The organism is Paraglaciecola marina (genome assembly GCF_004360155.1).
Taxonomy (GTDB): domain Bacteria; phylum Pseudomonadota; class Gammaproteobacteria; order Enterobacterales; family Alteromonadaceae; genus Paraglaciecola; species Paraglaciecola marina.
Window position 1 is genome coordinate 115,344 of record NZ_SAIS01000010.1, and the last position, 57,671, is coordinate 173,014.

Here is a 57,671-nt window from a genome sequence, read left to right on the forward strand (position 1 = left end):
AGAACCCACCATAAAGTGAGCACTTAGTGGTAATACTATCATGCCAACGATAACCCAAAAAATGGCTTTGCTGGTAGTCACATTTGAGGGAATTTCATTTTCAGTTTCAGGCTCTAAGGGATCGCCTTTGTCCATATTTAATGACATCCAAGTCAACCCACCAATTGTGACAAAAAAGAGCATGATAAGAATTATTCCTTCGAAACGTGTGAGTACGAAATCAGAAAGGAAATAAACTGCCATTACACACACTAATAACAGGATTGGCATTTCTTTTTTTAGGGTACTTGAAGCAATTGATAAAGGCTTCAGTAGGGCTGTTAAGCCAAGAACTAAGGCTATATTGGTGATGTTGGAGCCAAGGGCGTTGCCAACAGCGGTATCGGCTACGCCATTAAAAGATGCTGTTGCAGCAACCATTATTTCTGGTGCTGATGAGCCCATCGCTACAATTGTTAAACCAATAATCATTGGCGAAACACCAATGTTTTTGGCTAAAGCTGAAGCGCCGTAAACAAATCTATCTGCTGCCCAACTCAGAACAACTAACCAAACTAAAAAATAACCGGCTTCTAAAATCACACAAGCTCACTTCTATTAGTAATACAATTCAAACGCTATAATAGTTAATTGTCTCAAAAAGCAATTGCTTTGCATATGGAGTTAGTAATAAATATTTTGCAACTTTTCTTTCTTGGTGTTGGTCTAGTAGTTGAATAAATCAAGGTTACACATCAGATTTGGGGATTAAATTCTAGGATTCTAATGTTTAACCTGTTTGGCCTTTGAGACAATTTCAAAATAGAGGAAAGAATTTAATGAAAATGAATACACTTTGTTACTTTTTCTCTTTGTTATTCAATACAGAAAGCGAATACAATAGCCCTCTAGTTCAGTAATAAACGTAAATACATCTACTTAAAATTGGAATACTGCTAAATCAATGGAAAACTTGATTGAAATAGACAATCTTACCTTTAGTCGTAGTGGTCGTATAATATACGACGACATATCACTGCGCATAAAAAAGGGCAAAACGACGGCTATAATGGGGCCCAGTGGCATAGGTAAAACCACTATGCTGCGTTTAATGGGGGGGCAGTTAACCCCAGACTCCGGTGATATTAGGTTTAAAGGGGAATCTATTCCTAATATTAGCCGCCGTAGATTATTTGAAGTACGTCGCGAAATGAGTATGTTATTTCAAAGCGGTGCACTTTTTACTGATATGACAGTGTTCGATAATATTGCCTTTCCACTAAGAGAACATACCAAACTCACAGAAGCTTTGATCCATACGGTTGTGATGTTAAAGCTTCAAGCTGTTGGCTTGCGGGGAGCAGCAAATTTAATGCCTGCAGAATTATCTGGAGGTATGGCTCGTAGAGCCGCGTTAGCGAGAGCTATTGCATTAGATCCTGAGTTAATCATGTACGATGAACCCTTTGCTGGGCAAGATCCCATTTCTATGGGGGTGTTAGTTAAATTAATTAAAGCTTTAAATGATGCTTTGCAATTAACAAGTGTTGTGGTCACTCATGATGTCACAGAAGTGTTAACTATTGCAGACTATATCTATATCTTGGCCGAAAAAAAGGTAATAGGTAGTGGTACACCAGAAGAAATTAAAAACAGTGATTCGCCACTCGTCCAGCAGTTTCTGCAGGGGCAAGCTGATGGCCCAGTTCCTTTTCATTATCCTGCAAGTTCAATCGAGGAAGCGTTCCTAGGCGGTGAACTATGAATTGGCTGATAACTATTGGCGCAGCGACAATTGAGCGTTTTAGTTTGTTTGGTAGAGCCACCTTAATGTTAATCGGGGCTATTCTTGCTAAACCTCAGCCTGTAAAAATGTTCCCCTTGCTGATTAAACAAATCCATGTGGTAGGCGTGCAGTCATTACTTATTATTGTGGTGTCTGGTCTGTTTATTGGCATGGTAATGGCGTTGCAAGGGTACACCATATTAGTGGGGTACGGTGCCGAAGGGAGTTTGGGTCCTATGGTTGCGTTGTCATTATTACGGGAGTTAGGGCCCGTTGTGACAGCCTTATTATTTGCTGGTAGAGCTGGTTCTGCTCTGACCGCTGAAATTGGTTTAATGAAAGCAACAGAGCAACTTAGTAGTTTAGAAATGATGGCTGTTGACCCTTTACGCAGAGTGATATCTCCTAGGTTATGGGCTGGGATTATTTCTATGCCTATGTTGGCATTACTCTTTAGTGCAATTGGGATCTTAGGTGGCCATATGGTTGGCGTAGATTGGCTTGGTGTAGATGCCGGGAGTTATTGGTCAATAATGCAGTCAACCGTTGACTGGGATAAAGATGTAATCAACGGCGTAATTAAGAGTGTCGTATTTGCTTTTGTTATTACATGGATAGCAACGTTTAAGGGGTATGATTCAATCCCAACTTCAGAAGGGATAAGCAAGGCGACAACTGAGACTGTGGTATATTCATCTCTAACAGTGTTGGCCTTAGATTTTATTTTAACAGCATTAATGTTTGGTATTGAGTAGAGGAAAATAGGAATGAAATCCAGAAAATCAGAGTTATTGGTCGGTATCTTTGTCGTATTGACTATTGCGGCTGGTCTTATGTTAGCGTTAAAAGTGGCTAACGACAGTATGTCCAGTAGTACTGATACATATACCCTCTACGCCAAATTCGATAATATTGGCGGTCTTAAAGTAAGGTCAGCAGTAAAGGTTGGCGGTGTCACAGTTGGTAGGGTAGATAATATTACCTTAAGTAAGAATGATTTTACGCCCGTTGTTGAAATGAGTATTTCGACTGAATTTAGTGAATTTCCAGAAACAAGCTCTGTTTCGATTTTAACTTCAGGCTTATTAGGAGAGCAATATGTAGGCTTCCAACCTGGCTTTGTAATCGATGGTATTGAAAACCTAGCACAAGGTGACTACATAGAAGACACAAAATCGGCATTGGTACTCGAAGACCTTATTGGTCAATTCTTATTTAGTAGCAATGATGATTAATTTTCAGTAATTAGTGGAGAGATAACGTGACAAATCGATTTTTTAAGGGGCTGGTAGCGGGATTATTTGCAATCGCTTCAATGACTGCTCAAGCAGAAAGTACTAACCCTTATGCCATGCTTCAAGAAGTAGCCACAATAACATTCGATAGAATCAAAAGGGAGCATGAAGAAATTCAAAAAGACCCAGAACTTTTACGAAAAGTGATGGAAGAAGAGTTGTTACCCCATGTTGATTATAAGTTTTCGGCTTTAAAGGTTTTAGGCAAACACTATAAGATAGTACCCAAAGAGCAATTTCCTGAGTATATCAGTGTATTCCGTTCTTATTTGATTACCACCTATGCGTTAGCTATGGCTTACTACAATGGACAAGAAGTCGAGTTTCAACCAGTGAGAGAAGTTACTGATGAAACCACTGTTACAGTAAGAGCTATAGTCAAAGAGCCAGGAAAACCCGATATAAATCTAGCCTTTAAATTACGTCAAAATAAGAAAACAGATGAGTGGAAAGCTTACGACATGGTAGCTGAAGGTATTAGTTTGTTATCTACTAAGCAAGGTGAGTTTGAATCTATGTTACGTAAAGATGGGCTTGATGCTGTAATGGATATGATGAAACAAACCATCAACAAACCTATTAATTTAGAAGCAGCGAAAAAGGTATAGTGGAGTGAATAGTTTCTCTGTATCTGAGTCATCAGATGGACATTTTATTCTTCAAGGTGATTTAAATCGTAATACGGTAACGTCTGCGTGGAAGAACTCGCTGAGTGACTTGAATGCTAAGCAAGATAAAAGTAACACTGTGTTGCCTATTGTTGATTTAGCAGGAGTGCGTGATGTTGATACGGCAGGTTTGGCTTGGTTGGTGAATTTGTTGAGACAAAGCAAACAACAACATATCCAGTTTCAGTTAAAAAATGTCCCAGTTACTTTAATTAATCTCGCGAAAATAAGCGACGTAGATAACTTTTTATCTGTACAATAGCCGCCTTTTTCGCGCTTTAGGAGCGACCATGGATAATCAACAAATTGAAACCCTATTGAAAGAGTCTTTAAATCTTGCAGAGGTTCATGTTAGTGGTGAAGGTTCACATTTTCAGGTGATAGCTATCAGTGATATTTTTGCTGATATGAGCCGAGTAAAAAAACAACAATTTGTATACGCGCCACTTGCGGAACAAATTGCTGAAGGCAGTATGCATGCTGTTTCAATAAAAACCTTTACTGAAGCACAATGGCAACGAGAAAAGTTGTTTAACCTTCCCCAATAATTCAATTGTTAGTTACAGAGCCAAAATTCAGTTTTCTGACAAAAGCCTACCAACTACCTTTTTGTAGGCATATTTCAATTAGAGTAGTGTTATGGATAAATTAGTTATCGAGGCGTGTCTGCCTCTATCGGGTGATGTCATTATTTCGGGGGCAAAGAATGCTGCCCTACCTATCTTAATGTCGAGTATCTTAGCTGATTCGCCATGTATCTTTGAAAACGTGCCTGAACTTAGAGATATACACACCAGCTTATTGCTTTTAGAAGAGTTAGGAGCAAAAGCGGCTAGACGTGATGGGCAATCAGTAGAGATAGATCCAAGCACCATAAATCAGTTTGACGCCTCTTATGAACTCGTTAAAACCATGCGTGCCTCTATTTTAGTTTTAGGGCCATTATTGGCAAAATTTGGTGAAGCCAATGTGTCTCTGCCTGGTGGTTGTGCAATCGGCGCTCGTCCTGTAAACCTGCATTTGCAAGGTTTAGAGCAAATGGGCGCAAAGATCGATGTTGATGCGGGTTATATTCGCGCTTCGGTTGATGGAAAGTTAAAAGGCGCTCACATCTTTATGGATGTAGTGAGTGTTGGTGCTACCGAAAACCTTATGATGGCTGCGTGTTTAGCACAGGGTGAGACTATTCTAGAAAATGCTGCTAGAGAGCCAGAAATTGTTGACCTAGCAGAATGTTTGAATGCTATGGGAGCAAAGGTTTCTCATGCTGGCAGTGACAAAATTGTGATACAGGGTGTGGAAACTTTACAAGGCTGCAACTACTGGGTTTTACCCGATCGTATTGAAACAGGAACTTTTCTGATTGCCGCGGCAGTAACTCGGGGCAAAGTACGCTGTGTTAATGCTGCCCCTAAAACTCTAGAAGCGGTATTAGATAAATTATCTAAAGCAGGCGCTAAAGTAACCACTGGTGAAGATTGGATTGAGTTAGACATGACATCTGGTGTATTGAAAAGTGTTGATATAAAAACTGCTCCACACCCTGGCTTTCCGACCGACATGCAAGCGCAATTTGTTGCCCTTAATTGTTTGGCTGAAGGTACAGGTGTGGTAACAGAAAACATATTTGAAAATAGATTTATGCATGTACCTGAATTACAAAGAATGGGGGCTGTTATTTCATTACAGGGTAACAGTGCGGTATGTGATGGCCAATCAACCTTAAAAGGTGCACAGGTTATGGCGACTGATTTAAGGGCTTCAGCAAGTCTAGTGATCGCAGGCCTAGTAGCAGAGGGACAAACTATAGTAGACCGAATCTACCATTTAGACAGAGGTTACGAACATATTGAAACTAAGCTCAATGGTTTGGGCGCTAATATTAAAAGGGTCAAATGATTAGCATTGTTTAGCAGTCTGGCTACTTAACTTGTTTTTATAAAGAGGTGCTATAGACCTCTTTATAGTTACTACTAGGTAAGCTCAAGATTACTTAAGTTCTGCAACCTGCATGGCTAAATTGAGGAGCTTGCCGTCTCTGTTTACTTCGATGTCTAAAATGGTACCAGGGGGAGTATCTGTTATGAAATCTAAGGTTTTACGGATATTAGTCGCTGGGCGTCCTCCAACTGATACTATCAAATCTTTGACGGCTAAACCTGCCGTTTCCGCTGGAGTTCCGCTGTATACACTTGTTACCAAAATTCCCATGTCGCCCAAGTTATTTGGCTCTCCTGCAAAGCCTAAGGCACCTCTGGTGACTTTGCCCGTAGAAATTATTTCATCCATGACTTTTTTTGCCAAAGTGTATGGAACCGCAAATGAAACGCCGTCAACTGATTCTACTCTGTTACGACTAATTCTAGTTTTAAAATTAGCATTGTTTATTCCTATTAGGTAGCCTTCACTATCAACTAAGGCTCCACCAGAGTTCCCTTCATTAAGCACTGCGTCGGTTTGAATGTAATCAAAATAGTTATTTAAACCATTATTGCTTATTCGGCTTACGATACCTTGGGTGACGGTTTGCCCTAAGTTGTATGGGTTGCCGACAGCTAAAACAACGTCTCCAACTAATGTTTTTGGATCTTCCATTTGTGGAATCGCATGTAGATTATCTACTGGAATACTTAAGACAGCTAAATCTGTAACGGCATCAAATCCAACAATTTGTGCTTCTTCAAGTCGGCCATCTTGCAATGCCACTAAAATGAGTTTTGCGTTAGCAATTACATGGTAACAAGTTAATACATAACCGTTTGAAGTCATGATGACTCCAGAGCCCAAACTTGTGCGCTCAACTGCTTGGCGGCGGTTGTATCCAGCGTTTTCGATATTTTGACTATATATATTAACCACGGCAGGGCCAGATGCGTTAACTGCACTATTAAAGCTCATTTTATTGGTTGAAATAGGCTCTGCAGAGAAAACCGCCAAAGGTAAACCCGTTCCTTGGCGTAAATTGGGAACAAGAAAAAGTATGACACAAGCGATCATCACTCCAATGACGATTGACTTAACTATAGAGGTTATGAATTTTAACACGAGAATATTGAACGCTTATTACACCAAGTATCGAACAATAATAACATTGAAGTTATAGCCAAGCTATATCAATTGTTTACAACCCATTTAGCTGGTTTTAATGAAATAATATTGCTCAAGGGGAAGAGAATTTGGATTGCGGTACAGGTGAATCTGTACCGCTATTTTATCTTGAGGTTACTAGCGAATCACTAAGTATAAAGAGGTAAGGCCTCGTTTTACATTTAAAGCAATAACACCTTTTGCATCCTCTAACTCTGCACGAAGCTGTACTACCGTATCTACTTTTTTACGGTTAATACCAATAATGACATCACCATTTTTAAGACCAATACTTGCAGCTGGAGCGCGGGCTTCTAATTCAGAAATAACAATACCCTTATCACCTTGCTCAGTTTCACCATTGGTTAAGGTAGCACCTTCTAGGGCAGGGTGTATTTCCTTAGCCACTACTGAATTGGTTGAGGCGTCACCTAGCACCACTTCAACAGTTTCAGTTTTACCTTTACGAATTAGGGTCAACTCTAGCTCAGCTCCAGCTCCTTTACTGGCTACTTTTGCTCTAAGCTCAAGGAAGCTAGTAACGGGTTTACCATTGATTTCAGTAATGATATCGCCTGCTTGTATACCACCTTTTTCAGCGGCAGAATCTGGTGATACTTCACTGACAAAGGCTCCTTGGCTGGCAGATAGGTTCATTGCCTCAGCCAAACCAGAGTCTATGTCATGGCCTAAAATACCTAATAGGCCCCTACGTACTTCACCAAACTCTATAATTTGATCTACTAAGCTTTTCATCATATTGCTTGGAATAGCAAAGCCGATACCTACATTGCCACCGTTTGGTCCAAATATAGCGGTATTAATACCAACCAATTTACCTCTAAGGCTAACTAAAGCACCACCAGAGTTACCACGGTTGATAGCAGCATCTGTTTGGATAAAGTTTTCGTAACCACCTATGTTTAGGCCTGAACGCCCCAGTGCACTGACAATACCTGAGGTAACGGTTTGGTTTAATCCAAAAGGGTTACCTATGGCTACCACAAAATCACCCACTCTTAATTCGTCTGAATCGGCTAATGGTACAGCTGTTAGGTTATCTGGCTCTATCTTAAGTAGTGCGATATCACTTTGAGGATCTGAGCCTAATTTTTTTGCTTTAAACTCTCTTCCATCAGTAAGTTTTACTGTGATTTGATCGGCATTATCAACCACATGATTATTAGTAACTACATAACCTTCATCGGCATCAATAATGACACCTGAGCCCAAGCCTTTGAACGGTCGCTCTTGAACTTGTTCATCAGAGCCACCAAAGAAATGCTTAAACATTTCTGGAACTCGTTGCCTTGAGACTTGCGTGCCTTCAACTGAAATACTGACTATTGCCGGTGTAGTGTCTTCTATCATCGGTGCTAGGCTAGGTATTTCATTTTTATCACTAGAAAAAAACGGCAACGCAGCGCTTGCGGTTATATTTACAGATAAGCTCATTGTCACAATACATGCGCTTAATACAAAACGATTAATACCTTTTTTCATTAACTATCATCTCCAATTAAATACAATACAATGACTATTTAGCTCGACATAAAGTTCATTACTTCGATTCTTTCTCGGCAACCGCTTCGTTGCCAGAAAATAATCCAGAGCCTTGTGATGCGAAGTCTAGAGGCTGAACATCAGCATCTGGAATATTATTTTTTTCACTTGGGCTGCTATTACGTAGATAGGTAGTGGCATGTTCTCCAAAGTAATTAATAGATCTGCCGTCAGCCCCCGTAGAATGGTTGATTAGTAGTTGTTCGTAGTCTTCAATTTGTTTGTTTAGCGCTTCACTTTGAGCACTGATTTGTTCAGAGATTCGTTTTGTTTGGTGTAGATGTTGTGAAGCTTGCTGTGTCATTAATTCTTTAATAGTGAGTTCTTTTTCATCTTCTTTTTTATCACTAACCTGCTTCTCATTGAAATATTTTGCAACAAAAAAGCCTATCACCATACCTACAACCAATAACAAAATGCCTACTAACCAATCCATAAAAACTCCTACATTTATTTACTATTGCAAAAAGGCTCAGCTGTTTAAATTCAAACGGCAGAAATGCCTAGAGCCTAAGAGCAATGTTTGTTTAATATTGTTATTATACGCTCTGCAATTTCAATGCGGTCTTTTTATTTGAATTCAAGTGTAAATGAATGATGAAAATATAAGATTCATTCATACACGTTTTCATCTGTAATAGGCATATAACGATAGGAAACTCGGGTAAATATGTCCACACAGACACCTTGGCAAAAATATCAACTTGATCTTCAAGAGCAAGATTTTCAATACGATGCAGCGCAAGAAAACGCAGTAAAAGAATTACAACGTCTCTTTGAAGAGCTTACGCACCCTGAACAGAAACGTACTTGGCGTATTAAATTACAAAATCGTTTTGGAAAAGGAATGACCAAACCTTCGATACAAGGTATTTATTTTTGGGGAGGGGTAGGGCGAGGTAAAACCTATTTGGTGGATACCTTCTATGAATGTCTACCTTTTAAAAGAAAAATGCGTATCCATTTTCACCGCTTTATGCACAGGGTTCATCAGGAAATGCGTGCTTTAGATGGCCAGTCAGATCCTTTAAAAATAATCGCTAAAAAATTTGCAGCTGAAACCAAAGTCATTTGTTTTGATGAGTTTTTTGTGTCCGATATAACAGATGCAATGATTTTGGGTACCTTGATGGAGGCTTTATTTGGCCATGGCATTGTATTAGTGGCAACCTCTAACATAGTGCCAGATGAACTTTATAAAAACGGTTTACAGCGCGCTAGGTTTTTACCTGCTATTGAGCTAATTAATCAAAATACCCGCATAGTTAATGTTGATAGTGGCGTAGATTACCGCCTGAGAACCCTACAACAAGCTGAAATATTTCATCACCCTTTAGATGACAAAGCGAATGAAAACTTACATCGCTACTTTAAAGATTTGGCGCCAGAGAAAGGCACAGAAAACCAATCTATCGAAATAGAAGGCAGGCTGATCTCAGCCATTAATTATGCTGAAGGTGTAGTGATGTTTGAGTTCAGGGCAGTGTGTGATGGTCCCAGAAGTCAAACAGACTATATGGAGATAAGCCGCTTTTATCACACAGTTTTACTCGCCAATGTAGAACAAATGGGACAGGCCACTGATGATATCGCTAGGCGCTTTATAGCTATGGTTGATGAATTCTATGAACGTAACGTTAAGTTAATTATTTCTGCGGAAGTCCCTTTAGAGTCACTGTACTCTGAAGGGCAATTAAACTTTGAATTTAGACGCTGCTTAAGTCGTTTAAAAGAAATGCAATCTCACGACTATTTGGCCTTAGAGCATATTCCATAGGGACTCATTGCAAGTATGTTCTAAAGGGAGGATTGCTTTTGTACTCTGTCTAGAATATCGGTAAAATCAAGATACAAAAGCTAGTTTGAGTTGGTTCGAGCAATAGGCTCGTTATTAAAAAAGAGAATAATTTAATGGGAAGAAAGTTCGAAGTTCGTAAGGTCTCCATGGCAAAAACCGCTGGAGCAAAAACCAAGGTATATTCTAAATACGGTAAAGAAATTTATGTAGTTGCTAAAAATGGTGGAACCGATCCACAGGCAAATTTATCGTTACGTCGATTGATTGAAAAAGCTAAAAAAGATCAGGTGCCAAGCCATGTAATTGATAAAGCAATTGATAAAGCCGCTGGCGGCGCGGGTGAAGATTATGTACCTGCACGTTACGAAGGTTTTGGCCCTGGTGGTTGCATGGTTATCGTTGATTGCTTAACTGATAACAACAATAGAACCATTACAGATGTGCGTAACTGCTTTACTAAAACAGGCTCAAAATTAGGTGTTGAAGGTACAGTAGGACATATGTTCGACCATCAAGCTGTTTTCGCTTTTAATGGCGATGATGAAGATGCTGTGCTTGAAGTATTAATGGAAGCTGACGTTGATGTGACTGAAGTGGAAGGGGAAGACGGAGTTATAACCGTATATGCCCCCCATACTGAGTACAATAATACTCGCAAAGCCTTAATGGATAACGATCCTGAGCTTAAATTTGAAGCAGAAGAAATTACGTTTATCCCACAAACTGAATCAGCAGTAAGCGGTGACGATGTCGCAAATTTTGATAAATTTATGGATATGCTAGAAGACTGTGATGATGTGCAGCATGTTTATCACAATGCTGTTGTAGAAAGAGAGTAGCAGGTAATTTTACTTCTGATTTAAAGCCCTTTTGTTAGGGCTTTTTTTATGCTTGAATTTCATGTGATTAGCCAATTCGAAGCCATGACTGTAGGGTATTGCTCAATGGTATTTTTTCCGTTAGCTTATAGAATTAACATACCCATTTATACGTAACACTCATAGGATTAAATATTTAAATGCAAAGTTGTAAGCGTTTCATTGTTTTGTTGTTACTCATAAAATTTGGGATAGGGAGCCTTTGCTTTGGGGCGGTAGTTCAAGATGAATTTCTATATTCTCATGCATTAAAACTAGAAACGTTTTCTGAAATACAGGCCCAATTACAAGGTAATATAGTCAGATCTGCTTCCATTAGCGACCAAATAGAAGCTCAGTTTTCTCTTGCTACTCTTTACATGAACTACGACCGAGTTGACTTGCTACAGCCTCTTCTAGAGGAGTTGAAAAAACATAACCTTGAGCAACAAGTTAGCCCAGACGCAATCAAGTGGCATATTTTGAATGGCTACGCATATTATTTCAGTAGTCAATATGGGGTAGCTGAAGGCTTTTTTAATCACGCATTCAGTATATTTAAAAAGCTACAAGAAGAAAGAAAAACAACCGAACAAGTCAATTATTTGTATGCGGTATTAACTCTTTACGCTTCTTTAAATTCCGCTTTTTTGCAAAATTATTCTGACGCCTTGGTGCAATTAACTTCTCTGAATGTTGATGCTCAATCATCAAATTGGCCTCTGGTTAGCGGAATGAGTTTATATCACCTTGGCATAATAAATTATGAGTTAAAAAATTATGAGCAGGCCCTCGAATTCTACCGTTCATCTAAACTTGCTTTTCCACAGAAAGCTAAGCATTTTATTGCCTTGGCTGAAATGGGCGAAGCTCAGATGATAAATATTGTTGGAGAGCGTCAGGAAGCATTTAGTTTGCTGGATAACGCCATAGTTACTCTATTAAAGCTTGAAGATAAAAGTGCTCTGGCTTTTGCATATCTGTTGAAATCTTACTTCTATAGTAAAGATGAAAACCACCCAGAATCTTTACGCTGGATTGCAAAGTCAGTTCAGATACGAGAGCAGTTAGGTAATGTTAAAGATATAGCTAATGCGTATGTTCATTATGCTGATATTCTTTTTGAAAACAATAAGTTAGAAGAAGGGTTGGAGTATGCCAAAAGAGCAAGCGAATTAGTAGCTGACACTGATGACCTTGCTGGTCAATGGGATGCATACGCAATTTACGCTGTACTGTTAAGCGAAAGTGGTGATTACCAGCAAGCTTTCGAATATATGTCGAAATCAGAACGTGCTTTATTGGCGAAGGCGAGATTAGATATTACTGCAGAGACTGCTCGATTGAATTCAGAATTTAATTTACAAAAAGAGCAATTGAATAATCAATATTTAGATGAAAAAAACAAGCGACTAGAACTAAAGCTAATTCAAGAGCAGCGTATGCAAGTTCGTCAGTCCTGGGCTATTTTTGGACTTTTGATGTTTGTTGCAATCATTCTACTTATGCTTGCAGTAATTTATAAGCTTTATATAAACAATAAAAAACTGGCAAATATAGATTCATTAACAGGTCTGCCTAATCGTAGATGTATATTCGAAGTTGGCGAGCGTTTATTCAACACTAGTCAGAGATATGAGCAAAGTTTGTGTTTACTCATGATTGATGTAGATAATTTTAAACTGATTAATGATACCTATGGCCATGACATGGGGGATGAGGCCCTTAAATTTTTAGCTAGCGTATTTAACTCCGCGCTTCGTAAGTCGGATTGTATTGGGCGGATAGGCGGAGAAGAGTTTTTGATCATTTTGCCTAACAGCAGTGAGCAAGGGGGGATATTGTTAGCCAATCGCTTAATAGAGGACAACGCTAGACAGTTTGGTCAAAGTGGTATGCCATTGAAAAGTCTGACCTTTAGCATTGGTTTAGTCAATAATAACTCAAACTTTTCTTCTTTTTATGAGCTTGTAAAAGTAGCTGATGATGCGTTATATAAAGCAAAAAATGGCGGGCGTAATCAAGTGCAGGTTGCACCCAGTAACGATTAACCAATTGGTACTTTAATGTTTTCACTACTCCTGATGCGAATTCATGGTTAACCATCAATACAGCAATTTTTTCGAGGCTTTGTAGTCTTTACTCACTAGCAATTAATTGAATTAGAAACAGCATACAATCCTAATGGTTGAGAAATTATACAAATAGCCATAGCTGCAAATCCAGTTATTCAACTATTTAAAACCCTACGCCGATAAGCCAATTTTAACCTTTATTTATAGTAGGGTTAGGTTGAACCATAAACACAGTGTTCATTCAGTTGAAGGGGTTAAATATTGTGGTTTTTTAACATGCTTCGCCAGATATCGGCCCATCCAGGCTCTTTACCAAATAGAGTGATGTTTGCTCTAAAAACACGCGTAGCAAAAAGGCGAACATAATAAATACCTACCACTAAAAATAATAGCGAAAGTGCGATATGCCATAGAGGTACACTCATAGAAGCAATACGCATTGGCATAAAGCTTATTGACGTAAGTGGGAGTAATGATAGTACTTTGGCTACTTGGCCATTGGGCTCGCCCATAATAATAAATACTAACATCACTGGCACCATAGGTAGCATCATCAGACCTGTTTTTCCTGAGTGATTCGGATCATCTATGGTGGCTGCAAAACCCACAAATACGTAATTCCAAAACAATACGCCTAGTACACAAAACAAAATTAATTGGGATATGACCGCAGCGGATACATTGAGATTTTGGCCGCCATCTGAAAATACAGAAATACCCGAAAATACAATCAACATCATCAAACTGGTGGTGATAAGACTTTTAAAACTAGATAAACATAAACCTAAGGCTTTACCGTCTACCCACTGCTGGTGGTTGATGCAGGTTAGTAATTGCTCGGTAATACGGTGTTGCTTTTCTTGTGTGACTGAAGTGAAGCATAACCCAAAGCTACTAAATACTGCCATGGCGCTGAGCACAGAGGCAAGTATCGCGAGGGTTTTGACGTTACCACCTACTATTTTTTCTGCTTGGTTTATAAGGTTTAATGTAATCGGGTTTTCAAGTTTCTTTAGTTGTTCGTTGCTGACGCCCATCTCTTGTAGCAATATCGACTTTTGAGCATCGATAAGATTTTTTTTGAGCTCTTCTTGCCAACTGCTTTGTTGAGAAACATACAGAGTGTAGACGCCACTTTTTTCTACCTTTAGCACCCCATCTAGGTGTGTGTGTTCTATTTCATCTAAGAGCTGTTCTGTTGTGAGTGCAGAAGTCAACGTGGATAACGAAAACTTGTTATCGAGTTCAGTATTTATCTCTCCAATAACCGCAAGGTTAACGACTTTCTGAGTGCTATTTTTATCCCACACTTGCACCGCAAATATGGCCCCATAAATGGTTAACATAACTAGGTAGCTAATGATGTCTTGCTTCCATTTAAAGTTACGCATAAATTCCCAGCGGGCAACTAGCAATATCTTATCCATTGTGAGTTCCTTGAATGCTATTTATATAAATGTCATGCAGGCTGGGCTGGTGAATTTGTAAGCCTTCTATTTGGTGGGATGTGAGCATAGTTTGTAAAAACTGTGGGACATGGCAATCATGAGATAGGGTGAACTTGATGCTGTTGTTATTTAGACTGCTTGTTTTTATCAATTGTTCACTTAAAGGGAAACCACCTAATGTAACTGGGTCGCTGAATTGTACGATTAGGCTATTTCCTAACTTGGCGGACTCTCTTATTTCTTGCATCTCTCCATATAAAGCTGCTTTACCATGGTTCATTAGTAAAAATCTATCGGCTAGCTTTTCAACTAGAGACATTTGATGGGCACTCAGAATGATAGTGGTGCCTTGTTGTTTAAGAGTTTGAAGAAACTGAATTACCTTTTCTTGGTTGATGGGATCTAAACCAGAGAAGGGCTCATCTAAAAATACAATTTTGGGCTGATGGATAATGGCACTAATGAGTTGTACTTTTTGCTGATTACCTTTCGATAAAGATTTGAGCTGGTCTTTTTTTCGCTCATTTAACTCAAAAACTGTTAACCATTTCTCAGCTTGGGTATGTGTCTCAGATTTACTCATGCCCTTTAATTGGCCCATATAGACTAGGGTATCTATGATTGAACTTTCTTGATACAAGCCTCGCTCTTCAGGTAAGTAACCGAATAATTCGCTAGATAAGGTAATAGTTTGATTTTGATCATCGAAAAACTGAATGTTTCCGGTATCAGGGTACGTTAAGCCAATTAGCATTCTTATGGTTGATGACTTACCCGCACCATTTGGGCCAAGTAATGCAAAAATTTCCCCTGAATGAACCTCAAATGATAGGTCGTCTACAGCTAAAATTTCTACATATTGCTTTTTGACTTGATTTACCGATAGACGCATACTTTATTCCTTGAATTAGCTACGTCTATGGTAATTGACAGCGGCTTGCTATAACAGCAACCTTTTAAAGTAAGTGTTGCAAAATATTTGTGGGATTTATTATAAGTTCACAATTTGGTCTAACAACCCAATCATTAACTTTGTTCCTGTACCTGATGCGATACCATCAAATACATTTTCAACATTTTTACCTTGTTGGCCGCCGGCTAAATCACTGATTGAACGGATAATGACCCAGTCTACATCGTTTATGAAGCATACTTGGCCAACAGCGGCAGATTCCATTTCAGACACCTGAGCGGTATAAACTCTTTGTAGCCACTGGCGATAGTCTGCATTATCTAGAAATACTGAGCCTGTTACACCATTGCCCCCAACTTTTATTTGAATAGGGTGGCCTGATGGCATTTTTATTGGGCTAACTGCCGCGACTGCTTTTTTAGTTAATTCAATTAACTCTGGTGTAGCTGTAAAGTAAGGCATTTGTTTGGGGGTATCCCAGCCTTCTTTTACAACGGCCATTTCTTCTGGGTGAATAAAGCCATAGTTTTCATATTTTGGTGCGTGAGGGTCTTTTAGTTCTCTTGCTTTATATCGGGCGAGAGCTGCTTCATAGTAGTCTGGTAGTATGAATTCTCCTGCTTCTTTTTTATCGGGGTTTACGTACACAGATTCATCATGAAAATACCAACGTTCAGGTATGGCTATATCCCCCGGTTGGAATTCTGGATTAATTGCTCCGGCTATACCCATCATCACTACTCTATCAATAGGAAAATAATCGAGGGCCATTTGCATTGTCATTGCCGCATTAGGAACGCTGATCCCTGTGGTAAAAATAACAATGGGTTCACCCTTATAGGTTCCCAATTGATATTTAACGCCTTTAATTGTGATAGTTTCAGTAATTTGGGCATCGTCTAGCTTGCTGAATGCATGATCTATCGCTTTTATTTCAGGCTCATAAGCTGCAACAATGGCAGTCCATTTATTTTCAACGGTAAACTCTTTTGGGCCGTATTTTTGAGTTTTAGCAATAATCTGACTACTAAAAAGTACAAGGCAATGAAGCATGAGTAGGTGAATGAATAATTTGTTTAACATTTGGGTTTCCTCTTATTTGAAACTTACGCAGCCAATAGAATGAGCGTGCATTTATTATTGTTTAGTGTTTAATTGAGAAGTTATCTATTAATTACATTTTAACGGAGTGTCGGCTCCTTAATTTTGAATTATTAAGTCATAGCTTTAGGCTTAGTGTTAAGTATTCTAGAACTCTTTAAGTTACTTTCCTATAAGTCTAAGGAACTCATTTCGTGTAGCGTCTGATGAACGCATTGAACCGAGCATGACTGATGTTATCATCGAAGAGTTTTGTTTTTGTACGCCTCGCATCATCATACACATATGTTTTCCTTCCATAATTACGCCAACGCCGGTAGCCCCTGTTATTTCTTGAACAGCATCTGCAATCTGTTTGGTTAGCCCTTCTTGAATTTGAAGCCTTCTTGAAAACATATCAACGATTCGGGCGAATTTTGATAAACCTAAAACTTTACCTTGAGGTAAGTAGGCAATATGACAACGGCCGATAAATGGAAGCATGTGGTGCTCACATAATGAATAAAATTCAATATCTTGCACTATCACCATTTCATCGCTATCGGCTTCAAAAATAGCGCCATTGACGACATCTTCTAAGTTTTTTTCATAACCATCGGTAAGAAATTGCATGGCCTTTGCGGCGCGCTTGGGAGTATCTACTAAGCCACCACGATTCACATCCTCACCTAAAATTTCGAGAATACTTGAATAGTGATCAGCTAATTTATTTGGCATGAAGTTGGCTCTTAGAGGGGTTGTTAGTGGTATCTTGCTAATTTTTGGTTAGATAAATACCGAATTAATTGGCCAATGGTAACATTTTCTATTGAATGGAATAAATACCGCTGTCACGGCATTATCATATTTATGTTTAGAACAATCGCCTTTAACGAGTTTTATTTGACGGTGACAAAGAAGATCGAACTTCAAAAAGGTAAAGGTCTAATTCTTTTTTAGCTGTTTCGTAATCTTTAGCGTACTCTTTTGAAGCGGTATCGTTTTTGTATGCTTCGAAAGCATCATCTGCTCTCCCCATCAATTCTTTAAGTTTATTTTTATTGAAATCCATATCATTTCACTTAGTTAAGAATAGAGAATCAACTCTTTACACATACTTTACTACTGCTAACCCAATAATTGCGAGAACTATTAATACTGGAGACTCATTTAAAAATCTATAAAACTTTGCAGAATGCTTATTTTCATCCTTAGCAAATGCCCTCATTATAAAAAATAAATAGATATGATAAACGTAAAGTACTGACACTAAAGCTAATTTTATATGTAGCCAATGTGCGGCTGCAAACCATTGGGCACCGTAAAGTGTGATCAACCATATACCTAATATTAAGGTTAAAATGGCAAAAGGTGTGATAAAAAACCATAATCGCCTTTCCATTACTTTAAATTGGTCTTTTACAGCCTGATTGTTAGTTAAAGTATGATAAATAAATAGTCTAGGTAAATAAAAAATACCTGCCATCCATGCAACCATAAAAAACAGGTGGAAGGCTTTTATATACAGCAATGTCATATTTTACTCGCATAGGGGCCAGTTAAAAACTAGCTTGATGTAAATTGTCTCTTAACTTATTCCAACTGATAACGCCAATGATGTCATTTGGGGAGCTTGAGTATATGTATACAGCCCCTTGTCGTTTAGTTGCCAATATTCCATATACTTCGGCTAAGGTCGCTTGAGATTTTACGCCTTTCATTTCAGTGAAGGTAATACGTCTAGTGTCACAATCTGGCTCTTGGTCATAGCCTACAAGTGAATACTGCACCGCATCTTCAAGGTTGGACTTACGTACCACAGTAGTATTTACAGATGAATCTAATAAATTCACTAAGTTATCATTTTGATCCACGACCAGCTTATAGTTATCTTCCATAACTGACAACACCCCCGTTTTTTGCAATTCCCCTAAAACAGAAGATAAGGTGTATGGAAGTTTTTGAAACTCTAATTGGCGGATAAAAATAGAGCTATTACCTAAAAACTGTGTAGAAGTAACGTAAGCCGGCACAATCACTAGGATTGCGGGTAATATTAATTGTGGACTATAGGATAACTCCATTACTGCTGATAATGCAGCTAAGGGAGCATGTACCACAGCGGCCATTAATCCCGCCATTCCGAGTAAAGAAAAGCTTCCTTGTAACTCGTTTGAGTTATCAACAAATAAACCAAGCGGAGCTGCGAGTATTGCACCGCTTATCATACCAATTACAAATACAGGCCCCATTACTCCACCAGGGATCCCTAGTCCTATAGCAATGATGGTTAGAAAAAACTTTGCACATAAGACTGCAATTAGTATTTTCATACTGTCATTTTCAGCAATAAATTCATGGGCAGAGTGAAAATGTGCGCCTAGAGAGTCGGGTAAAATAACCCCTATTACCCCAGTGACTACACCGGCTATAATGAGTCGATAAACCATATTTAGACGATTCGAACGCTGCATTACGAACATTAGAAAGTTATTAAATAATGAGGCCACAAAGCCAAGCACAATGCCAAAAATAATTAAGTACAGGTATACCCATTGGCTGAAATCATGAAATTGTATAAACGATAGTTCTTGTGCTTCGCCAAATACAGCTCTGGTCATGACACTACCACAGGCCGCTGCTAGCATAACGGGTATAAATATGTGGATCCTGTACTCTCTGAGTACTACTTCCATTACAAAAATAACGGCGGCAAAAGGGGTATTGAAAGACGCTGAAATACCCGCAGCAATGCCACACCCAGATAAAATTCTAATACTGTTGTTTGGTAATTTTAACCATTGCCCAAAAAAACTACTCCCGAAAGCCCCAAGGTGCACAGAAGGGCCCTCTCGACCTACAGAAAAGCCACTAGCTAAGGCAACGGCCCCACCTAAGAATTGATTGACCGTGGTACGAAAAGGGATACGCCCAAAAAAATGTTTAATTCTGTGAATAACAAATGGGATCCCCATACGGTAATGTTTAAAGCCTGTCAGGTAGGCAATGAAAATAATGCATAGTGCACCAATTATTGGTAATACAAGCCGGATAATTGGGTCTAATTCACCATATTGATTGGTTTCTACTAAAAACTTGGTTTGTAACCAATCTACAGTTAATCGAAATAGTATAATTAGAGATGCCGCGCACACGCCCCCTATAATGCCTATAAGACACAATTGAATAGAAGTATTGGGTTTGGCGAGTTCTTTTCTAAAGGCGTTAAGGTTCATAAACAAAAAGAAAGTATATTAATTGTTTAGCTCTCCACAGCTTATCACAAGCTATTGTATTTAAAACTAATTTTCAGAGTGTTAGTATGCAATTATGGTGACTTTAAAATCCTCGAGAGAATATCTTGACTCTAGCAGAGTATAAAAAACAGTTTGGGGCATTTCGGGTATACGCTTTTTTGGTTGTAATCATTAGTGTAGCTTTGTATCTCGGCTTTAAATTAGGAGGGGCTAATCAAAGCAGACAAGCATCCCTTATTTCTATTCATGAGCAGAGTATTCAAAACCTAACTACTGAAAACTTAAAATTAACCAAAGACTTAAATGTGTTGGGCGTGGAACTCGAGGTCGCCAAGTTGGCGCAGATGCGCCATAAAAGTGAAATCGAAACAATATTAGACCGAGAAAAAAAGTTAAAATCCACATTGGAATTTTATCAACAAGTCATGGCTCCAGAGCTTAAAGAAGAAGGGTTCTTTATTGAAGGTTTTTATGCCGAGCCTACATTAAGTGAAAATTCCTACCGCTTTGAGTTGGCATTGGTACAACATGAAAAAACAAAAAATACCCTTAAAGGTACCTTAAATATATCACTAGTCGGTAGTGAAAACGGCCAACCAAAAGAATACCCCCTTAAGCAATTTTTGCCCGAGCAACAGGCTTTGCGTTTTAGCTTTAAATACTTTCAATTACTTAATGGAGAAGTCACTCTTCCCGCGGGGTTTCAACCTGAAAAAGTCACAGTACACGCAGTTATTTATCAGTTTAAACGTAAAAAAGGTGAGTTAACCAGCACATTCGATTGGTTATCTACGCGGGAATAGTTGACCATTTTAGTCAGGTACTGGATAATCTATACTACATAGAGTGTCCTTATTGTTTAATTGAGATTTTTGTTATGACCGTGCAAACCGCTTTACCTATTGAATTTTCAGATGCTGCTGCTAAAAAAGTAAAAAACTTAGTGGAGGAAGAAGAGAATCCAAACCTTAAACTACGTGTATACGTTACAGGTGGTGGGTGTTCTGGCTTTCAGTATGGCTTTACTTTTGATGAAAAGGTAAATGATGGCGATACAACTATTGATAAAAATGAAGTGACTTTAGTGGTTGATCCAATGAGCCTGCAATACTTAGTGGGTGGAGAAGTTGATTACACAGAAGGGTTAGAAGGTTCTAGATTCTTAGTCAATAACCCTAATGCAACCACAACCTGTGGCTGTGGTGCATCATTTACGGTTTAACCAAGTTAGCTGGACTATATTCTTGCTGACGGACTATTTGGAGTTTGTACTTTCAAATATTTTGTCAGCCGACGCAGCGACAAAACCTTGATATAACTCACCATTGCTCATTGGATACCGTTGAGCAAACTCGTAGAAACAACTTGGTACTACTTTTTTCGCATCTGTAAACTCAACCTCAACCTTATCTGCCATGGTAGAAGACTGCGCCAGTAACACTTCAGGCCCGCCTTTTATTTCGCCACCAGAGGTATTTAACGTAAATCCAGCTTGTTTTAATTTGTTATTAACAGCGGCTAACTCATGAATACTTTGCATATGGTTCAAGCTAACAGTGAAGTGATTAGCACAATAGCCCCAGACAGACATCCAAGCTGCATATTCTGAGTGAGCAACTAAGATTTCATACTCTTGTAATGACACTTGCCAGTGTTTACCAGAATATAAAAAGTCATCTTGTTGCCAAGCATCATCTGCAACCCTTGTTAGCATTTTATTAATGATACTTTGAACTTGTTGAGGCATCTCCTCGATTAGCAATTCACTTATAAATACTTTTGGTTTCCTAGTGTCAGGGTGCTCAAAATGCTTTGCTCGCAGCTTTTTTTGTTCAAAGTTGTATTGACCTTGCTCTGTGTACCCTAAGTTCAAAAAATGTTGGGCTAATTTGTTCAAATTAACCTTATCCGCATTGAATGTACGTAGTGCAATATGGTCGTTTACTAAGCTCGATGCTTGCTGTGTTTCTTTAGCTTCGTATTCTTCTAGTAACTTATGAATTTTGAAAGCTGAAGGCGTAATTGCTACATAACTTTGCCATAACTTAGCAAAAAGGGTATTGATTTCGTGTGCCATAAAAATCCTTCCTTTGGTAAAGCTAGATACTTAATCCAGGGCTAAGGGTGCCAGGTAAAGTGACTTTTTCAAGTTCAACTGAGGCAACAGGGTAAGCACAATAATCAGCCGCATAATAGGCGCTTGCTCTATGGTTACCGCTATCGCCGATCCCTCCAAATGGAGCGGCTCCGCTCGCTCCAGTTATAGGTCTATTCCAATTAACAATACCAGCGCGAATACGCTGGTAAAAATACTGATAGTCATCTTTATTATCTGCTAATAAGCCTGCCGATAAACCAAAACTGGTATTGTTGGCTTCTGCAATAGCATTGTCGAACGTGTCATAGCGTATTACTTTTAGTAGAGGTCCAAAATGTTCTTCATCTGGGAGTGTAGAGATGATATCAGTGACATCAATAATGCCAGGTGTGACAAAACCAGACTCAGTGTCTTGATGGACTAGTGGTACTAGTGACCTCGCACCTAACTCGGTAAGTTGTTGTTGAGCATTAACCATTAGGTTCGCTGCTTGCTTTGAAATCATAGCGCCCATAAACGGCTGTTCATCAGCGTCGTAATCACCAACCTTAATATTCTCAGTCGCTTTCGTAAGCTTTTGTAAAAGTTTATCACCAGCTGCCCCTTGCTCGATAAATAAACGTCGTGCACAGGTGCAGCGCTGCCCAGATGTAACAAAAGCAGATTGAATAATATCGTGAACGGCTGCATTGATATCAGCTACGTCTTTGACGATTAAGGGGTTGTTACCGCCCATTTCTAACGCTAATATTTTGCCTGGGTGTCCTGCAAATTGTTCATGTAATATTTTACCAGTACGAGAACTGCCGGTGAAAAACAGTCCATCTAAACCTGTATGAGATGCTAGTGCTTTACCAGTTTCAACTTCCCCTTGAACCATATTCAAAACGCCAGCAGGTAGTCCGGCTTGTTCCCATAAATGGATGGTTTTTTCAGCTACTAAAGGGGTTAGATCAGAAGGCTTGAATACTATGGTGTTGCCAGCGAGTAATGCCGGGACAATATGCCCATTTGGTAGGTGTCCAGGGAAATTGTAAGGGCCAAAAACCGCTACCACGCCATGGGGTTTATGGCGAATAAACGCTTTGCCTAAAGGCATTGCGTTTTCTACTGTGCCGGTTCTGTCATGGTAGGCCTTTTCTGATAAGCCGATTTTTCCAATCATAGCAGCAACTTCTGTTGCTGTTTCCCATAAAGGTTTCCCCGTTTCTTGAGCAATAGAAAGGGCGAGAGCGGACTTATTATCAGCTAATAGTGCCGCAAACTTTTTTACATAGGCTAAGCGAGTTTCAAGGGGCGTATTGCTCCAAGGAACAAAAGCCAAACGGGCTGCTTTTATTGCAGCATCAACTTGACTCGTATCAGCGGACTTAGCCTGCCAGATAGTTTGCTTTTTTGCAGGATCGATAGATTGAATATTATGTCCGTTACCTAAGTGCCAGACCCCATCAATAAAATGAGTAGTCATGATTATGTCCTGAAGTGAGTAGGGGCAAAGCGAATTTCATCACCGTCTTTGATGCCCAATGCGTCAGCTGATTGCTGACTTATAATTGCGTAGTTTGATTGTTTGTCGACTTCAAGGCTGGTACAGATACCTCTAAAGTCTTTAATCTGCGTATTAATAGCGAAAAACCTTCGCTCTGACTCAGGTAGTTGTGCTTGAACCTTAACAGGCATTTTTCGACTAGTTTGTGCTGTTCTAATATGTTTTAGGTTGGCTTCAACCGTAGGGCCGGCATCAAAAATATCTACATACCCTCTAGAGCTAAACCCTTCTTGCTCTAGTAATTGTAAAGCTGGTTTGGTTTTTTCGTGGACTTGTCCGATGACGGCTTGAGCTTGTTTACTTAGTAAGCTCACGTAAATAGGATACTTGGGCATTAATTCAGCAATAAACTGTTTCTGCCCAATACCTGTGAGGTAGTCTACCGTTGGAAAGTCCATCGAGAAGAAATGCTCTTCTAGCCACTGCCAAAAGGGCGACTGACCAGTGTCGTCATTTATACCTCGCATCTCTGCGATTATGGTGTCATCAAATCTTTGTTGATGCTCCATCATGAACAAAAATCTAAATTTTGATAGTAATCGCCCGTTTAAATTTTCACGTGCGCTTTGTCGTAAAAATAGGGTGCAAATTTCAGATACACCCGTGTAATCGTTGCAAAGAGTTAAAATATCTACAGTGTTGTAAATATTTAACTCCCGAGAGGCGTGCACCACCTTGCTTAAATGATAATGGTAAAATGCATCATCTAAACCGACACTGGAGGCAATGCCGCTGGTACCTACTACTTCTTTAGTTTGAGTATCTTGCATTACAAATAAATAGCTTTCATCACCTGGCTGAGTCACTGATTTATTAAATGACTCAAGTGATTTATCAATTTTACTATTCAATAATGCTTCATTTACAGGTAAGGACGTAAAACCCACACCTGACTCTTGAGCTATGGCATGTAAAGATGAGTAGTCGCTCTTTTTTATGGGGCGAATAACTTTCATACTTTCTTCCTTGTAGTTATCTTAGCTCGCGACTGTTTTTGCTACTGCACGTTCAAAACGAGATAAACCTTCAAGAATATCTTCATCCGAAATAACCAAAGAAGGTGCAAATCTTACGACATTGGCTCCTGCCACTAAACACATTAAGTTTTCAGCAGCAGCGGCAACTAAAAAGTCTCTAGAACGACCTGCATATTGCTCATTTAGTACCGCACCTAGTAATAAACCTTTTCCTCTTATCTCACTAAAGCATTGATATTGAGTGTTTATTTTTTCTAATCCAGAGCGAAATAGCGCTTCTTTATGCTTAACACCATCTAGTACTTCTGGAGTATTCACTATATCTAGTACTTTTTCTGCAACGGCACAGCCTAATGGATTACCACCATAGGTGCTGCCGTGAGTTCCAACCTTAAGATGTTTAGCTATCTCTGTAGTGGTTAACATGGCTGCGATAGGGAAGCCGCCACCTAATGATTTTGCTGTGGTTAAAATGTCGGGTGTGACATCTAGGCCCATATAGGCATATAAGTCACCGGTACGGCCTACACCAGATTGAACTTCATCAAATATTAGTAAAGCGTTATGTTTATCACATAAGGTTCTTACACCTTTTACGAACTCAGATTCTGGGCTTACTACACCGCCTTCCCCTTGAATGGGCTCCATCATTACTGCACAGGTTTTGTCTGAAATTAGTGTTTCAAGTGCCGCTAAGTCATTGTAGTCAATATGGTCAATGGCACTTGGTTTGGGACCAAAACCATCTGAGTAGGCAGCTTGGCCGCCCACAGTAACAGTAAAGAATGTACGACCATGGAAGCCTTGATTAAACGCAATGATCTGGTTTTTTTCAGAGCCAAAGTTATCAACTGCATAACGACGTGCTAGTTTAAGCGCAGCCTCGTTGGCTTCTGCACCAGAGTTGGCAAAGTAAACTTTTTCTGCAAATGTAGCTTGGGTTAACTTTTTGGCCAGCCTAAGTGCTGGCTCATTAGTTAATACATTACTTAAATGCCATACCTTTTCACTTTGCTCTTGCAGGGTTTTGACCAACTCAGGGTGGCAGTGGCCTAATACATTCACTGCTATACCACCGGCAAAGTCAATAAACTCAGCGCCCGTTTGATCCCATAATCGAGAGCCCAGACCTTTAACAGGTATGGTTGCTGCAGGATTGTAATTAGGGACCATTACTTCATCAAATAATTTGCGGGTTACATTCATAATATTGCCTTAGGTATATAAGCCTCACGGAAACAATCTTTGTGATGACTTTGGCCAAAAAAGAAAAATATTATGTCAGAACAATTCCTCTCTGTCTGCAATGAAATTTTACGCCACACGGTATTTTTAAAGGGTTTCTATTAGTTTTTCATGAATAGTGAATAACTATTAATTTATATTTCGGGGATTGAAATTCTTTAGGGTAAAGTCGTTACTATTATTGCAGCGCCTTAATTGTGGAGGTACAAATTAGTGATTTTGCATTAATATGCGTAAAAATTATTCTGCACCAAATGTAAGATCTAAGGTTCGAAGGTCGGTAGTCTTGAGTATTTCAAGGTATCCTTTAGGCATATTTAGGCTTCTTACAAAGTCTTTCGATTGTTGTAAATCAATTAATTTATAGCCTTTTAATATTCTATATTGTGCATATCCATGACCTTGTTTTACCGCTTTTGTTAAAGCCGAAATGTCTGCGGCACGTTTATTTTCCGCTAATTCTTGCATAGCATTGCCAATAAATACCCTCTTTAAATCCATTTTTTGTATAAGTTTGGTGCTTGTTTTTAGAGCATATTCTGAGTTTAAGTGGTTAAGAAAGTGACCTGATGGAGTGAGTTTTAAAAGGGCTAAATGCTCATCGTGTTTACGAGCTGCTTCTGTTTCTTTTAAAGCTTGTATTTGCACATTATCAAATATTCTAAAATACAGTTTAGTAATCACTATTTTACCAAGCTGCCTAAACATGCCAAGACAAAAAGCATGGTTGTGATTTAGGCCTGCAGCTCGTGCTATTTTTTTAGAAGCTAAGGCGCTTGCTAAAGCCTCTTCCCATATCCTCGTTTTTATAGTGGGGTAGGGGTCTGTTATTTGCGGCAATACTCGCCTAAAAGCTAAGCAAGTGGCGGCTATAGTTAGGTTTTCTATGCCAAAAAAGCCTAATGCTGCTCTCATATTGTCAACCACGACTAGCTTACCTTTGCTGTCTGTTCTTCTGTATTTAGGTTGGTTGATCATTTTTAGCAGATCATTATAAAACCATGGTACGTCGGCTGCCAAAGGTTCGATTGATGAGATTGTGGCGGCTTTTAAACTTGTTGCATCTAATAACTGTGGCGTAGTGCTATCTAAACCTAATACTTTGTTATACAAAAAATCTACATCAATAAGACTTTCGGCTAATTGCGTTTTAACTTCATTATTTACTTGGTCAGATATCGAATTTATGAAGGATAACTCTGATTTGATATTTAAGTCTTTTTCTTGAATCGCTTGCTTTTCAACACGCAGCAGTGATCGTGCTGTTTTACTTTGAGCTATTTCAATTTTACTTAATTTAGGTTTTCCATCTTGCATTAAATTTTGTTGAGCTTGTTTTAAATCTAAAAACAAATCATCAAAGCGGATCTTAATTAGTTGGTCGATGGGTAAAGGTTGGCTCATTTAATGTAAGGTTTCTTATTCGTTGTTTGTTTTATAATTTAAAGGTGAATGAAAGTTACTGCGTCAATCTATTTGTCAGCTATTTTAGTCTCTAATGTGATTTTACACAGACACACAGTTAACATCATTGTTTGCAGCATTTATTCATGAGTCTTTAACGGAATTCACTTAGGTTTACTTTAACTAATTTTTTTATTAAGTGCATTTTAAGAAATTATTAAGTAACTCATGTCCATATTCAGTCAATAGCGACTCTGGATGAAACTGCACCCCAAAAATGGGTAAGCTGTTATGCTCAATGGCCATTACCTCTCCTTCAACTTTTATATCAGCAGTGAGTTCGTGGTGGAATTGCTCTTCACCACACCATGCCGTGACCTTAAATTCTTTCGGTATAGTTTGGGCTTGAAGTAAAAGCGAATGGTAACGTGTTGCCCTAAAAGGGCTGCTAATACCTTTAAATAAATTCGAAGAGCTGTGGAATACTTGGGCAGTCTTACCATGTATTATTTTATTTGCATTGATTACCCTAGCACCAAAAACTTGGCCAATGGCTTGGTGCCCTAAACAGACCCCCAATATTGGTATTTTCCCAGCAAAATGACGGATTGCTTCAAGTGTAATACCTGCTTCATTTGGTGTACATGGACCGGGTGAAAATACCAAATGTTGGGGGGCTAATGCTGCAATATCGTCGCAGCTAATCTGGTCATTACGAACTATTTTTACATCTTGGCCCAACTCTACAAAATAGCGGGCCAAATTGTGGGTAAAAGAGTCATAATTATCAATTAATAAAAGCATAAAAAGTTAAGGTCGTTTGATAAACCCCACTGCATCGTAGACTTTTTCAAGAGTTTTAGAGGCACGGTCACTTGCTTTTTCAGCCCCACTTTTCATAATTTTATTTAGTTCAGTTTGGTCTTCCCGTAGTGCATGAAATTTTTCTTGAATGGGTTCTAGTAATGCCACAACTGCATCGGCAACATCTGTTTTAAGGTGCCCATACATTTTGCCTTCATACTCAGGTACTAAGCTATCTATAGACTTATTTGTTGCACAAGATAATAGAGTTAAGAGGTTAGACACACCGGGCTTATCTTTTATATCAAAGTAAATACGTGCCTGTTCGTCAGAGTCAGTGACTGCTCGTTTTATTTTTTTGGCGATCTTTTTAGGATCTTCCAATAGACCAACAAAATTATTTACGTTGTCATCAGACTTAGACATCTTTTTAGTTGGGTCTTGTAAGCTCATTACCCTAGCGCCAAACTCAGGAATGAAAGGTTCAGGTACTGTAAAAGTATTGCCATACAAATTATTAAAGCGTGTCGCAATATCACGGGTCAATTCTAAGTGTTGTTTTTGATCATCGCCCACCGGAACTTGATTGGCTTGATACAATAATATATCTGCTGCCATCAACGCAGGGTATGTATATAAACCAGAGTTGATGTTAGAAACGTTTTTGGCTGACTTGTCTTTGAATTGTGTCATACGGTTCAACTCACCCATTTGCGCATAACAGTTCATTATCCAGCCCAACTGAGTATGTTCAGGAACATGAGACTGCATGAAAATTGTGCTTTTTTGAGGGCTGATACCGCAAGCCACATACAAGGCTAGCCCATCTAAACATGCTTGATGAAGTGCTTTAGGGTCTTGCCTTACAGTAATGGCATGTAAATCAACTAGCATATAAAGGCAATCATGGTCATCTTGCATGTTCACCCATTGACGCAGAGCGCCTATATAGTTTCCTATGGTAAGTTGACCTGAAGGCTGGCAGCCACTGAGTACAATTGGTTTAGTCATATATGCTTCTATTATCTTTAATTTTTTTAATTGTTTGGCTACGGGGACTTTATTAGTTAGCTAAAGAAAGCTCCGCTCGCATTTTATTGATTACATCTCGGTAATCTGCTTGACCGAAAATCGCTGACCCTGCTACAAACATATCTGCACCAGCTTCTGCAATGGCGCGAATATTATCGATTTTTACGCCCCCGTCAATTTCTAATCGAATATCATAGCCAGAACTATCTATTAAATTTCTAGTTTTACGCAGTTTATCAAGAGATTCTGGAATGAAACTTTGGCCACCAAACCCAGGATTTACCGACATCAATAATATGTGATGTAGCTTGTGCATGACATGATCTAGGTGTGTTAAAGGTGTCGCAGGGTTAAACACTAACCCTGGTTTACAGCCATTGTCGATAATTAATTGTAAACTTCGGTCTATATGCTGCGAAGCTTCTGGGTGAAAGCTAATGTAACTTGCACCAGCATCAGCAAACTGCTTTATCATATCATCTACTGGTTGCACCATAAGGTGCACGTCAATATCGGCGGTCAGCCCTTTCTTTCTTAATGCTTCACACACTAAAGGTCCAATAGTTAAGTTGGGTACATAGTGATTGTCCATCACGTCAAAATGAACCACATCAGCACCTGCGGCTAAAACGTTGTCAACCTCCTCGCCTAGCCGAGTGAAATCTGCAGATAAGATAGATGGGGCAATTAGGTAAGGTTGTTTATTCATGATTGTCTCGTATGTAAGTGAATCAATATTTTATCTAAACCTGAATAGGGATGAAAGCCTGTAGCTTTGCACCAAAAAGGTTCGTAAGCTGTATTTTGGTGCGCAAATTCATATTAAAAAGAAATTAATTGAGTTAATTAATTTCACGTGTTGTTAAAAAATATTTAATTAAAACAAATGGATAGATTGTTTCCCAAGTACAATCATTGTACGTTTTTTTATAGGCATTGGATTTGCTTTCAGTAGGCAAATAATAAAAATAATATGATAAAAAAACAGTAAAATTTTAATAATAATCGGAGTAACACAATACATGAAAACTTTTAAATTAACTGCAATCACTGCGACCCTATTAGCTGTGACTGGATTTAGTTCTGTTGCAACTGCGGCCGTTGATGCCAACTTTGGTGCAACAAGTAACTATGTCTGGCGTGGTGTTAGCCAAAGCTCAAACGCAGCTTCTGTTTCTGGTGGCTTAGACTATTCTGATGATAGTGGTTTTTACGTAGGTACTTGGGTTGGTTCATTAGGAGATGATGTATCTGGATTCAATGGTGCTGAGACCGACTTTTATTTAGGGTACGGTGGTGAAAGTGACGGTTTTGGTTATGATGTGGGATATATCTATTACTCATACACTGAACTTGTAGATAGTGACTTTGGCGAGCTTTATTTCAATGGTAGCTATGGCGCTTTCGGTTTTGGTGTTGCATATACAGTAAACAGTCAAGTTGATGAAGGTAGCCTTTTTGATGCTGGCGATATTTACGCAAATGTAAGTTATGGTTTTGATCTAGCTAATGATTATAGTCTTGGTCTAACATTAGGGTATTATGATTTTGATGCAGGAAGTGATGGGGATTATGCTCACTTTCAGGCAGATATAGCAAAAGGCGATTTTACCTTTTCGGTTTCTAAAGCTGAGTCAGCTTCAGGTGATGATGATATTAAATTTATCGCTTCTTGGGGCACTAGCTTTTAATAGAGCTGGTAATTGTAAGTTAAAATATAAGGAGTGCACCTGCACTCCTTTTTAGTTTTTGTTATTTACTTTTATAGAGTTCTCGACGAATTAACTAGTAGCTAAGGTAAATGGAGTGTGATGGTTTTTTGTTCGCTAGTATAATGCAACAAATTGTTTCAGTGCAGATAAGATTATGACAAAGAAGCTAAGATTTTCATCTACTATCGGAAGTACCGCTTTCATTGGAGTAATGGTAATTGCATTGTTTGGTTTTTTAAACCTATCAAGTTACCAAAAACACAATTTTGCAGATTGCCCAGAAAATGTTGCTTTTCAGCATTCTTTGCCTCTGAGCCACCCTATAAATCGTTGTGCTGCACAAGAGTCTCAAAGTATCAGTTGGACCTCTTGGTTCACTGGCCATTCCAGTTCTTATCAATTTCACTTTATAGACTTATTAGAGTTGCTTTCCCGCGCTGCAGATTCTTCAGATAAAGCGCATCACCATTAGTACGCCAGTTAAAGCTTGCTGTTATTTTTTAGAATATAAGGCCAATAGTTCTGCTACTTTTAGCCTTTTGTTGCCATTTTGACTAATAAAGCGACTAACTTGCAGCTTTGTAATATCCGCACCTTGATATATGTCTCTTGTAAATTCAGTATCATGATTACTGACTAAAACCGGTATGTTTCGTGTTTCACTTGCTCGCTTTGCTAAGTCAGCAAGTTTGATTTGGTTATCTAAAGTAAAGCCTCCCTTTGCATAACTATTGAACATAGCCGTTTTACTAATTGGAGCATAAGGCGGATCACAATAGATAATGGCGCCTTGGCGTGCTTTTGCAAATACCCTCTCGAAAGAAGTGCAGGTAAATATGGCTTGCTGAGACTTTTCAGCAAAAAAGTGAATTTCTTTTTCGGGATAGTATGGGGCTTTATAGCGACCAAAAGGAACATTAAACTTTCCACTATTATTGTAGCGGCATAAGCCGTTATAGCCGTGCCTATTCAAATATAAAAAGAATACTGCTCTTTCGTACAAGTCATTGGTTTGATTAAACTCTTGCCTTATTTCGTAATAGCGTTGTTCGGCATTATTCACTGCGGTAAACAACTCTATACTATCTCTAACGTAGTTATCGGCTTGCTTTTTGACAATATTATATAGATTGATGAGATCTGGATTGATGTCGTTAAGGAGATAGCGCGGGTATTGAGTATTTAAAAATACAGAACCAGCGCCTACGAAAGGCTCAATTAATTTGTTTCCATCAGGTAGCTTGGCTTTTAAGTCTTCAATTAACTTATATTTTCCACCGGCCCATTTTAAAAAAGCTCTGTTTTTTTTGTCTTTTATTACAGCCAATGTTCTACCAAACTGAGATACGAATTTTATCAGGCCGAATTGTAACGGCCTATGATGAAAACAACAATTAGCTTAATGAACTTGTATGGCGATTTCTTGTTTTATTTGCATTACTCGTTTCACAAAAGGATTATTTTTAAGCATTGCAGCTGGTAACTTTTGCCTATGTAAGTTTGCTGCCTCAACTGACGGGAAGCTTTGGTTGTTTAAAAGCACATACCATTTCACTGCATTTCGGTAGGTTGGGTAAATCCAAATTTGAGATTCTAATTTTTCATCCTTGATATAATTCATCAATGCATTGAAATTTGTCATGGCGGCAATTTGAATAACGAAATGAGAATCTGACAATGCTAATATTGCATCTAGATCATTTAAATATCGGGTCTCAGCTGTTTTTAGTTCTGGAAGCTGGGGGTCTGAAATTTCTGCTGCAACAGTGCTCTGAGGTTCTGAAGTGATATCTGGTACAGCATAGTCTTGCTCGGTCGAAACCTTCGTAGGTGTTGAGGTTTCAATGCTAGTTACAATCAATTCAGGGGGCGCAGATACAGGCAACTCTGAGGCTTTTTCAATTGGCTGCTCTGTCACCATTACATTATTCTTAATTGGTACTTGTGTGTCTACTTTTGATTCTACTTTACCTTCAATCTCTGCGACTGCCGTTTCCCAATCAGTCACCAATAAAGTATCTAAATCATGCTGTATTTCCAACTTGGGCAATTGTTCGCTGGTTTGAGTTTTATCAACAATTGGTTCTTCATTAATTTGTGTTAATTTTTCGACCTTTATTGGGAGCGAAGGCGTTTCATTGACTGCTTCTGCAGTGTTGTAAGCTGCAACCCACTTAAGGATGTTGTCAGAATACTGCCAACTCAAAATGCCAGCAAATGTGAGTACAAAAACCATACTAAGTAGGGTTATCATCCACCATTTTTTTAATAAAGATGTATGAACATAGGTACTTTGGTTTCTATCTTTTATGCGTTCAGCAAATTTTTGACGGTTATGTTGAAGAAATGCCTCTAAATCGGTATTTTCTAGGGATTCAAAATTTTCTTCACCTAAGGTACTGCACTCTGCGATAGGGCTAATACTACTTTTAAGTATGATTGGCTTGTCTCTGGAGTGAGAAGCTAATCCTGATTTCATCTGTTCAGCCCAGCTTGATTCACCCATTAACAATACATTTAGATGTTGTTTATTGTTTGCAAATCGACTTTGTAAAACTAACTCCCAGATTTCTTTTACGAGTTTATTAGGGAGGTTATCGGCCTGGAAAATACTAATAAGTGCTGTGCCATCCTTGTTATTCAACGGAGCTAATAATTGATTTAATGGACGATGAAAGTCAACATTTTGTGTATTGGTCAGTAATTGCTTAAAAATTGTTTCTCGGTAGCTGGCTAGTGGAGTAAGAGGATCTGCGTTGACAAGGGCTACATCCGTTTGGTCATCTTGCTGGCTTAAAAAGCTCTCTACCACACGGGATTGTTGTTTGATTTTATCTGTACAAACAAATACTAATTGGGAGGAGTAACTAATTAAATAATCTAAACGGTCGCTTAACTCTGTGGTTGCCATTTCTTTTTTGCCTAGGGTCTACCTACCCACAACAAAACTGCAATGGGTATTAAATTACGAAAGAATTGACCTTAAAGTGTCTTCACTTACCTTGTTGGTAACCACTGCTTTACCAATATTCTCTGGAATAACAAAAAATAATTCACCTGCTTGTACTTTTTTGTCATGACGCATGTGTTTTACAAAATCGTCATAAGACATAGTACTCGGCGCTGCTATTGGTAAATCAAAAGCTTGAAGCAATAACTCTACGCGACTAAATTCTGACGCTTTAAGCCAATTCATATCAACTGCTACAGCAGAAGCAAGAACAATGCCTGCTGCTACAGCTTCACCATGTAACCAGTTGCCATAGCCTTGCTCCGCTTCAATGGCGTGGCCAAAAGTATGGCCTAAATTTAAGATAGCTCTAAGACCTGACTCTCTTTCGTCTATAGCGACAATTTCGGCTTTTATTTCACAGCACCTAGCTATCATATACTGTAAAGCGTCTTGATCTTGCTGCTTAATCGCTGTTTGGTTTTGTTCTAACCAAACAAAAAAGTCATAGTCGTAAATCACACCATACTTTATTACTTCTGCCATTCCCGCTGCAAATTCTCTAGCTGGCAGGGTGTTGAGGCTATTTGTGTCAATTAAAACAGCTTTAGGTTGGTAAAAAGCACCGATCATATTTTTACCAAGAGGGTGGTTTACTGCGGTTTTTCCTCCTACTGAGGAGTCAACTTGTGATAACAAGGTGGAAGGTATTTGAATAAATGGCATACCTCTTTGAAAACTTGCAGCGACAAACCCAGTCAAATCGCCTACCACGCCACCGCCTAACGCAATAAGTGTGGTATCGCGAGCAGCTGACATTTCTAAAAGTTGAGTGATAACAAGCTCGAAGCTTTTGAGGCTTTTATGTTGTTCACCATCAGGAAGTACTATTTTACTAACGTCATAACCAACTAAAGCCGTTTCAACTTGAGTGTAATACAGTGGCTCAACTATATCGTTAGTAATGATGACAACTTTGTTAGTTTTAAGATGTGAGGTAAGAACCTCTGGTGTTTCAAGTAAATTAGCCTGAATTAAAATAGGGTAGCTACGCTCACCCAACTCAACTGTTAGTTTTGCCATAGTGGCTGCCCTATTTTAAATATGTTGTGAATTAAAGACCTATCTTATCAATAATTTGATTCGCGACAGCTCTCGCACTTTGATCGTCAGTTTCAACGATATAGTCAGCTGCGTCTTCATACAGTGGGTTACGCTCTTCTGCTAAGTTACGCAATACTGTTTCAGGATCATCTTTTTGTAGTAGCGGACGACGTTTGTCTCTTTGTGTCCTTGCCACTTGTTTATCAATTGTCGTTTGAAGGTATACAACTATGCCACGAGCAGATAGACGATTGCGTACGTTTTTAGTAACAATAGAGCCTCCGCCAGTTGCTAAGACAATTCCTTGCTTGTCTGTTAAATCATTAATAACGTTTTCTTCACGTAAGCGGAATCCATCCTCTCCTTCAATATCGAAAATCCAGGCGATATCTGCGCCTGCGCGTTTTTCAATTTCTTGATCTGAGTCAAAGAATTCTAAATGAAGTTCATCTGCTAGGTGTCTTCCGATAGTGCTTTTACCAGCACCCATCGGACCAATTAGGAATATATTACGTTTTTCGGCCATTTTTGCTTATATCACAACTTAGTTTATTTAAGGGGTAGAAAAGTATTGTGCGGCTACCCTTTTATGGATTAACCAGACCTCGTCTAAAAATCGAGTTCGCGATTATCTCAGTTTTATCGTGAATTTTGCAAGCTTTGTAAAACGAAACCTACATTTATACAACAAAAAACCACTTAACCTAGAGATTAAGCGGTTAAATTCCGTTGCTTAAGCTTGAGTCTAAAGTTTAGTTTGCACTCAACTCTTCATTTACAATTTTAGGTGTAACAAATATGAGTAGCTCTCTTTTTTCTAAAACCTCAGAGGTATTTCTAAATAAAGCACCTACAAAAGGTAAGTCACCTAATAATGGAATCTTGCTTATGTCGTTAGTACTAGTTTGTTGGAAAATCCCACCTAATACTATGGTTTCGCCATTCGCCACTAAAACCTGTGTACTAATTTCTTGGGTATCAATTGCGACTGCATCACCAGTTGAAGTAGTAACCGTATCTCCACGCGTATCTTGTGTTACTACTAAATCTAAAATAATACGGTCGTCTGGTGTGATATGAGGGGTTACTTTCAAGCTTAGCACGGCTTTTTTAAACTCAACTGAAGTTGCACCACTTGAAGTAGCTTCAACATAGGGAATTTCTGTACCTTGTTCAATATATGCTTCATGTTGATTGGCAACCGTAATACGCGGACTGGCAATAACTTCCCCTTTGTTTTCAGACTCTAGGGCTGACAATTCTAAATCAATAATAGTACCGTCAAGTAAACGGGCTATTTGAATCCCAATACTGCCGGCTGGGTTAGATACAGGTAAAGCAACATTAAGTCTGTCTGTGGTCGTTGATGCAGAGCCACTGGCAAGAGCATCAGCGCCGGCTAGGGTCCCCGATACGGCCCCGTCATCAAAAGTGTTGCTTACGCCCCATTGTACACCTAAGGCCTCACTCGCATTATCTCTGACTGTTACCATACGTGATTCAATTAAAACCTGCTTAATAGGTATATCTAAAGCTTTAACTAGGGCTGTAGCTTCATCAATGGATAGCTGGGTATCACGGAGTAATAAAGTATTGGTTCTTTCATCAACCGCTACACTGCCTCTAGGAGTTAGAATACTGTTTTCAGTCCCTTTTAAAATTTCGGCCAAGTCATTCGCTTTTGCATAGTTAATTTGTACATTTGTAGATACTAACGGTGCTAATTCTGCTACCTGTTGTTTAGATTGAAGCTGCTGAGTTTCCCTAGCAGTTAACTCTTCAGTAGGGGCAATTAATAATATATTACCTTCAAGACGTTTATCTAAGCCTTTGATTTTTAATATCATATCTAGTGCTTGGTCCCATGGTACACCTGATAAGCTTATGGTGACGTTGCCATTTACTGTGTCGGTTGTAACTAGGTTAAAGCCATTAACTTGCGCAATAATTTGTAATACCTGTCTTACAGGTACATCTTGAAAGTCTAGTGAAATGGGCTCACCTTCAAAATTTGTTTGTTCTTGTTCAGCTGGTGCATCAGCTTTACGTTTTTCAATTTCGATGATTAAGCTATTTGATGATTTTTGATGGTGGAACGATACTCTGTCGTTGGTATAAAACTCTACTCGACTTTGTTCGTCATCTTGAAAGGTTTCGATCATTTTTACTGGAGTAGCAAAGTCAGTCACATCCATCTTGAAGATTTGTTCGGAACCTAAGTTAGTTTTTAGCAACACCAATCTTAAGCGATCTTCCATTTTGCTTAATTGCAATTGAAATTCATCATTACTGAATTGTAACTTTGCTTGCGCTCCGCCATTGGCGAGACGTTTAAATTCTACATTTTGTAATTCAGATACAAATACACTTTTGGGCTCAGGGGTTAAGTCTACTAAAGCCATGTCTGTTTCTTGGCTGTTAGCCTTGGACGCTAAAAGCAGTGCTACGAATGCAACTAGCAAATATAACCACGTTGAATTTGTATTATGGGTTTTTTTATTATGGTTTACGTGATTAGACATTATTTTCTCCAGCCTTCGAAGTCATGGTGAGTGTGGCCTGTTTTTTCTGCCAACATCCAGCGCCATCAGGTAGCATTTCTGTAAATGAAACGGTGCCATTTTTAATTGAGTTTATTTTTCCAAAAAATAAGCCAAGGTAATCGCCAATAGTTGCTTTAAATAAACTACCAGTATTTGCTTGAATTAACGCCCACTGTTTTCCATTTGATTCAAAAACACCGGTTACAGATAATGCATCAATACCAAACCCTTGTAGTGGTTGCTTGGTTCTATTGAAATCAGGTTGGTCACAATTAGGTTGAGTTGTCACTTTTACGGTAACTCCAGTATTCCGAGGACGTTGAAACGGACTCCTTAGTGTTTTTGCAGAGTAAACAAAAGTGGGTTTACTTTCAAACTCTGGGTAGGGTTCAATGTTCACCGATGTAGTGGCTTTTACTTCTGCTATAAATGTTTGTAAATCATCAGTTTTAGCCTCACATCCACTCAGCACTGCTATGGCAACTATAAGTTTCAAAGCTTTCATTTTGCCCCTCCTTTTGAAACTGATGTAGATACTTCATTATCCACAGCGGCCCTATAGGTTTTTGCTTGTACTTGTAACTTAAGAGTGTTTTCTTCTTGAGTTACTTCAAAATCGTGTACGGTTACAATTCGAGGTAGTCCAGCTATCTCAGATGCAAACTGGCCAAAGTCGTGGTATCCACCTGTTACTTCCATTTCAATAGGTAACTCAGAGTAAAATTCTTTAGGAATTTCCCGTTGCCAATTGAGTAGCCTAAAGGTTAACCCTGCTGATGTACCTACTAATGTAATGTCGTCTAATAATCCTGGTGTTTCGTTACTGGTAGGTAACGATTTCAACATAGATGAAAAGTCATTTTGTAAGTTTGTCAATTGTTCTTCATAAGCTTTTAAATTAACAGCTATTCTATATTTAGCTTGAAAAGTCAGTTTTAAATCAGCTTCTTTATTTTGTGCGCTTTCTAGCAGAGGTAACTTTGATTTAACTAAACCATAATATCCGCCCACTAAAGACAGTATGATAACAAACAAAACAACAACGGTTTTTACTTCAAACGGCCATACCGCTACTTGCTCAAAATCTAAGTCGTTAATTTCTTTTAATTTATTGAAATCAAATTTCATTTCTTGTCCCCTTCATTAGTGGCAGAGAAATCTGGGGCGACACTGGGGTTGATTGTAAATGTAAGTTTAAAATCACTCACTGCTTCTAAAGCTGAGGTATCCGCTTTGATTGAGGATATTTCGCCGCTGCTAAATATAGCTGAATCTTCTAACTGACGCATAAAGTCGGCTAAACGATTGTTTGATTCGCTGACCCCTAAAATTTCCATGCGATTGCCACGTCTAGAGAAACTGCGAAATGACAAACCAGGAGGGACTAAGCGAACTAATTCATCTAAAACAATAGGCACAGCATTTCTGCTTGATTCAAGTTGTTCTATTAGTGCCATTCTTTGTTCAATAGCTTGTTTGTCTTTTTGAATATCTTTGATCTTTGCTATTTGTTGGTCGAGTAAAACGGTTTGTTGTTCAATAAAGTTATTACGATAGGTTTGATTAGAAATCATATTGTCTACCAAATACCCAACTGCAAACATTAAACCAATGGCACCTAATGCCAATACAGCAAGTAATGTTAAATAATTCTTTTTGTCTTCTGCCCTGCGACTTTCACGCCAGGGCAATAAGTTTATATGTGCCATGGTTGAAAACTCCTACTTGCTAACCCTAACGCTATAAGTAGCTGAGGGGCTGCATGCTGTAAACTTGCTTGGTTGGTTTTTTCATTGCAGGTCATAGTTGAAAATGGGTTAAACATGGTGACATTCAGGCTTAAGTCTGCTGTTAAATCTTCTGGTAAAGTGTTTAGGTGACATCCACCACCGCAAATAATCAAGTCAGTGGGTCGAGGAGAGTTTGTGGTACTCATATAAACTTGAATGGCGCGATTAATGTTTTGTTGCAAGTTCGCTAAAAACATAGGGTAGGCATCTTGCTTCCATGTTTCAGGTAAGGTGTTGTCGGTTAACTGTTGTTCAATTTGAACTCTGTCTTGTGAGTACAACATCGATAAGTCTTGTATAAGTGCATCCATGCCGTAGTTATGATCTTTTGTATATATAGCTTGACCATTTTTCACCACGCAAAACTGTAAGTGACTAGCCCCAATATTCAGGCAGCAAGTTAATTCATCTGGGTCCTTGTTGCTAAACTCTGCCACAGCAGTACCTAAAGCATAGCTTTCAATATCTACAATTTTGGCTTCATAACCTTCTTCACCTAAAATGGTGATACGCCTGTCTACTATGTCTTTGTGCACAGCGCTTAGCAATACTTCAACTTTATTGTTACTGGTTTCACTATCACTAATTTCTTCGAAATCGATATAAACTTCATCTAAAGGATAGGGAATAAGGCTGTCAGCTTCGAGTTCAATTTGACTTTCAAGCTCAATGTCAGTTTGACCAGGCGCCATATGCACCACTTTATTGAGAACAGTTGAACCTGCAACCGCAATAGCCACCAACTTATTTTTACTCTTAAGTGCAAGTTTTACGCGTTTAAGAGCTTGACTGACAGCTTCAAAATCTTTGATTTCACGTTCCGCGAAAGCATTGCCTGAAATAGGCTCACATGCAAATGCTTGTAACTTGTATTGATCTGCTGATTTCTCTAAAACAACCGCTTTTACAAAGCGAGTACCGATATCAAGGCCAATCATTTGCTGTGTTTTAGGACCGAATAATTTTTTCAATTGTTCCACACCCGATTGAAGAATAAGAATTTCACGCAAGCATTATTACGCAATTTTTTATATTTTATGGTTCTAATAAGCGTACATAGGTATAAAATGTAGATCATTTAAAAGAAGTTGCCTTGGTATTGTCTGTTTGTGAAATTACTTAAACCCGTATTAATTGTTGTTTCAAGCCTGTTTCTTGTTGGTGTTGCCATCGTTATAGGTACCTATTTTTATATCAAATCCGATCTGCCTAGTGTCGATGTACTCAAAGACGTGCGCCTACAAACGCCTATGCGTATATTCACTCAAGACGGTAAGCTTATTTCACAATACGGAGTAAAAAGACGTATTCCTTTAAGCCTTGAAGATATACCTGAAACCTTAAAACAAGCTGTAATAGCAACTGAAGATAGCCGCTTTTATGATCACCCTGGTATAGATCCTATCGGCATGATGCGAGCTTTAGTTAATTTAGTTGTTACTGGAGAGAAAGGTCAGGGGGGGAGTACCTTAACCATGCAATTAGCCCGTGATTTCTTTTTAACTAGGGAAAAGCGCTATATTCGTAAAATTCGAGAGATTATTCTGGCTTGGCATATGGAGCAAGTGCTAAGCAAAGAAGAAATTTTAGCCTTGTATTTGAACAAGGTTGAATTGGGTCATAGAGCATTTGGTTTTGGCGCTGCTGCACAAGTTTATTATGGCAAATCTTTAAACGAGCTGACGTTAGCCCAAGTTGCCACTATAGCAGGTTTGCCTCAAGCACCTTCCGTTCTTAATCCAATTAGCCGACCTGAACGCTCAATTGCCAGAAGACGTATTGTTTTATTACGTATGCTTGATGAAGAATACATAACACGAGCGCAATTTGAAGAAGCCGTTGCCGCCCCTGTTACAGCCAAAAAATACGGTGCAGAAATTGATCTTGATGCACCATATCTGGCTGATGTGATTTACAGCGAGATGATCGAGCTATACGGTAAAGATGAAGCAGAAACGGGTGGTTATCAAATTTACGCTACAGCTACATCAGATTTGCAAGCGGCTGCGCAATATGCTGTGCGAAGAAACCTACACGATTATGATGAAAGACATGGTTATCATGGTCCATTACAGCAACTTTGGGGGGCCGAGAATGAAGAGGCAGCAAACCTTGATGGCGAAGTACTAGATAGTCAGCCTTGGTCAGAAGAAAAAATGTTGACCCATTTGCAACAAATTAGAACCTTTGAATCTCTTGAACCTGCAGTTGTTGTTAAAGTGAATGAACGAGACATAATTATCTTTAATCGAGCTGGTAAGTACAGCATTATTGATTGGGATGGGTTGGATTGGGCCAGACCATTTATTAATGATGCCAAGCAAGGTGCTGCCCCGAAAACAGCCAGTGATATTTTGCAAGAAGGTGCGCTCATTTTGATCCGTCAAAGAGAGGAAGACTTCCATTGGCAGTTGACTCAATTTCCAGAGGCAACAGGTGCACTGGTAGCGTTGGACCCTAAAAATGGCGCAGTACAAGCTGTGGTGGGTGGATATAGCTTTTACCAGAGCCAATTTAACCGTGCCACACAAGCCAAAAGGCAAGTTGGCTCGAATATTAAACCTTTCATATACTCTGCTGCTTTAGATAGCGGTTATACCTTAGCGAGTATTATTAACGATGCCCCTATAACTCAGTGGCAAGCCGGGTCTGGAAATGCGTGGCGTCCTGAGAACTCACCCGCTGAGTATGATGGGCCTATTCGTATGCGAGTGGCACTGAGTAAGTCTAAAAATGTAGTATCTGTGCGTTTGTTAAGGGCTGTAGGTTTAGATTCCGTGGCAGAATATTTATCAAGATTTGGCTTTGATAAAGATGATATCCCAAGGGATGAAACGGTATCTTTGGGCTCGGGCTCGCATACGCCATTAGAAGTAGTAACCGCAATGGCCACAATTGCAAATGGTGGATTTTTGATTCAGCCGCATTTTATTCAAAGAATTGAAGACGAAATGGGGCAGGTTTTATGGTCGGCTAACCCTGCCCAAGCATGTGACCCTTGTAATGAAGCAGCAAAGCCTGCAGCAGATATTGTTGAAGATGATATTGAGGCCTTGTTAGCAGCAGAGTTTGGATTGGAAAATCAACTAGTTGAACCCACAGATAAACCTAGCGCAGAAATATTGTCTGCCCCTAGAGTCATTTCAGAAGAAAACGCTTTCTTAGTGGCGGAAATGATGCGTTCAGCAGTGCAAATAAATGGTGCTTGGGCTAATAGAGGTACAGGTTGGCGTACGGCTTTACTACTAAATCGTAAAGACTTAGCTGGCAAAACAGGAACCACAAATGATGTTCGTGATACATGGTTTAGTGGTTTCACTCCTGATTTAGTGGCAACAGCCTGGGTAGGGTTTGATGACAACAACCGCCGTTTGGGTCGTACCACTGCCAATCAAAACTTGGTGAATAAAAATCCCCAAAAATATAACTATATAGGTAATGCTATGGTGGGAAGTGAAGCCGGAGCCTTGGCTGCTCAACCTGCTTGGATAAGGTTTATGAAAGTGGCCCTTGCAGATGTCCCGGAACACTTGTTACCTATGCCAACCGATTTAGTTACCCAGCGCATAGATAAAAGCTCGGGTAAATTAACCAACAGAACAGATAAAACTTCCATGTTTGAGTATTTTATTCAAGGTACAGAGCCAGACGTATTTGTATCGGATTCTGAAATCTCAAATTCTAATTCAGACAGCGAGTCAAGCAATAGCCAGTTAGAAGATATATTTTAAAATGACTCAAGGTTTAAATATTTATAACAATCAGTTATCACACAGGATATTAAAATAATGCCTCAACCGGTAAAACCTAATCCGTTATACATTCCCCACTCGGGGCCGTCTCTTTTAGAGACTCCACTTTTAAATAAAGGCAGTGCTTTTAGTAGTGATGAACGAGTTGCTTTCAATTTAACCGGGTTGATCCCACCTCGTTATGAAAGTATTAGCGAACAGGTGGATAGGGCCTACATGCAATATTCAAGTTTTGATGAGCCTATCAACAAGCATATTTATTTACGTGCGATTCAAGATAACAATGAAACGTTATATTATCGCTTGGTGCAAAAGCACATTGATGAAATGATGCCTATCATTTATACCCCAACTGTGGGGGATGCCTGCGAGCAGTTTTCTGATATATATCGTAGCTCTAGAGGGTTGTTTATTTCGTATTCAGAGCGTCATCAAATGGATGATATCTTGCGAAATGCCACTAAGCGTCAAGTTAAAGTGATAGTGGTGACTGATGGTGAACGAATCTTAGGGTTAGGCGATCAAGGGATTGGTGGCATGGGGATCCCTATTGGTAAGTTATCTTTATACACTGCATGTGGCGGTGTGAGTCCAGCATACACCTTGCCTGTGATGTTAGATGTAGGGACCAATAATGAAAAGCTTTTAGCTGATCCTATGTATATGGGAGCGAGGCACAAACGTATTGGTCAAGCTGAGTACGATGAATTTGTTGATATGTTTATTCAAGCTATTCAGCGCCGTTGGCCTAAGGTCATGCTGCAATTTGAAGATTTTGCACAGCCTAATGCTATGCCATTACTCGAGCGTTATCGCCATAAAATTTGTTGCTTTAATGATGATATTCAAGGTACTGCGTCGGTGACGGTTGGGACTATTTTAGCGGCTTGTAAAAGTAAAAATACTAAACTTAGTGAGCAAAATGTGACCTTTGTTGGAGCGGGCTCTGCAGGGTGCGGTATTGCCGAACAAATCATTAAGCAAATGTGCAGTGAAGGCATTTCTGATGCACAAGCTCGTAGCCAAGTTTTTATGGTTGACCGTTTTGGTCTACTGACCCAAGGGATGCAAGGTTTGCGAGATTTCCAAGAGCGCCTCATGCAGTCTAATGAAAACATCAATGATTGGTCATATAGTGGAGAGTACGCGTCTTTATTGGATGTGATGAATTGTGCTAAACCTGACATTTTGATTGGTGTATCTGGTCAGTCAGGGCTATTCACTGAAGAAGTTATCCGTACCATGAAAAAAGGCTGTGAATTACCTATTATCTTCCCCCTTAGCAATCCTTCCCGACAAGTTGAAGCGACCCCAGAAGACGTTATTAACTGGACCGACGGAGATGTCATTATTGCTACCGGAAGCCCGTTTAAGCCGGTAGAGTTTAATGGTAAAACTTACCCCATTGCCCAGTGTAACAATAGTTATATATTTCCAGGCATTGGTCTTGGCGTATTAGCAAGTAAAGCCACCTCTATTAGTGATGAAATGCTTATGGCAACCAGTGCTGCACTGGCTAACGCATCACCTTTAGCAAAAACAGGTATAGGCGAATTATTACCTTCTCTTGGTGAAATAGCGTCACTTAGTAAAAAAATTGCTTTTGATGTGGCTAAAGTTGCGATGCAACAAGGCTTTGCCCTAGAGATGTCTGATGAAGACTTACAAGCAAGTATTGAGCGTAATTTTTGGTTACCAGAATACAGGCCTTATAAGCGTGTCAGTATTTAGAGAGGTAACTACCTTATTGTTTAGCTTGTTTAATCTTACTTGCTAGCTTTTCATTTACAGGTAAGGTTTTGAAGGGGCTAATATTAGCCCCTCCTGTATTCCCTATTGGGACCAAACCTAAACAGGTTTTACTTATTGCACCAACAATTCTTAAAAATTGACCTACAAATTCTTTACTATCGGCGGTCCGTAGCGCCCAAACCAACATTAGAATATGCACTTTTGTATGCCAGTAGGTAGATCCTTGCCCAAGCACATGGGCATTTTCTAGGTATGTAAACTCTAGCGAATAATTGGCGTTTTCTCGTGCCTGTTTTGCCAAACGCAATTCATCTAATACATAAGGGCCAATATTTTTAGTGAAGTTAGTTTTCATTAACATTTATCTAGTCCGGTCTGTAATTAAACAATGTAGCTTAAAATCTTGCTCAAACGGGATTTCAACGTCACACCGAAGCAAAAGTGGGCTGATAAACAAATCCAAAACAGGTTTGTCTTCGTATACCTCATATATATATTTTGAGAACAGCTTATGTTCAGCCTATTTAAAAAAAATCCAATCAAAAAATTAGAAAAATCCTACTTAGTAAAACTTGAGCAAGCTATGCATGCTCAAAGAAAAGGAGACATTAAATCTTACTCTATGATCACTGAAGAAGCCGAAAAAATTCTAGAGCAAATATCGGCGCTACAGCAGTCAGAGTAGAGGTTTATCCTTTAAAAGGACTCTTGATAACCAAATAGTCCTTGGCTTCCACCCGTATGTAAAAACAATTGGTTGCTATTAGGCTTAATCACACCTGTATTACACAAATCCATAAAGCCTGCCATAGCCTTACCCGTATAAACTGGATCTAACAATATACCTTCAAGTTGTGCGCAGACTTGTACGGCTGAAATCATGGCTGGAGTGGTTATGCCGTAACCTTCACCATAGTAATTACCATTGGCAAATACCCGAACATTTGCCTCATCAGGGTTTATACCTAGTTTAGTGAGTGTTTCTTTAAGTAGCTCTGTGACCAATTGTTCTTGGTCTTGTGTCGAGCGACTTACTGCAATACCTAATACTGGAATATCTGATTTAGCGGCAATTAACCCTGCTAATAAGCCGGCTTGCGTCCCGGCACTACCAGAGGCTAAAACAATTTGATCTATGTGGATATTGTCTTTTTCTAGCTGTTGTAAAAGTTCATTAGCACAGCGTACGTAACCTAAACTACCGAGCACATTAGACCCTCCCATAGGAATAAAATATGGTTTACGGCCTGCATTTCTAAGCTGGGTTAATAATGCCTCTACATATTCAGAGGCGTCTTGGTTCTGCCCTAGCTCATGGATTTTTGCCCCGAGAAGTCGATCTAACAGCATATTACCGTTGTGGTAATAGTCGGTTTTTGGCGTGCCAGCTACATCTTCTAAAACAAGTTCACACTGAAAGCCAAACTTGGCAGCCGCTGCTGCTGTTTGCCTAGCGTGATTTGACTGTAAGCCCCCCACTGTTACTAGAATATCTGCTCCTTGTTTTTGTGCATCTGCAATTAAATATTCTAGTTTTCGGGTTTTATTGCCACCACCGGCTAGGCCAGTACAATCGTCCCGTTTTATATATAAATTACAGCCTAAGTCGTTGGATAAGCGTGGTAAGTGTTCTAAAGGAGTTGGAGTATGGGTAATAGTAACCCTTGGTATTAAATGAAAATCTGACATGGATATTTTACCTTTTTTTATATTTTTACCCTAACTTGGTTGCGATAACTAGTCTTAATTATTTTCATAAAATACACGATTTATTCCTGCATTTTTGGCCGCATACAAACAAGTGTTGGCTTGTTTGTAAAATTCACTAATGGATTTATCTTGTATATGGGTAGTAGCTGCGACCCCAAAACTAAAACTCACAGCAACGGAATTACCATCAATTTCATTTTTTAGATACTACTTAAGCTCTTATTTTTTCAGCTATAACGTCAAATTTTTCATGACTATAGTTGCTTGTTAAAATTGCAAATTATTCACCACCAACTCAAGTGGCTATGTCATTCTCCCGCCTGCAATAATTTTGAATAATAGCCGCTACATTTTTGATAACTTGGTCGCCCACTGCATGACCGCACTGGTCGTTCACTTTCTTAAAAAAGTCTATATCTATCAAGACTAACATCAATGATGTTTGTGAGCTTATTGTGGTTTTCCAGACGTTATCAAGGGGCTTATCAAAAAAACGGCGGTTAAAAATACCGGTAAACCCATCTTCTTGATTAAGTTTGGTTAATGAAAATTGCTTCTCAACAAGTAGTGAGTATTCCCTATTAGTTCTTATCGCTAATAAGACCATGTAAGAGGCATACAAAAGGATCATCAGGCCTTCGTTTATGCGTTTCTTAGTTAAAAACAAGGCAGTAATTAGTGGGGCTAACGTTATTGTCATCAAGTAGATAATTGACAGTTTTTTATTGGTGCAAAATTTAGTGTGCCAGCACTGAGTAATGCAAAAATAATCATTAATACATATAGAAATAGGCCTTCACATTCAGCTAAGTATTAGGTCAATGAAAAAATGATGCTGTAAGTTAAAGAAGGCAGTACCGCATTAACATAATGGAGATAAAGGCGAAAAGAGTTACTAAATTTTTGAGATGAAGATATAACAAAATGGACAATGAGTCTGGCAAGGCTAAACATAAACCCTATGACCATAAAAAAATGAGTTCATAAGGCAAGTATAGGCAAGATAATGTGATTGGCTTTACTATAGATATCGGGGTTACTTCTGTATTTAAGTTAATTAGAATGTTTAGTCACGGTTTTTTGACCTTTGTGCTTTGGTGTAATGCCCATACCATTTACCTAAAGGCGTTGCAGTTACTCCATGTAAAACCGCACTGATCCAAACCCCATTAATGGCTACCACTAAAACACTCTGGCTATAGTCATCAAGTAAATCTTTCGACACTAGTAAGGCAAACAATGCTGTGGCTAAACCTCTAGGTCCAAACCAACCTAAAAATAATTTCGAAACAAAAGGTATTTTGGCTCCTATTAAAGATATATAAATAGCCAGTGGTCGCACTAAAAATAAACTAATAAAGATATAGCCAACTATTGGCCAGCTTAAATGACGTATCGCTTCTGGTAATAGCCCCAGCCCTATTGCGGTGAAAGCAGACCACACCAAAAGCTGCCCTTCACTTTCACTGAACTGATATATAAAACGACAATGACCTTTTACTACATTACCAAATGCAAGGCCCGCGACAAATGCAGAAATAAACCCATTGCCACCTAATAAAGATGCGGTTAAATAGGAGGTTCCAGTAAGTGCCAACACACCAATTCCCTCGTAAAGGTTAGTGGTTAAGCTACGCTCTTCACCAAATACAAATATCTTGCCACTACCCCATCCCATAGATACACCAACCAAAATACCGATTAAAATTTGACTGCCTCCAAAAATAAGCCAGTTCCAATTAGCGCTATGTTCGTGAGTGGCTGCTGTGACTAAACTTGCGAAAAACAGAATAAAAGGTAGTGCTAACCCGTCGTTTAAACCACTTTCTATGGTGAGAGTTTGCCGAATATTAACTGGGATAGATTTATTTTTAAAAACAGCATCTCCCAAAGCCGCATCAGTAGGTGACATTATCACAGCAACTAAAGCTATCAACGTCCATGGCCAGTTTGGAAATAGTAACAAACCTACTAGTGTTCCAAATAAGATGCATAAAGGAAGTCCTAACAATAACATCCTTAATGGCCAATTATTTCTATACTTAAGGCGCTTTATATTTATTTGAGAGGCGTCTAAAAAGAGAAGTACAAATAAAGCAATTTCAGCAATTAAATGGATTGTCTCTGCTATTTCTACATGGGTGAAAAAACCTATGAGAGAGAAGAGTAAACCAACACTTATAAATACCATAGGTGCGGTAATTAAGGCGGATGATAGGCGTTTAGCAACTATCGTATAGCTGCTAATGCAAAACAGCAGCATAAGAATGCCTAGTTCACTACTTAACTCAAACATACATTTTTCTCTAAAGTCTGTTGATCAAAAAACACGTCAGTTCCTTTGCTATTACTTTATCAGCTGCTGCTTACAGTGCGATTAATTATTTTTAAAACGTTTAAATCAAATATCCAATTGAAAGCATTTAATAAAATGGTGTAACAAACTCCTAAATAGAAGACTGTTTTTAAAGTTAAAAAAGTTAACGTTAAGTTGTGTTTTGTTATTTTAAGGGGCCTGAATGCTATGTTTTTACACTTAAGTAATTGATTATATTTGATTTTAATTTTTATTTCTCTTGGTTGTAGTTAACAATTTTGTATTTTTTGAGCGATTTTCATTAACAATATATTGACAGTGCTAGTTACTTTCTGGGAATATGCTCACGTTAATAGCAAATGCTCATTTTGTTGAGTGTTATAACTTTCTGTTACGGCAAATAATAACCTTAAATTGGGGATGCAATTATGTGATTGCATCCCCAATTTTTCATTAAGATATTTCGCGGTCACAGTTTGAATGAAATACTCAAAAGAAGAATTTTAAGGTTGGTAACAAAGATGAAGTCTGAAACATCAAGCGTAACACTCGATAATGTTAGTGAAGAACAACTACCCATTCCTAAACATAAACGTAAGGGATGGTCACATTTTTTAGGCATATATGCCGGCGAACATGTAGCCGCAACAGAGTTCGTTATAGGGGCTACTTTTGTAGCTCTTGGCGCTACCATGACAGATATATTGTTAGGGCTATTGATTGGTAATGTGTTAGCAATACTTAGTTGGACTTTTCTTACTACCCCTATAGCAGTAGAAACCCGTTTAAGCTTATATACTTATCTCCAAAAAATAGCCGGAGATTCAATGACAAACCTATATAACTGGGTCAATGTCATTATATTCACTGTGATATCCGCGGCTATGGTTACCGTCTCTGCAACCGCTGTGCGATTTGCCTTTGGTATACCAGCACAATTGAGTTGGTATCCAACCAATGCATGGTTTGTGTTAGTGGTATTGGCTGTTGGTATGATAGTGGTGCTGGTGGCTATGTATGGCTTCAACGCGGTATCTAATTTCTCTCGGATTTGCGCTCCATGGCTTTTTGTAATGTTTGTTAGCGGGCCGTTAGTGCTTATGCCTGCTCTTGCCGAGCATGTAATTGGTCAAACAACCTTGACGAGTTGGGCTGACTTTATGCACATAGGAAGCATTTCAGTTTGGACTGGAGTCGACGCCCAAGGTGAGCCCGGTATAGGTTTACTCGAAGTGATAGGTTTTGCCTGGGCTGCGAATACTATTACTCACTTCGGCTTAATTGATATGGCATTATTCCGCTATGCTAAAAGCCGTACTTACGGCTTATGCACCTCATCAGGCATGATGTTTGGTCATTATATAGCTTGGATTTCTGCAGGTATTATGGGGGCAGGAACTGCGGTTATTGTTAAAAAATCAATCATTGAATTAGACCCAGGTGATGTAGCGTTTCAGGCTTTAGGTTTGTCTGGATTAGTTATTGTTATCGTTGCTGGGTGGACAACTGCCAATGCAAACTTGTACCGAGCAGGCTTAGCTGCACAAGCTATATTCAAGAACCATTCACGTAATAAAACCACCTTAATTGTTGGTGTCGTGGCTGTGTGTATTGCGTGTTTCCCTTTTGTTTTTAATAAAATGCTGCCACTTTTAACCTACGCTGGTTTACTTGTTGTGCCTGTTGGTGCCATCGTTTTTACTGAACATTTCATCTTCCCAAGAATTGGTTTTACTCGCTACTGGGCTATGTTTCAGAACCTTACCCATAGTACTCCTGCTGTGGCTTCTTGGGGCTTGGGTTTAGCTTTTGGCTTTACGTTAAATGCCCTTGACGTGATGTCATTTTACTATTTGTTTCTTCCCACTTGGTTCTTTACATGTGTGGTTTATATTCTTTTAGCTAAACGTTACGGAGCGGCTGAAGCCTACCCTGAAGAGCAAGCAAAATTAGATGCTTATGACCAACAAGTAGAAGAACTTCATGCAGAACAAGCACTGTCAGAACCTGTATCTACCCCCAAAACAACTTTAGCCACAAAAATAATCCATTGGGTTTCACTCTTAAGTCTAGGCATTTCTCTTGCTTTGGCATTCAACACTATGTTTATGAGTGCTGATGTTTCGGCTTACGAAAGCAATCGTGATTTATTCTTCGATGTTGGCTTTATTTGTACCATTATTTATTTTGCTTCTGCCTATTGGGTCATGCAACAAAATAAAAAAGTTGTAGCCTAAGAAAAAGGAAGCCTAAATTATGCAAAACAAACCTAGTATTCTTTTAAACAATGCTAATTTAACGGCGTTACCAGAATCAGTAGTTGAACCTGGGTATGACCGTTCTAAGGTGACTTCTGGCATTGTACATGTGGGTGTGGGGGGCTTTCACCGCTCTCACGAAGCATTTTATACTGATGCTTATATGGCAGAAAGTGGAGATCTAAGTTGGGGGATTTGCGGTGTAGGTTTACGTGACGCCGACCGTAAAATGAAAACCTTACTCGAAGCCCAAGACTACCTTTACACCTTAATTGTAAAACATCCAGATGGCACCATAGAAAACAAAGTAATCGGCAGCTTGAGTGACTTCTTGCTTGGATGCGATGATCCTGAAGCGGTCATTGATAAAATGGCCAGTGAAGAAACTAAAATTGTGTCTCTTACCATTACTGAAGGGGGCTATAACTTCAATCCAGCTACAGGTGAGTTTGATTTTAGTAACCCAGACGTAATCTATGACTTGGCGAATCCTAATACACCTCGTTTGGTTTTTGGGTATCTTGTGGCGGCATTAAAGCTGCGCTGTGAAAACGGACTCCCTCCGTTTACTGTGCAATCTTGCGATAATGTGCAGCATAACGGTGATGTGGCTAAAAAAATGTTGATTGCTTACGCAACTGCTGTTGATAGTGACTTAGCCCAGTGGATTGAGTCAGAAGTAAGCTTTCCAAATGCTATGGTTGACCGCATAACCCCCGCGACGACTCCTGAAGATATTTCCTATTTGCAACAACTTGGTATTCAAGATGAGTGGCCGGTAACCTGTGAGCCGTTTCATCAATGGATCATTGAAGATAAGTTTACCTTGGCTCGCCCAGAGTGGGAACAAGTTGGCGCACAGTTTGTAACTGACGTTACACCCTACGAAAAAATGAAAATTCGTTTGTTGAACGCAGGCCATTCGGTACTAGGTATTTTGGGCTCATTGCACGGTTTTGAAACCATTGACGAAAGTGTACAAGATCCACTCTTCGCTAAGTTTTTACGGCATTTTATGGATGTTGAAGTGACACCCATTTTGTCGCCAGTAGCAGGAATTAATTTGGAAGAATATAAAAGTACCTTACTAGAGCGCTTTGCTAACCCTAATATTAAAGATGGGTTAGCTAGAATATGTTCTGAAAATGCTGCCAAGCTTAGTACTTTTATGTTGCCTACAATACTAGATAACTTAGCAAAAAATGGTGAGATTGAATGTGCAACCTTAATCATAGCTGCTTGGTGTTATTACAGCGATAAGCGTGTTGATAAACAAGGTAAAGCCCTCGCCATTTCTGATGCAATGGCTGATGAAGTACATAAGCTTGCCAGCCAAACATCAGAGCGGTCTACTGCTTTACTAGAATTAGATGCATTGTTTGCAAGCCTTACCAGCTCAAGTGTATTTGTGATGGCTTATAAGAAACAAGTTGTGGCCTTTTACGATACTCCAAATGTTAAGCATCATATGCAAATGATAATAGACAACTACTCAAGCTAATTTAGCTAAGTCATCATACAAAACACCCGCTAGTTAGCGGGTGTTTTGTATCTGCTACTCAGTTTCATTCAGGCTACGTAGCACATACTGTAAAATACCACCATGACTGAAATAACTGAATTCGTTTGGGGTATCTATTCGAATACGAGTTATGAAGCTGCTAGTTTTACCACCTTTTGTGACTTTTACTTCTGCTTCTTTTTGTCCTTGAGTCACAGCTTCGATTGAGTACTCTTCAGTACCATCTAGCTTTAATGCTGTGGCACTATCTCCTTCTCTAAATTGTAAAGGCAATATCCCCATGCCAATCAGGTTTGAGCGATGAATACGCTCATAACTTTCAGCTATGACTACTTTAACGCCAAGTAATAATGGACCTTTGGCAGCCCAGTCTCTTGAACTACCCGTACCATATTCTTTACCGGCAATCACCATGCTGGGAGTGTTTTGTTCTTGGTATTTCATTGCGGCATCAAACACACTCATTTGCTCACCTGTTGGTTGAAATCGGGTCCAACCGCCTTCTGTACCGGGAGCTAATTGGTTCTTTAGTCTAACATTGGCAAAAGTACCCCGCATCATAACTTCGTGATTCCCCCGCCTTGACCCAAATGAGTTGAAGTCTAGCTCATCAACTTCGTTATTTCGTAAATACTCAGCTGCGGGACCATCAAGGGCGATGCTACCAGCGGGTGAAATATGATCTGTGGTAACCGAGTCACCTAGTTTTAATAAACAACGTGCGTTTACTATCCCTTTTACAGGGTCAGGCTTATCTTTCATGCTTTCAAAGAAAGTTGGTTTTCTAACGTAATGTGATTCGGGCCAATTGTATTGGGCACTATCGACTACTTCCAATGCGTTCCAGCTATCGTCACCTTCAAAAATATGAGCGTAACGTTCGCTAAACATATTACTGCTTACAACTTCGGTAACGAGTTGTTGTATTTCTTCACTAGCAGGCCAAATGTCCCGTAAATACAAAGGCTTACCTTGATTAGATGTGCCTAGAGGCTCAGTTAACAAATCTATATTCATATTACCTGCCAAAGCATACGCCACAACTAAAGGGGGGGAGGCTAGATAATTTGCTTTTACATCAGAATGGATACGACCTTCAAAATTTCGGTTGCCAGATAGTACCGCGCTGACATTCAATTTAGATGCCCGAATGGCTTTGCTGATTGGATCGGGTAATGGCCCTGAGTTACCAATACAAGTAGTACATCCGTAACCCACCAAGTTAAACCCCATGGATTCTAAGTCACTGGTTAAATCAGCTTTGTCCATGTATTCAGTTACAACTTGCGAGCCTGGAGCAAAACTGGTTTTTACCCAAGGTTTTACCTGTAAACCTAAAGCTTTGGCTTTTCTCGCTAATAGACCTGCGGCAATCAACACTGATGGGTTCGATGTGTTGGTACAACTGGTGATAGCAGCAATGACTACTGCACCGTTATCTAGATGAAATTTTTGATTGTTGTATTCACATAAAGCTTTTTCTGTAGAGGGCTCTGGAGGTTGACCTCCTTCGCTTTCAAAGCGGCCTTTTTCAGGGTCAGCTGTGTTGACTATAAGCTTCTCTTGCTCCGATAACCAATCCTTAAATTGACTAGCGGCTTCAGTCAAAGGGATACGGTCTTGAGGCCTTTTAGGGCCTGCAATTGAGCTAACCACTTGACTTAAATCTAAGCTGAGTTTGGCGTGGTATTCTGCTGATTGTTGGGCATCTGTGCCCCACATTCCTTGCTTTTTAGCATATGCGGTGATTGCTTTGATGTGCTCTTTATCTCTACCTGTTAACTCTAGGTATGTGATGGTTTGCTCATCTATCGGAAACAAACCACAGGTAGCACCATACTCAGGAGCCATATTGGCTATGGTTGCGCGGTCAGCAATATTTAGATGCTTTAGGCCTTCACCAAAGAATTCCACAAACTTCCCTACTACGCCAAACTTACGTAGAGTCTCTGTAATAGTAAGCACTAAGTCAGTAGCAGTGGTACCTGGGGGTAAATCACCTATTAGCTCCATGCCCACAACCTCGGGAACTAACATAGTAACGGGTTGTCCTAGCATGGCGGCTTCTGCCTCAATGCCACCTACTCCCCAACCCAACACACCTAGTCCGTTGATCATAGTCGTGTGTGAGTCTGTTCCCACCAATGTATCTGGGTATAAAAGACTATTGTCTTCATGATCGCTGTCTTCAAATATGACTCTGGCTAAATACTCCAGGTTAACCTGATGCACAATCCCTTTGCCCGGAGGTACTACTTTGAAATTATCAAAGGCTTTTTGACCCCAACGTAAAAACTGATACCGTTCTTTATTTCGCTCAACTTCTTTCGCAGTATTTTTACTGAAGGCATCTTTTTGAGCGAAATAATCCACCATAACTGAGTGGTCAATCACTAACTCAACGGGCTTTAAAGGGTTAATTTTTTTTGAATCGCCCCCTAGTTCTACCATTGCATCTCGCATGGCAGCTAAATCTACAACGGCAGGTACACCAGTAAAATCTTGTAAAACTACTCGTGCCGGGACAAAAGCTATTTCCTGGGCTGCCGTGTTGTGCACATCCCATTTGGCGACAGCATCAATATCATCAGCTTGTACAAAATTTTGGTCACTATGGCGGAGTAGGTTCTCTAACAAAATTTTGGCGGCAAAAGGCAACCGAGATAATTCGTATTTATCAGCCAGTGTCTCTAGGCTAAAGTATTTAAAACTACGACCATCTAGGGTTAATGTTTGCTGATATTTGGTCTTATTTTGCATGCTGTGCTCCTAGTTAAATGCCCAGAACTAAAGTAATTGTTTGGTATTAAATATAATTAATGACCGATTAAATAAATAATCAGCCCTAGTATTAGATTATAGTTAGACTGACATAAGATGCTTCTGAATATATTGTTGGTAAGACTTATCATTCAGTAATTCTGGTTTATATTCTGGGCAAGATTTAAGGTTTTCTGCACTCAAATGACTCGCTATATTGTGCCCTAACCAGTTAATTTCATTGATATGTTTAGGAGCCACTACTATTTTTTTGTCATCAGAAAAAATGCCATGGGTTTCAACAACAATCAATGGTATTTCCCAGTTCTCACTGTCTAAAACCAGATCATACACTCGCCCTAAAGCTTGGTCGTAGTAATGTAAATCGTAACCTTGTATTTCATCGATCGAGCGCAAATGATTGGCACTAGTGCCTTCTTCCACTTGCCCAAGGGTTTCTATGTCGGTCATATCTTGTTTTTTTGCCAGTGCGGTAGGATTGGCAAATTCACCCCATGCCCCAGGCCCAGTCCAATAGTAACCGTATCCGAAATGCCTAAATAGCAGCTCTTCATACTCCCGTGACACGGGTTTGTGTTCGTCAACAGAGGGACTGTCTTTAACCTGTTGTTTAGACAAGGTCACACTAATTTTTTCTTGTTCGATATCAAAATCTAGTAACGATACCGGAGAAATAAGCACCTTGGGGCTCAGAGGGATCCAGCGGTGTGTATCCACATACATATATCTGACTGTCCAAGCGCGATCATCGAATAAAAAATCTTGACTAGCTCCTATATCACCGTCAGTGGCAGCAATCGTGAATCGTTTAACCTCTCTGAGACCTGCATACATATAATTTCTCCTTGTTGACTATAGTGAGTACAACAGAAGCAAATAACACACCAGTCAAAATATTAGGAGAGATTCAAGGGGTTAGCTATTTCTGGCGATTGCCGCTGTGGTAGGAGTAGTAAAATTTACCTTGTGGTGTGTAATTTTTACTAAGTATATTCACATGATTTTGATTGCTTTAAGTACATATTTGAGTACTCATTGACGCAGCGTTAGCATTACATTAGATGCCGGTAAATTAAAGAATATAGCTAGGTACTAAGGTGATCATTTAAGAGGCTGCTGAGTTAACTTTTTGTAACTAACTCATAATCGATAGTTTGTGTTTTAGTAAATATGCTGGACGGATTGAAATTACTTAGGATTTTTTTTAATTTTTGATAAGTCAGTGGGGGCCTCGAGTATATCTATACTAGGTCTATTATCGCCTGAACATGCCACTAAGACTAAAACAATCATAAAGATAATTGCAAAACATAGTAAATCACCCACATTATGTTTTTTCTGCTGAGACATAACTCGACCTCTCGTTAGCTTCATAAACTTTATTCTCACAGTTTAATGATCTCTTCCCTTTATTAATGCCTCAAATTGCTATTAATTGTGAATAATTGTAATCGAGCCATTTATAAAAGAAAATATTTGGTAGTCTGGGTGCATAGTTCACGTTTGGAGTACTTATTTGTTTGTTTTTAGGCGCTTAGCTTTGCTAATTACATGTTTGTTTATATGCTATTCGTCAACAGCATGTTCTGAAACAGAGGAGTGTATTTCAGAAAATAGTTGGCAGCTTGGCTTAGCCGTAGGTTTAGGTATTAAAACCAACCCACTTGTAGGTGGCGATAATATCCCATTGTTAGTATTGCCAGATATTGCTTGGTATGGAGAAAAAGCCTATTTTGACAACCTTGAACTAGGTTACCAATGGATAAATAACGGGGCTATAAGTTCAGAAAGTTTTATACAAATAGATAGTGAGGCCGCTTTTTTTAACTTTCTACATCCCGACAATATATTCACTTCCAACACCATAAGTGGTTCGGATGAATATTTGGATACGCCCAGCGAAGATGAAAACACTAACAAAGTTCTATCCATAAATGATGTTGCTGATAGATATTGGGCTGTAAATGGGGGGGGGCGTTTACATTACTTTGTTGTCAATTCTGAGTTTTCCATTGCAGCGATGACAGATGTTTCTGGTGTGCACAAAGGCCATCAGCTCGAAGTGGTTTATCAATATAAATGGCAATGGCATACGGCCCGCTTTAACACTAAGCTTGGAGTTAATTGGAAAAGTACAGATTTAGTTGATTATTATTACGGTGTTGACGAACGGGATACTGATCAAAAAGATTTGTTTTATGAAGTGAAAGGCGGATGGCAGCCACACCTTAGTGTGAATGTACAAATTCCCTTTGATGAACATTTAATGTGGCTCGTTAATTTAGGGTATCGTAAATTACCAGACACTATTTATCGTAGTCCCCTTATTCAAAGTAATCATATTAAACGAGTTTTCTTTGGAGTGGCATATCGCTATTAAAGGGCAGAGCCGTTGAAACATAGCCTCTTAATACTTACGTTATTATGGAGTAAATGTGGATTGGCAAAAACACCATCATGGACGGTGCAGCCAAACATTTGTATAGCACAAAAAGTGGGTGAAACCTGCCATATTGAGTTGGTTATCACGACTCAAAACCTGCAATCTGGCGTATATTGTCTATT

Annotated in this window: 56 protein-coding genes (2 of these 56 cut by a window edge); 21 read left to right on the forward strand and 35 right to left on the reverse strand. The window is 39.2% G+C overall.

Annotation, left to right across the window (positions count from 1 at the left end; translation table 11 throughout):
* Nucleotides 1–582, reverse strand: the 5' portion of a protein-coding gene (locus EOK74_RS14665; protein WP_133470777.1) for a calcium/sodium antiporter. The gene continues 375 nt to the left of window position 1, outside the view; only the first 582 of its 957 coding nucleotides appear in the window; the start codon lies at nt 580–582; the stop codon falls past the left edge of the window.
* Nucleotides 583–943: 361 nt separating this feature from the next.
* Between EOK74_RS14665 and EOK74_RS14670 the strand changes: the two genes are divergently transcribed.
* From EOK74_RS14670 to murA, 7 genes are all read left to right on the forward strand, one after another.
* A complete protein-coding gene (locus EOK74_RS14670) occupies nt 944–1,744 on the forward strand; it encodes an ATP-binding cassette domain-containing protein (RefSeq protein ID WP_133470778.1) in 801 nt (266 codons plus the stop codon).
* Nucleotides 1,741–2,520, forward strand: a complete 780-nt coding sequence (gene mlaE, locus EOK74_RS14675; RefSeq protein ID WP_133470779.1) for a lipid asymmetry maintenance ABC transporter permease subunit MlaE — start codon at nt 1,741–1,743, stop codon at nt 2,518–2,520. The genes EOK74_RS14670 and mlaE overlap by 4 nt, the downstream gene beginning before the upstream one ends.
* 12 nt (nt 2,521–2,532) lie before the next feature.
* Nucleotides 2,533–3,000 carry an outer membrane lipid asymmetry maintenance protein MlaD gene (gene mlaD, locus EOK74_RS14680; protein ID WP_133470780.1) on the forward strand — a complete coding sequence of 156 codons (468 nt, stop codon included), beginning with the start codon at nt 2,533–2,535 and terminating at the stop codon, nt 2,998–3,000.
* An 80-nt stretch (nt 3,001–3,080) separates the two neighbouring features.
* A complete protein-coding gene (locus tag EOK74_RS14685) occupies nt 3,081–3,668 on the forward strand; it encodes an MlaC/ttg2D family ABC transporter substrate-binding protein (protein ID WP_133470847.1) in 588 nt (195 codons plus the stop codon).
* A 4-nt stretch (nt 3,669–3,672) separates the two neighbouring features.
* Nucleotides 3,673–3,990: an STAS domain-containing protein gene (locus EOK74_RS14690; RefSeq protein ID WP_133470781.1), complete on the forward strand. Its 318-nt coding sequence runs from the start codon at nt 3,673–3,675 to the stop codon at nt 3,988–3,990.
* 28 nt (nt 3,991–4,018) lie between these two features.
* A complete protein-coding gene (locus tag EOK74_RS14695) occupies nt 4,019–4,276 on the forward strand; it encodes a BolA family protein (protein ID WP_133470782.1) in 258 nt (85 codons plus the stop codon).
* A gap of 91 nt (nt 4,277–4,367) precedes the next feature.
* On the forward strand, nt 4,368–5,627 hold the full coding sequence (gene murA, locus EOK74_RS14700; RefSeq protein WP_133470783.1) for a UDP-N-acetylglucosamine 1-carboxyvinyltransferase: 1,260 nt from the start codon (nt 4,368–4,370) through the stop codon (nt 5,625–5,627).
* 90 nt (nt 5,628–5,717) lie between these two features.
* On the opposite strand, the gene EOK74_RS14705 is transcribed toward murA, so the two are convergent.
* The 3 genes from EOK74_RS14705 to EOK74_RS14715 all read right to left on the reverse strand — a co-directional run bounded on the left by EOK74_RS14705 (nt 5,718) and on the right by EOK74_RS14715 (nt 8,814).
* Nucleotides 5,718–6,725 carry a trypsin-like peptidase domain-containing protein gene (locus tag EOK74_RS14705; protein ID WP_133470848.1) on the reverse strand — a complete coding sequence of 336 codons (1,008 nt, stop codon included), beginning with the start codon at nt 6,723–6,725 and terminating at the stop codon, nt 5,718–5,720.
* A 228-nt stretch (nt 6,726–6,953) separates the two neighbouring features.
* Nucleotides 6,954–8,318 (reverse strand): Do family serine endopeptidase, encoded by a 1,365-nt coding sequence (locus tag EOK74_RS14710; RefSeq protein ID WP_133470784.1) that lies wholly within the window; start codon nt 8,316–8,318, stop codon nt 6,954–6,956.
* Between the two features lie 58 nt (nt 8,319–8,376).
* Complete coding sequence (locus EOK74_RS14715) at nt 8,377–8,814, reverse strand: ZapG family protein (RefSeq protein ID WP_133470785.1); 438 nt, start codon at nt 8,812–8,814, stop codon at nt 8,377–8,379.
* A gap of 234 nt (nt 8,815–9,048) precedes the next feature.
* On the opposite strand from EOK74_RS14715, the gene zapE reads away from it, so the two are divergent.
* The 3 genes from zapE (at nt 9,049) to EOK74_RS14730 (ending at nt 13,084) form a co-directional block, all read left to right on the forward strand.
* Complete coding sequence (zapE, locus tag EOK74_RS14720) at nt 9,049–10,155, forward strand: cell division protein ZapE (RefSeq protein WP_133470786.1); 1,107 nt, start codon at nt 9,049–9,051, stop codon at nt 10,153–10,155.
* Nucleotides 10,156–10,289: 134 nt separating this feature from the next.
* Nucleotides 10,290–11,015, forward strand: coding sequence for a YebC/PmpR family DNA-binding transcriptional regulator (locus EOK74_RS14725; protein WP_133470787.1), 726 nt, complete (start codon nt 10,290–10,292; stop codon nt 11,013–11,015).
* Between the two features lie 179 nt (nt 11,016–11,194).
* Nucleotides 11,195–13,084, forward strand: coding sequence for a GGDEF domain-containing protein (locus EOK74_RS14730; protein WP_133470788.1), 1,890 nt, complete (start codon nt 11,195–11,197; stop codon nt 13,082–13,084).
* 278 nt (nt 13,085–13,362) lie between these two features.
* On the opposite strand, the gene EOK74_RS14735 is transcribed toward EOK74_RS14730, so the two are convergent.
* The 7 genes from EOK74_RS14735 to EOK74_RS14765 form a co-directional block, all read right to left on the reverse strand.
* The gene (locus EOK74_RS14735; protein ID WP_133470789.1) at nt 13,363–14,535 is read right to left on the reverse strand and encodes an ABC transporter permease; all 1,173 of its coding nucleotides are present in this window, start codon (nt 14,533–14,535) and stop codon (nt 13,363–13,365) included.
* Nucleotides 14,528–15,448 (reverse strand): ABC transporter ATP-binding protein, encoded by a 921-nt coding sequence (locus tag EOK74_RS14740; protein ID WP_133470790.1) that lies wholly within the window; start codon nt 15,446–15,448, stop codon nt 14,528–14,530. Before EOK74_RS14740 ends, EOK74_RS14735 begins: the two co-directional genes overlap by 8 nt.
* A gap of 99 nt (nt 15,449–15,547) precedes the next feature.
* Nucleotides 15,548–16,522, reverse strand: coding sequence for a 5'-methylthioadenosine/S-adenosylhomocysteine nucleosidase family protein (locus EOK74_RS14745; RefSeq protein WP_239024130.1), 975 nt, complete (start codon nt 16,520–16,522; stop codon nt 15,548–15,550).
* Nucleotides 16,523–16,732: 210 nt separating this feature from the next.
* Nucleotides 16,733–17,287 carry a GTP cyclohydrolase I FolE gene (gene folE, locus EOK74_RS14750; RefSeq protein WP_133470792.1) on the reverse strand — a complete coding sequence of 185 codons (555 nt, stop codon included), beginning with the start codon at nt 17,285–17,287 and terminating at the stop codon, nt 16,733–16,735.
* A 151-nt stretch (nt 17,288–17,438) separates the two neighbouring features.
* Complete coding sequence (locus EOK74_RS14755) at nt 17,439–17,621, reverse strand: hypothetical protein (RefSeq protein ID WP_133470793.1); 183 nt, start codon at nt 17,619–17,621, stop codon at nt 17,439–17,441.
* Between the two features lie 36 nt (nt 17,622–17,657).
* Entirely contained in the window at nt 17,658–18,086 is a 429-nt protein-coding gene (locus EOK74_RS14760) for a CopD family protein (protein ID WP_133470794.1), read from the reverse strand.
* A 22-nt stretch (nt 18,087–18,108) separates the two neighbouring features.
* On the reverse strand, nt 18,109–19,785 hold the full coding sequence (locus EOK74_RS14765) for a chloride channel protein (RefSeq protein WP_133470795.1): 1,677 nt from the start codon (nt 19,783–19,785) through the stop codon (nt 18,109–18,111).
* Nucleotides 19,786–19,910: 125 nt separating this feature from the next.
* On the opposite strand from EOK74_RS14765, the gene EOK74_RS14770 reads away from it, so the two are divergent.
* Nucleotides 19,911–20,609, forward strand: a complete 699-nt coding sequence (locus tag EOK74_RS14770) for a DUF6776 family protein (RefSeq protein ID WP_133470796.1) — start codon at nt 19,911–19,913, stop codon at nt 20,607–20,609.
* 74 nt (nt 20,610–20,683) lie between these two features.
* A complete protein-coding gene (gene erpA / locus EOK74_RS14775) occupies nt 20,684–21,028 on the forward strand; it encodes an iron-sulfur cluster insertion protein ErpA (protein WP_133470797.1) in 345 nt (114 codons plus the stop codon).
* A gap of 33 nt (nt 21,029–21,061) precedes the next feature.
* Here the strand turns inward: erpA and EOK74_RS14780 are convergent, their stop codons facing one another.
* The 8 genes from EOK74_RS14780 to rpe form a co-directional block, all read right to left on the reverse strand.
* Complete coding sequence (locus tag EOK74_RS14780) at nt 21,062–21,883, reverse strand: DUF1338 domain-containing protein (protein WP_133470798.1); 822 nt, start codon at nt 21,881–21,883, stop codon at nt 21,062–21,064.
* A 22-nt stretch (nt 21,884–21,905) separates the two neighbouring features.
* A complete protein-coding gene (gene astD / locus EOK74_RS14785; RefSeq protein ID WP_133470799.1) occupies nt 21,906–23,378 on the reverse strand; it encodes a succinylglutamate-semialdehyde dehydrogenase in 1,473 nt (490 codons plus the stop codon).
* Nucleotides 23,375–24,409: an arginine N-succinyltransferase gene (gene astA / locus EOK74_RS14790; protein WP_133470800.1), complete on the reverse strand. Its 1,035-nt coding sequence runs from the start codon at nt 24,407–24,409 to the stop codon at nt 23,375–23,377. Before astA ends, astD begins: the two co-directional genes overlap by 4 nt.
* A 21-nt stretch (nt 24,410–24,430) precedes the next feature.
* A complete protein-coding gene (locus EOK74_RS14795; RefSeq protein WP_133470801.1) occupies nt 24,431–25,636 on the reverse strand; it encodes an aspartate aminotransferase family protein in 1,206 nt (401 codons plus the stop codon).
* 279 nt (nt 25,637–25,915) lie between these two features.
* A complete protein-coding gene (locus tag EOK74_RS14800; protein ID WP_133470802.1) occupies nt 25,916–27,079 on the reverse strand; it encodes an HDOD domain-containing protein in 1,164 nt (387 codons plus the stop codon).
* Between the two features lie 195 nt (nt 27,080–27,274).
* Complete coding sequence (locus tag EOK74_RS14805; RefSeq protein WP_133470803.1) at nt 27,275–27,883, reverse strand: anthranilate synthase component II; 609 nt, start codon at nt 27,881–27,883, stop codon at nt 27,275–27,277.
* A 6-nt stretch (nt 27,884–27,889) separates the two neighbouring features.
* Nucleotides 27,890–28,894: a tryptophan--tRNA ligase gene (gene trpS / locus EOK74_RS14810; protein WP_133470804.1), complete on the reverse strand. Its 1,005-nt coding sequence runs from the start codon at nt 28,892–28,894 to the stop codon at nt 27,890–27,892.
* A 52-nt stretch (nt 28,895–28,946) separates the two neighbouring features.
* The gene (gene rpe / locus EOK74_RS14815) at nt 28,947–29,624 is read right to left on the reverse strand and encodes a ribulose-phosphate 3-epimerase (RefSeq protein WP_133470805.1); all 678 of its coding nucleotides are present in this window, start codon (nt 29,622–29,624) and stop codon (nt 28,947–28,949) included.
* Between the two features lie 313 nt (nt 29,625–29,937).
* On the opposite strand from rpe, the gene EOK74_RS14820 reads away from it, so the two are divergent.
* Together EOK74_RS14820 and EOK74_RS14825 are read left to right on the forward strand one after the other, a co-directional pair.
* Complete coding sequence (locus EOK74_RS14820; protein ID WP_133470806.1) at nt 29,938–30,606, forward strand: TorF family putative porin; 669 nt, start codon at nt 29,938–29,940, stop codon at nt 30,604–30,606.
* 175 nt (nt 30,607–30,781) lie between these two features.
* Nucleotides 30,782–31,099: a hypothetical protein gene (locus EOK74_RS14825; protein WP_133470807.1), complete on the forward strand. Its 318-nt coding sequence runs from the start codon at nt 30,782–30,784 to the stop codon at nt 31,097–31,099.
* 21 nt (nt 31,100–31,120) lie between these two features.
* Here the strand turns inward: EOK74_RS14825 and EOK74_RS14830 are convergent, their stop codons facing one another.
* The 9 genes from EOK74_RS14830 to pilM all read right to left on the reverse strand — a co-directional run bounded on the left by EOK74_RS14830 (nt 31,121) and on the right by pilM (nt 39,985).
* Complete coding sequence (locus tag EOK74_RS14830) at nt 31,121–31,945, reverse strand: Dam family site-specific DNA-(adenine-N6)-methyltransferase (protein WP_133470849.1); 825 nt, start codon at nt 31,943–31,945, stop codon at nt 31,121–31,123.
* 81 nt (nt 31,946–32,026) lie between these two features.
* Nucleotides 32,027–33,538, reverse strand: a complete 1,512-nt coding sequence (locus tag EOK74_RS14835) for an SPOR domain-containing protein (RefSeq protein ID WP_133470808.1) — start codon at nt 33,536–33,538, stop codon at nt 32,027–32,029.
* A 54-nt stretch (nt 33,539–33,592) separates the two neighbouring features.
* Entirely contained in the window at nt 33,593–34,660 is a 1,068-nt protein-coding gene (gene aroB / locus EOK74_RS14840; protein WP_133470809.1) for a 3-dehydroquinate synthase, read from the reverse strand.
* 31 nt (nt 34,661–34,691) lie between these two features.
* Complete coding sequence (gene aroK / locus EOK74_RS14845; protein ID WP_133470810.1) at nt 34,692–35,207, reverse strand: shikimate kinase AroK; 516 nt, start codon at nt 35,205–35,207, stop codon at nt 34,692–34,694.
* A gap of 226 nt (nt 35,208–35,433) precedes the next feature.
* Complete coding sequence (locus EOK74_RS14850; protein WP_133470811.1) at nt 35,434–37,203, reverse strand: type IV pilus secretin PilQ; 1,770 nt, start codon at nt 37,201–37,203, stop codon at nt 35,434–35,436.
* Nucleotides 37,196–37,729 carry a pilus assembly protein PilP gene (locus tag EOK74_RS14855; RefSeq protein ID WP_133470812.1) on the reverse strand — a complete coding sequence of 178 codons (534 nt, stop codon included), beginning with the start codon at nt 37,727–37,729 and terminating at the stop codon, nt 37,196–37,198. Before EOK74_RS14855 ends, EOK74_RS14850 begins: the two co-directional genes overlap by 8 nt.
* Nucleotides 37,726–38,352, reverse strand: coding sequence for a type IV pilus inner membrane component PilO (locus tag EOK74_RS14860; RefSeq protein WP_133470813.1), 627 nt, complete (start codon nt 38,350–38,352; stop codon nt 37,726–37,728). Before EOK74_RS14860 ends, EOK74_RS14855 begins: the two co-directional genes overlap by 4 nt.
* Nucleotides 38,349–38,933 carry a PilN domain-containing protein gene (locus EOK74_RS14865; protein ID WP_133470814.1) on the reverse strand — a complete coding sequence of 195 codons (585 nt, stop codon included), beginning with the start codon at nt 38,931–38,933 and terminating at the stop codon, nt 38,349–38,351. The genes EOK74_RS14860 and EOK74_RS14865 overlap by 4 nt, the downstream gene beginning before the upstream one ends.
* Nucleotides 38,921–39,985, reverse strand: a complete 1,065-nt coding sequence (gene pilM, locus EOK74_RS14870; protein WP_239024127.1) for a type IV pilus biogenesis protein PilM — start codon at nt 39,983–39,985, stop codon at nt 38,921–38,923. The genes EOK74_RS14865 and pilM overlap by 13 nt, the downstream gene beginning before the upstream one ends.
* 138 nt (nt 39,986–40,123) lie before the next feature.
* Between pilM and EOK74_RS14875 the strand changes: the two genes are divergently transcribed.
* Both EOK74_RS14875 and EOK74_RS14880 read left to right on the forward strand, forming a co-directional pair.
* Complete coding sequence (locus EOK74_RS14875; RefSeq protein ID WP_133470815.1) at nt 40,124–42,745, forward strand: penicillin-binding protein 1A; 2,622 nt, start codon at nt 40,124–40,126, stop codon at nt 42,743–42,745.
* A gap of 57 nt (nt 42,746–42,802) precedes the next feature.
* On the forward strand, nt 42,803–44,497 hold the full coding sequence (locus EOK74_RS14880; RefSeq protein ID WP_133470816.1) for an NAD-dependent malic enzyme: 1,695 nt from the start codon (nt 42,803–42,805) through the stop codon (nt 44,495–44,497).
* Between the two features lie 13 nt (nt 44,498–44,510).
* Here the strand turns inward: EOK74_RS14880 and EOK74_RS14885 are convergent, their stop codons facing one another.
* Nucleotides 44,511–44,873, reverse strand: coding sequence for a DUF3703 domain-containing protein (locus EOK74_RS14885; RefSeq protein WP_133470851.1), 363 nt, complete (start codon nt 44,871–44,873; stop codon nt 44,511–44,513).
* A gap of 156 nt (nt 44,874–45,029) precedes the next feature.
* Between EOK74_RS14885 and EOK74_RS14890 the strand changes: the two genes are divergently transcribed.
* Nucleotides 45,030–45,203, forward strand: a complete 174-nt coding sequence (locus tag EOK74_RS14890; protein WP_133470817.1) for a DUF6435 family protein — start codon at nt 45,030–45,032, stop codon at nt 45,201–45,203.
* Nucleotides 45,204–45,214: 11 nt separating this feature from the next.
* Here the strand turns inward: EOK74_RS14890 and EOK74_RS14895 are convergent, their stop codons facing one another.
* The 4 genes from EOK74_RS14895 to EOK74_RS14910 all read right to left on the reverse strand — a co-directional run bounded on the left by EOK74_RS14895 (nt 45,215) and on the right by EOK74_RS14910 (nt 48,524).
* The gene (locus EOK74_RS14895; RefSeq protein WP_133470818.1) at nt 45,215–46,207 is read right to left on the reverse strand and encodes a D-cysteine desulfhydrase family protein; all 993 of its coding nucleotides are present in this window, start codon (nt 46,205–46,207) and stop codon (nt 45,215–45,217) included.
* Nucleotides 46,208–46,261: 54 nt separating this feature from the next.
* Entirely contained in the window at nt 46,262–46,420 is a 159-nt protein-coding gene (locus EOK74_RS21285; RefSeq protein ID WP_133470852.1) for a diguanylate cyclase domain-containing protein, read from the reverse strand.
* A 103-nt stretch (nt 46,421–46,523) separates the two neighbouring features.
* Entirely contained in the window at nt 46,524–46,928 is a 405-nt protein-coding gene (locus EOK74_RS21215; RefSeq protein ID WP_133470819.1) for a GGDEF domain-containing protein, read from the reverse strand.
* A gap of 366 nt (nt 46,929–47,294) precedes the next feature.
* A complete protein-coding gene (locus EOK74_RS14910) occupies nt 47,295–48,524 on the reverse strand; it encodes a cation:proton antiporter (RefSeq protein ID WP_133470820.1) in 1,230 nt (409 codons plus the stop codon).
* A gap of 542 nt (nt 48,525–49,066) precedes the next feature.
* Here EOK74_RS14910 and EOK74_RS14915 point away from each other — a divergent pair.
* Entirely contained in the window at nt 49,067–50,782 is a 1,716-nt protein-coding gene (locus EOK74_RS14915) for a purine-cytosine permease family protein (RefSeq protein WP_133470821.1), read from the forward strand.
* Nucleotides 50,783–50,801: 19 nt separating this feature from the next.
* The gene (locus tag EOK74_RS14920) at nt 50,802–52,304 is read left to right on the forward strand and encodes a mannitol dehydrogenase family protein (RefSeq protein ID WP_133470822.1); all 1,503 of its coding nucleotides are present in this window, start codon (nt 50,802–50,804) and stop codon (nt 52,302–52,304) included.
* A 54-nt stretch (nt 52,305–52,358) separates the two neighbouring features.
* Here EOK74_RS14920 and acnA read toward each other — a convergent pair whose 3' ends face one another.
* Nucleotides 52,359–55,085, reverse strand: a complete 2,727-nt coding sequence (gene acnA, locus EOK74_RS14925; RefSeq protein WP_133470823.1) for an aconitate hydratase AcnA — start codon at nt 55,083–55,085, stop codon at nt 52,359–52,361.
* Between the two features lie 102 nt (nt 55,086–55,187).
* The gene (locus tag EOK74_RS14930) at nt 55,188–55,940 is read right to left on the reverse strand and encodes a PRC-barrel domain containing protein (protein WP_133470824.1); all 753 of its coding nucleotides are present in this window, start codon (nt 55,938–55,940) and stop codon (nt 55,188–55,190) included.
* 706 nt (nt 55,941–56,646) lie between these two features.
* Here EOK74_RS14930 and EOK74_RS14935 point away from each other — a divergent pair.
* Together EOK74_RS14935 and EOK74_RS14940 are read left to right on the forward strand one after the other, a co-directional pair.
* Nucleotides 56,647–57,486, forward strand: coding sequence for a MipA/OmpV family protein (locus tag EOK74_RS14935; RefSeq protein ID WP_166638784.1), 840 nt, complete (start codon nt 56,647–56,649; stop codon nt 57,484–57,486).
* A gap of 60 nt (nt 57,487–57,546) precedes the next feature.
* A protein-coding gene (locus tag EOK74_RS14940; protein ID WP_166638785.1) for a DUF3019 domain-containing protein crosses the window boundary here: on the forward strand, nt 57,547–57,671 show its 5' end (the start). Its footprint extends 196 nt past the window's final position; the window shows 125 of its 321 coding nt (coding positions 1–125); it begins with the start codon at nt 57,547–57,549; its stop codon lies beyond the right edge, outside the window.

Excerpts from the sequence above, each read along its gene's own strand:
- EOK74_RS14915 (WP_133470821.1), top strand. The coding sequence starts at position 49,067 with ATGAAGTCTGAAACATCAAGCGTAACACTCGATAATGTTAGTGAAGAA.
- EOK74_RS14715 (WP_133470785.1), bottom strand. The coding sequence starts at position 8,814 with ATGGATTGGTTAGTAGGCATTTTGTTATTGGTTGTAGGTATGGTGATA.
- EOK74_RS14780 (WP_133470798.1), bottom strand. The coding sequence starts at position 21,883 with ATGGCACACGAAATCAATACCCTTTTTGCTAAGTTATGGCAAAGTTAT.
- folE (WP_133470792.1), bottom strand. The coding sequence starts at position 17,287 with ATGCCAAATAAATTAGCTGATCACTATTCAAGTATTCTCGAAATTTTA.
- rpe (WP_133470805.1), bottom strand. The coding sequence starts at position 29,624 with ATGAATAAACAACCTTACCTAATTGCCCCATCTATCTTATCTGCAGAT.
- EOK74_RS14685 (WP_133470847.1), top strand. The coding sequence starts at position 3,081 with ATGACTGCTCAAGCAGAAAGTACTAACCCTTATGCCATGCTTCAAGAA.
- mlaE (WP_133470779.1), top strand. The coding sequence starts at position 1,741 with ATGAATTGGCTGATAACTATTGGCGCAGCGACAATTGAGCGTTTTAGT.
- EOK74_RS14910 (WP_133470820.1), bottom strand. The coding sequence starts at position 48,524 with ATGTTTGAGTTAAGTAGTGAACTAGGCATTCTTATGCTGCTGTTTTGC.
- EOK74_RS14795 (WP_133470801.1), bottom strand. The coding sequence starts at position 25,636 with ATGAATGTAACCCGCAAATTATTTGATGAAGTAATGGTCCCTAATTAC.
- zapE (WP_133470786.1), top strand. The coding sequence starts at position 9,049 with ATGTCCACACAGACACCTTGGCAAAAATATCAACTTGATCTTCAAGAG.
- EOK74_RS14755 (WP_133470793.1), bottom strand. The coding sequence starts at position 17,621 with ATGGATTTCAATAAAAATAAACTTAAAGAATTGATGGGGAGAGCAGAT.
- EOK74_RS14865 (WP_133470814.1), bottom strand. The coding sequence starts at position 38,933 with ATGGCACATATAAACTTATTGCCCTGGCGTGAAAGTCGCAGGGCAGAA.
- EOK74_RS14735 (WP_133470789.1), bottom strand. The coding sequence starts at position 14,535 with ATGGATAAGATATTGCTAGTTGCCCGCTGGGAATTTATGCGTAACTTT.
- EOK74_RS21215 (WP_133470819.1), bottom strand. The coding sequence starts at position 46,928 with ATGACAATAACGTTAGCCCCACTAATTACTGCCTTGTTTTTAACTAAG.
- EOK74_RS14805 (WP_133470803.1), bottom strand. The coding sequence starts at position 27,883 with ATGCTTTTATTAATTGATAATTATGACTCTTTTACCCACAATTTGGCC.
- EOK74_RS14725 (WP_133470787.1), top strand. The coding sequence starts at position 10,290 with ATGGGAAGAAAGTTCGAAGTTCGTAAGGTCTCCATGGCAAAAACCGCT.
- EOK74_RS14740 (WP_133470790.1), bottom strand. The coding sequence starts at position 15,448 with ATGCGTCTATCGGTAAATCAAGTCAAAAAGCAATATGTAGAAATTTTA.
- EOK74_RS14765 (WP_133470795.1), bottom strand. The coding sequence starts at position 19,785 with ATGAACCTTAACGCCTTTAGAAAAGAACTCGCCAAACCCAATACTTCT.
- EOK74_RS14825 (WP_133470807.1), top strand. The coding sequence starts at position 30,782 with ATGACAAAGAAGCTAAGATTTTCATCTACTATCGGAAGTACCGCTTTC.
- EOK74_RS14855 (WP_133470812.1), bottom strand. The coding sequence starts at position 37,729 with ATGAAAGCTTTGAAACTTATAGTTGCCATAGCAGTGCTGAGTGGATGT.
- EOK74_RS14880 (WP_133470816.1), top strand. The coding sequence starts at position 42,803 with ATGCCTCAACCGGTAAAACCTAATCCGTTATACATTCCCCACTCGGGG.
- aroK (WP_133470810.1), bottom strand. The coding sequence starts at position 35,207 with ATGGCCGAAAAACGTAATATATTCCTAATTGGTCCGATGGGTGCTGGT.
- EOK74_RS14890 (WP_133470817.1), top strand. The coding sequence starts at position 45,030 with ATGTTCAGCCTATTTAAAAAAAATCCAATCAAAAAATTAGAAAAATCC.
- EOK74_RS14930 (WP_133470824.1), bottom strand. The coding sequence starts at position 55,940 with ATGTATGCAGGTCTCAGAGAGGTTAAACGATTCACGATTGCTGCCACT.
- EOK74_RS14895 (WP_133470818.1), bottom strand. The coding sequence starts at position 46,207 with ATGTCAGATTTTCATTTAATACCAAGGGTTACTATTACCCATACTCCA.
- trpS (WP_133470804.1), bottom strand. The coding sequence starts at position 28,894 with ATGACTAAACCAATTGTACTCAGTGGCTGCCAGCCTTCAGGTCAACTT.
- EOK74_RS14820 (WP_133470806.1), top strand. The coding sequence starts at position 29,938 with ATGAAAACTTTTAAATTAACTGCAATCACTGCGACCCTATTAGCTGTG.
- EOK74_RS14920 (WP_133470822.1), top strand. The coding sequence starts at position 50,802 with ATGCAAAACAAACCTAGTATTCTTTTAAACAATGCTAATTTAACGGCG.
- acnA (WP_133470823.1), bottom strand. The coding sequence starts at position 55,085 with ATGCAAAATAAGACCAAATATCAGCAAACATTAACCCTAGATGGTCGT.
- EOK74_RS14705 (WP_133470848.1), bottom strand. The coding sequence starts at position 6,725 with ATGATCGCTTGTGTCATACTTTTTCTTGTTCCCAATTTACGCCAAGGA.
- EOK74_RS14745 (WP_239024130.1), bottom strand. The coding sequence starts at position 16,522 with ATGCTTCATTGCCTTGTACTTTTTAGTAGTCAGATTATTGCTAAAACT.
- EOK74_RS14850 (WP_133470811.1), bottom strand. The coding sequence starts at position 37,203 with ATGTCTAATCACGTAAACCATAATAAAAAAACCCATAATACAAATTCA.
- EOK74_RS14710 (WP_133470784.1), bottom strand. The coding sequence starts at position 8,318 with ATGAAAAAAGGTATTAATCGTTTTGTATTAAGCGCATGTATTGTGACA.
- astA (WP_133470800.1), bottom strand. The coding sequence starts at position 24,409 with ATGAAAGTTATTCGCCCCATAAAAAAGAGCGACTACTCATCTTTACAT.
- EOK74_RS14670 (WP_133470778.1), top strand. The coding sequence starts at position 944 with ATGGAAAACTTGATTGAAATAGACAATCTTACCTTTAGTCGTAGTGGT.
- EOK74_RS14835 (WP_133470808.1), bottom strand. The coding sequence starts at position 33,538 with ATGGCAACCACAGAGTTAAGCGACCGTTTAGATTATTTAATTAGTTAC.
- EOK74_RS14800 (WP_133470802.1), bottom strand. The coding sequence starts at position 27,079 with ATGAGCCAACCTTTACCCATCGACCAACTAATTAAGATCCGCTTTGAT.
- EOK74_RS14860 (WP_133470813.1), bottom strand. The coding sequence starts at position 38,352 with ATGAAATTTGATTTCAATAAATTAAAAGAAATTAACGACTTAGATTTT.
- EOK74_RS14885 (WP_133470851.1), bottom strand. The coding sequence starts at position 44,873 with ATGAAAACTAACTTCACTAAAAATATTGGCCCTTATGTATTAGATGAA.
- mlaD (WP_133470780.1), top strand. The coding sequence starts at position 2,533 with ATGAAATCCAGAAAATCAGAGTTATTGGTCGGTATCTTTGTCGTATTG.
- aroB (WP_133470809.1), bottom strand. The coding sequence starts at position 34,660 with ATGGCAAAACTAACAGTTGAGTTGGGTGAGCGTAGCTACCCTATTTTA.
- murA (WP_133470783.1), top strand. The coding sequence starts at position 4,368 with ATGGATAAATTAGTTATCGAGGCGTGTCTGCCTCTATCGGGTGATGTC.
- erpA (WP_133470797.1), top strand. The coding sequence starts at position 20,684 with ATGACCGTGCAAACCGCTTTACCTATTGAATTTTCAGATGCTGCTGCT.
- EOK74_RS14695 (WP_133470782.1), top strand. The coding sequence starts at position 4,019 with ATGGATAATCAACAAATTGAAACCCTATTGAAAGAGTCTTTAAATCTT.
- EOK74_RS14730 (WP_133470788.1), top strand. The coding sequence starts at position 11,195 with ATGCAAAGTTGTAAGCGTTTCATTGTTTTGTTGTTACTCATAAAATTT.
- EOK74_RS14760 (WP_133470794.1), bottom strand. The coding sequence starts at position 18,086 with ATGACATTGCTGTATATAAAAGCCTTCCACCTGTTTTTTATGGTTGCA.